Consider the following 57,671-nt stretch of genomic DNA (forward strand, 5'->3'; position numbering starts at 1 on the left):
GGGGATGGAACTCTTTGATTTAAGAGAGTACGACAGGGATGAAGTGCTGCAGGCGGTGCTGGATAAAGGCACCTCAAAGTACCAGTTATTTTACAATGACCGTGCGCTTAAGTTTTTGCGTACATTTGTTGAAGCCACTGAAAAAGAAAACTATTTTGAAATTCCGCCAGCGGATTCCTGGGTGTTTATACCCGATAAAAAAAGAGTTCATACCGAAGCGGTTATTGCTGATAACACGGCAGATTGTAGTTTTGCTTTTCAGCCTATGGTTGACCCGTTTGCTCAGAAAATCTTGTCCACTGAAGCTTTGCTGCGCACACCAGGCGGAGATTCAACGGCCACTTATTTTGCTGGTTTAAGCGGTAAAGCGCTCTACGAAGCGGACCTGAATAGCAAGAAAGTCGCCTTTGCGATGGCGAGTTCACTCAAACTTGGCGAGCAGTCTATTTCCGTTAATTTGTTACCCATGACGCTGGTGATGATTCCTGATGCGGTTGATTTCTTGTTAAGAGAGATTCAGACAAATGGACTTGTTCCGGAGCAGGTAACCGTAGAGTTTACTGAGAGCGAGGTGATATCGCGCATCGATGAGTTCACCGATGGCATCAGACAGCTGAAAGCGGCAGGGATAAGTGTTGCGATAGACCACTTTGGCGCCGGATTTGGTGGGCTTTTGTTGCTGTCTCAGTTTCAGCCAGACAGAATTAAAATTAACCGCGCGCTGATTAAGGATGTCCATAAAAGTGGCCCACGGCAGGCAATTATCCAGGCCATTATCAAATGCTGCGCATCGCTTGAGATATCCATTTCGGCCGTTGGAGTGGAGAAGGCAGAGGAGTGGATGTGGCTGGAATCAGCCGGTATCTCGCATTTTCAGGGCAATTTGTTCGCACGCGCCCAATTAAGTGGCATATCCGCCGTAGCCTGGCCTGAAAGGAAAGCAGATCTCTAATTCAGGTTGTACAATGTAAAAAAGGTTGTACAACCAGCACGGAGTCGTTAGTTTCGACATGGACGTTTTAAGCTCACAACGAGGGATTAATGACCTTATACAGTATCGGTGAAGTTGCCGAACGATGCGCAATCAACCCTGTCACGCTGCGTGCGTGGCAACGCCGTTATGGATTATTCAAGCCGCAACGCAGTGAAGGCGGGCATCGGCAGTTTGATGACGAAGATATCCTGCGCATTGAAGAGATTAAACGCCTGATAAAAAGTGGTGTGTCCGTAGGGAAGGTGAAAGCATTGCTGGAAGCGAGTCAGACGACGACTCATGACCATGAAGCATGGCGGTCACAGCAGGAAGAAGTGATGACTGTACTACGCCTTGTACAACCCGCAAAACTCCGCACAAAAATTGCAGATTTAGGTCAAGTATTTGCTGTTGATACCCTCATAGACCATGTTTTTATCCCGGTACGTCAGTGTCTTGGCCTTGATAAAAATACCGCAAGGGCAATGATTAGCCTTCTTGATGGATTGCTGATTGAGTATGTAATCCAGCGCCTCGCTGACTCTCGAAACAAAGAAGGTAAAGATACATTACTGATAGGCTGGGAAAGCGAGGATAGAATCCGCCTTTGGCTCGAGGCCTGGCGTCTTTCACAACATGGCTGGCGTCCTGATGTGCTGGCCGATCCTCTTGAGTCACCTCGACCGGAGTTATTTCCAGGCCAGCATATTTTTGTCTGGACAGGGAAGGTACTAACTTTGCGTCAACAGGAACAACTGGAACACTGGCAGAAACAAGGGTTTGCCATAAAGATTCATTCAGGTCAGTAAACCAAGTTATAACCAATCGTGAGCTATGACCCTCTATAAAAACGCGGAACGTGGTTAATAGGTAGCTGTCAGTTACTTCAGTTCCGTTTTATTTCCAGGTTGTCACCCAAGGTGAAGGGTATACGAATCAGGAGAAAGGTGAGAGGAGGAATGTCCACTTCACTCCATTATGCGTTTAATAGCATATAGTTCTGAGTAAAATTTGATATCGACCTGACTACGTTATAAATCAGTGCCGACGAAGTATAGCTGGCTGATGTTGTCTCCCTCCAGTAATAGCAAGGCAAGCAAGGGTTCGCATGAGTTCAATCACTTTAATCAGCAGCACTCCTTCGATGTATTACTGCATGTCGTGACGACACCGCTGTTTGGTGCCATCCGTTATCTCGATTATCTGCTACACAGAGTAAGTGATAATATATTCAAGTTCTCTCTCAGAGATTCGTTAGCATCTTAAGATCGCAGTGACTTAGTTAATAATATTCATACTTATCATCGTCAGTTTGGCATTTTTCTATTAATAATAATCAAATGTGTATAGTAATGCAGATTCTATTTTCCCTGGTTGAACCATATCATTGGTGCGATAATAACGAGCTTTTAAACTTTTGTGAAAATTGTTTGAATCCGTTGTTGTTTTATATATGGCATTGTTCGCATCAATCTCATTATTATTCTCGTCGACAATTTGAATTCCATAACCTTTTGCTGCCCCTGGCCCCGTAAGTTTATTATTTAATATTGATTTACTTGAATTGTAAAAATCGCTTGTAAGCTTAAATGTAAACTGAAATTTTACATTTCCTGAGCAATTACTATCGATGGAAAATGGTTTTTCACCACTTACGGACCCTGCACTTGGAAAGGCTGAAGCTCGCACTTGTGGTAAATTAATAGTTGGTGAGCCAGGCTGTGAACATGTCGAGTTCGTGACAGTTACATTGGAAGAGCTGCTAACCATATTGGGTTTGGGCCAGGCAGTGCCGGTATGGTTATATGCATTTACTGTTACAAGGGGGATGGTGTTTATAGTATTGACCGTACCAACATCCCCAGTTTTAACAAACTGAACTGCAAATGGCATGGAGAAGCTTTTTGTACCCGTTTGAGAGGCACGTGTTAAATTCCACGTAAAGGATTTATTCTTAATAGTATATTCACCTGTTTGTGATGAACCAAAAAAAGAATCACTACTTACTGTTAAAAAATATCGTATGCCAATCCCTTGAGTGCCTGTCGCATATACATCATCGCCATAAGCAAGAGTGGCAACAGTTGCGAAGACAATTGACCCAGTAGTGCCAGTATCATTTGTAAAATTGACACTTCCGGAATAAGGAGAAGGTGCTATAAATTTTTCGGATATAACAGTTCCATTTGGAGTATCATTTGTAACATTAACTCTCCCGGTAACAGTAAATGTTGGGCCAGTCGCATCAATTTGAACGTTAGCATACGAAAACTGAGTTGCGAAAAAAAATATGAAAACAGAAAATGTAAGATGAAAGATTATCTTAAATGACATGTTTGCCTCCGAGACAATGATGATTTATTATTAAACAATAAGTTGATTTTATTTCCCTAATTTTTTTTCAAACTGAACTATTGCACCATCATCATTAATAGTGGTGTATTTTACTCTTGTGTCATTGACCACTCTGTTTTTTAATGAAATATGCTGGTTTCCTCCTGGTGCAATGAGAGCTTTATCGAGAGGTAATTCAATTTTATTGCTGCTAATATTAACTTCATTAAGTGACACAAAATAAGCACTTTTGTTTTTATAGGTCAATGTATCCCTAATACCATCATGCACAACACTCCATTCGAGATCGCTTCCGAATGTATTGTTTTTTAATGAATCAGGTCTGTACAAAAGCTTCATCCGTGTTCGCGTGGCTATCTTAATTTTATTATTACCATCATCAACTGAAGTAGGGATTTCAAGAACATTTAACCAAAATATTGATTCTTTATCAGAAGGAAGTGAATTTTCATTAGTATTACGTATACGTAACACCTGTCCCTTTTGGCTGTTAACTCGTGTTACAGGTGGAGTAAGGACAAATGGAATATTGATATCCGCAGGGTCGACTGTAGGATCACCATTGTCGATCCAGGACTGAAGCAATACAGGACTGTCACCATTATTTTTCAATTTTACCGTCACTTCACGAGCATTACTCGGATAAATGACACGCGTTCCTGTCACAACAATAGAAGCTTGTACTAGAAACGGAAAACAGAAAAAAAAGGAAATGATAATTTTTGTACTCATTATGATATTCGCCTATATAGCACAATTCTTAGCGTGGTATTGATTTAGTTTGTAGCCTTCAAAACCGACATTACATTATTTCAGTATAATTATGCCGGAAAACGCCAGGCAAAAATGTAGGGCCATTTACAGTTTACGTAGGAAGCTTCTGACTCTGAAGTCATGAACATTATTTGAAAACCAACATAAAATCATGGGTATAACATATTTTAATATCCACGACGTCAACAACTGAAGCTTAAATCCTTATGTTCAACTCTTTCCGGCAAATAAAAGGCCATGAAAGAATATTCTTACAACTTTACAGAATCAACCGACAGTCAAAATCTCAATTTTAAATTAAACTCAGATTATTACCGAATCCATTTCAACCTGAGCCATCTCCGATGGCTCTTCGAGGGTTCGTTTCCGCGTTTTGCTTGAGGTTTTAAACTTGAATATTTATATGCTGACAAATAATAACTACCTCTACCTTGGGCTCGATTTTCTGATTAGGGAAAAGTGTGAATACCAGTGCACCATGCTAAGTCAGAATAAAATCCATGCATTCTTTACATATTACACACCGAATTGCAATGATGTTTTCGTTGTTTCGTCGGATATGTTTGCAAAGAATTTCAATTACTTACTAAACATTAGAGACCTGGGATTGACAATTGTCATTGTCAACAAATTAAGAAACTCACCACTGGCCTCTTTGTTTGGCGTTTGTGCTATTACCTATCATTTTAGTGTAGAAGAACTATTCAATTGTATAAAAAAACACAAATCTAGCATTACGCAACAATTACCCCAAATGCCCCGACTTACCAACCGTGAACGCATTGTGCTTTTTAACATTACAAAGGGGGTAGATATACATTCGATCAGTGACTCGATGGGAATATCAGAAAAGACAGTGTACTCTCATATGGCAATTATAATGCGAAAAATAGGGTTAAAAAAACGCGTTAACGTTGGTTTACTGCCTTCGGTTTATATCAACTATTTATGTGCAGGCAACCAATCTCGCGTCATATATTAAAGAGTTTGATTCATTTTCATAACAAATCATAAAATATGAATGAAGGAATTTTCCTACAGCAAAGGTATCACTGCTTACATATTTATTTTACTCAACACGCCATAGTAAGACATCCTTCAGCGACCCTTTTAAACAGTGGTAAAATGAAGGTTATAAGGTTTATTTAATCGATGATGTGTTTATGGATGATGTGAATATGAAAAAATTAAATTTTGCATATGCTGCAGTTGTAATGGCTATAGCGTTTGGTCAGCAAGCAATGGCCTCTGACGGTACTATTAATTTTACAGGCAAAGTTACTGATGTGACTTGTACCGTTACTGCTACTAGTTCGAGTGGTTCAAATGTGACGTTACCAACGGTTTCTAAGACTGCATTAGCCAATATTCATGATACGGCTGGTGCTACTCCGTTCAAGATTTCCTTAACCGGTTGCACAGGCTCTCTTGCAGATCCCGTAAACGTTGCTGTTTACTTCGAACCAGGTGGCAACGTTAACACAGACGGTCGCCTGAATAATACTGCTGTGGCCGGTGCTGCTCAAAACGTAGATATTGCTCTATCCCTTGCGGATAAGGTTTCTGAAGAATTGAACCTAGGTGTATCACCAACGGTCAAATATGCCACGATTGATCCTGACGACAAAAATGCTGAGATGAACTTCGTGGCAAAATATTATGCCACTGGTGCAGCAGAAGCTGGTGCGGTAACTTCAAGCGTAACTTACTCCATCGTATATCCATAATCTTTAATTGCTAACCACACGGTGAGTCAGGTACGTGATTCACCGTTTTAAAAGTAAAGATCCGAGTTGTAATAAAGGTAAAAGTAACATGACTATTTTTATTCACGGTAAAGGTATGCAATACACCTTACTCCTTTTGAGCATCTTATTAATTCCTGTTGCAACGCAGGCCTCTGTTGTTGTTACAGGAACCCGTGTTATTTATCCGGCAGATGCCCGTGAAATTACCGTGAAACTGAATAACGATGGCAATTCACCATCATTAATTCAATCCTGGATTGATAATGGCGATCCTAAAGCAACGCCAGACGTTGCCAGTTCTCCATTTATTCTTACACCGCCTATTGCTCGTATTGACAGTCAAAAAGGGCAAACATTACGCATTCGCTTTGCCGGTGATAAAACACTGCCACAGGATAAAGAGTCTATATTCTGGCTTAATGTTCTTGAACTACCCCCAACAGTAGATAATGGTAAAAATAAATTAAAAATAGCCTTTCGCACGCGATTAAAAATCTTCTATCGCCCGGTAGGTTTGAACGATGATGTAGCTAAAATGGCTGGCCAATTGGAATGGCGTATGGTGCGTAATGGTAATCAGATGGATCTGGATTGTTATAACCCAGGGAGCTATTTTGTTTCTTTAAATAGCGTGCACATAGAAAATAAAAGTATTTCCTTAAATATGAATAATGGGTTGATTGCACCGAAGCAACATCAGCATTTTAAAATCAATACCAGCGCCTCACCAGGGGCCAAAATTAAGTATGCGACAATTAATGATTATGGCGCAGTCACAGCCTGGGAATCATCATTGAAAAACTAATAATAATATTTTCCTCAATGGGCCCTGGGGAAATTTTCGCCTTGATGTGTAATGAGCAAGAGTTATCTATGAACAAGTCTATCAGTAAGTCGAAAAGACATTGTCGTATTTGCCATGACCTTCAGCTCAGTCCTTTAAAGATTGCAGTGACGATGGCAGCGAGTCTTTGTCATATATTCTCTCCAGTTTTTGCGGACTCAGGGGATGAGTTGCTCATTGCCAATTTCGATAAATCTATGCTGTGGGGGCAAGGTGCTCGTGCAATTGACTTAACACGTTATGCGGCAGGCAACCCAATTGATGCGGGTGTACAAACACTGGATGTGACTGTTAATACACTTTCATTCGGTCAGTTCGATATTAAATTTAATGAGGTTGACCGCCCGGGTCGGGCAACTCCATGTTTCAGTGCAGCATTACTTGATAGCTTTGGCGTGAATACCGACAAACTCCCGGCTGCTGTAGGGGTTAGTGACGGTGGCGTGTGCGTGGACTTTTCCAAAATCCCTAACGCTAGCTATGAAGTGAATACCGGCGATCAAAGTTTGATGCTGAGTATCCCACAAATTTATATGCGCAATAATCCGCGTGGATATGTCGGGCCTGAACGTTGGAATAATGGCGTCACGGCTGGTTTTATTGACTACACGGTAAACGGTTATCAAAACAGCCGTAATGGCCAATCAAGTCAAAATATTTATGCCGGTTTCAACATGGGGCTGAATCTCGGTGCCTGGCGTTTACGCCAACGTTCGACTCTCAACTGGGACGACGAAAACGGCAGCAAGGTTGATGCTATCAGCACCTATATTCAGCGGGATATCGACGCATTACGCGCCCAACTTACGCTGGGTGATACGTTTAGCGACGGTGACCTGTTTGACTCCGTATCTATTCGCGGAGCCAGAATCGCCTCCGATAACCGTATGTTGCCTGACTCTCAATCAAACTATGCCCCAGTGGTACGTGGAATAGCGACCACGAACGCCCGTGTTACGGTGCGCCAGCGCGGTTATGTGATTTATGAAACCACGGTATCACCAGGGAATTTTGAGATTTCAGATCTTAACCCCGGCAGTAATAACGGGGATCTCGACGTTACTGTGACCGAGGCTAATGGCGAGGAAAAACATTTTGTCGTGCCATTTTCATCGGTAGCACGTTCTCTGCGCCCTGGGGTTTCACGTTTCACAGCGAGTGCTGGATTGGTGCGTAATCTCCAGTACAACAGCAATCCTCACCTTGTGCAGGCAACCTGGCAACGCGGGCTGACTAACATCATGACGGTTTATGGTGGGGTGACCGGCTTTGAAGATTATAAAGCGGCGCTATTAGGGGTTGTACTTGGCACGCAGTGGGGGGCTGTGGGTCTCGATGTGACACAGGCAAACACGGACTTAGGGAAAGAAAAATTCTCAGGCCAATCAGTTCGAGTCAGTTACAACAAAATCCTGACGGATGTTGGGACGGACGTGACTCTTGCCGCTTATCGTTACTCCACCGATGGCTATTTTGGTCTGAGTGATGCCTTGTCTGCCACCGATCAGGTGAAGGCCCAAGGCGATGAGACAGCAAATAGCATCCGTCGATTGCGCACTCGCAGCGAAGTTATTGTTAACCAGCGTCTGACCGACAGCGATTATGTCTATATCAGCGGTTCGCGTCAGGATTACTGGAATGACTCTGGTTATGACACTCAATTGCAGGCTGGCTATACGCGTAGCTGGAGCTGGGGAAATACCAATATCAGTGTGGCTCGTACCCAGGATCCGTACGGAAAAGACGACAACCGCGTGATGGTCAGCTTCTCGTTGCCTTTTGGAACCCGTAGTTATCTGACGACAAGCGCCAGCCAGGGTAGTGATGGCAATAGTAATCTGCAAACCTCCTTTAACTCCACGGTTGGTGAAGATCAACGTCTGAGTTACGGGATTAGCGCTTCGTACGATCGCGCCGATGCCCAGAGCAGCAGTAAATCGCTCAGCAGTAATGCGCAGTACCGGACGTCATTCGGCACGCTGAATGGTTCACTGAGTAAAAGCGCTGATTATCACCAAATATCTGCGGGGATTAGTGGTTCAGTGGTGGCCCATCCTGAAGGTGTCACTTTTGGTCAAAGCCTCGGCGATACCATCGGAATTATCAGCGCGCCTGGTGCCAAAGGCGCGCAGGTACTAAATGCCCAAAACGTTGAGCTAGATGGCAGCGGCCAGGCCGTGGTGCCTTATCTAACTGCCTATCGCCGTAATGAAGTTTCACTTGATCCAATTGGCCTGTCAGACGATGTGGAGCTTAAAAATACCAGCCAGGAAGTTATTCCAAGAAGCGGGGCGGTGATGTTGGTGAAATATGACACGGTGAGTGGGCATGCAGTGTTGATTAAAAGCCGCCGTCAGGATGGTAGTCCATTGCCGTTTGGTGCCAGCGTATTCGATAAGCTGGGTCAGGAAGTGGGGGCTGTTGGCCAAGGGGGGCAAATTTTTGCCCGCGTAAACGACGAGAGCGGCGATTTGTTTGTCAGTCTAAGTGATAAGAAAAATAGCCTGTGTGTTATTCCTTATCGACTAGCTACTCACTCAGAAAAGAACATAAGCAGGATTGATGCTGTCTGTCGTTGATAAAATTTGCCAGCAAAAAGTGTAGTGCCGTTTCAAAAATAATGACTGAGTTATATATGACTTTAACCGAAAACAATCTGGCGGACAGTAGCAACACGCTAGCGACCTTTACCATGAGTTATCAATAATCATGTGTGCTCGTCTGCATTGGGTGCTGTGGTTAATTCTTGCGCTGCCGCTAAGCGTTTTTGCGCAAGCCACACATTCTTCTTTTGCCCAAAGTTCCATGCAACTCAAACTTCTTGGTCGTTCAACCGCATCCGAGTTGAACTTTCGGCTTTCCGCAGAGCAGTGGCAATGGCTGCGTACTAAGAAGGTTATTCGCTTCGGTACGGCGGTTCCGGATTACCCGCCCGTTGATATCACCGCCAGCCAAAAAGAGTATGAAGGGATAACAGCTGATTATTTGTGGATCTTGCGCAATGCGTTGAAAACAGAAGTGCAGGTATTTGTCTATCCCTCACGTGAGCAAGCTATCACGGCTTTAAAACGCGGGGATATTGATGTGATGGGGCGCTGGAGTGGCCGCGAATCTGCTGTTCCAGAGTTACTGAGCACGCATCCCTATCTCAAAAACCAACCAGTTCTGGTCACCCGCCTGGATGATCAGCGAAGCGTCAGCACAGATCTGCAACAACGCCGCCTGGCGATGACAGAGAATTATGTCGCCGGTACTGAGCTAAGTAGACATTACCCCCATGCCATCGTTAACACTTTTGCTTCTGTCCGGCGTGCGCTGGAGTCCGTTGCGTTCGAACAATCTGACGTGTTCCTCGGCGATGCGTTCACGACCAATTATCTGATTAATCAGGGCAGCCTGGCGCGTCTAAGGGTGAGTAACTTCCCAAAATTTGATGGCCAAGGTTTTAGCTTCGTACTTCATCAACGCAATGCGCCACTCAGGCAAATTTTCGATAGCGTTCTGTCGGCTATTCCGTCAGGCGAAACAGCGAATATCCTTCACCGCTGGAGTGGTGGCGCACCCATCTCATTGGATGACCAACATCTGGTGCTCACTGTGCAAGAAAGCAAGTGGATGAAAATGCATCCTCACCCACGCTTACTGGTTGATACCTCGTTTGCGCCGTTTAGCTATTTTGACGGTGAGCAGCTCAAAGGAATGTTGCCTGACTTACTTCTGCTGATACAAAAACGCACCGGTTTGACGTTTGATATCGTCAAATCGCCTTCCATGAGCCAATCGTCCAGGTATCTGGAACAGAATAAAGGCGATGCTGCAGCTTCACTGGTGAACAGCATGGACCCCGGCAATAGCATTGCCCTCACGCGCCCTTATCTTAGTAGCTCATTTGTAGTAGTCGCGGGCAGCGATAACCTCAAAATACATGATGTTGCCGATTTAAAAGGTCAGCGTTTGGCGGTTTGAAAAGAGCTGCCGTTCATTGATTTATTGCGTTCGCGCTATCCGGATATTCAGATAGTGGAAGAGGATAGCCCTGAACAAAGGATGAAGCTGGTTGCCACAGGTAAGGTTGCAGCGAGCGTGAATACGCTTATCTCTGCCAATTATTTAATTTCTCACCGTTACCCGCGAGAGTTACGTATTGTCACGTCGCTTGGTCGCGACCCCGGTCGATTTGCCTTCGGTGTACGGGCAGACCAGCCTGAGCTACTCAGTATTCTGGATAAGAGCTTATTGGGTATTTCCCCGGACGAAATTTCTGCTATTGCCAACCGATGGTATCTATCAGAAGAAGCCGAAAGCACGCTGTGGGAAACACATCGGACGCATATCATATGGATGATTGCAGCCAGTATCATATTGATTTTAATCACACTTCTTTGGAACTGGAATCTACGCATCAAAATTGCGGGCCGGCAGGCAGCGGAACGGGCATTGAATGACCGACTGGCATTTAAACGCGCTCTATTGGATGGCATCCCGCTGCCGGTTTATGTACGTGATTGCGAAGGGAAGATGATCAGCTGTAACCGTAGTTTGTGTGATGTTTTGGGTATTTCCCGTGAGGAAATTTACGGTAAGTACATTACTGAAGGGGATTGGTTATCTGCTGAAAATGCAGAAATTTATCAGCGCCAATACCTGAATGCCGTCGCGAATGCCCGCCCGACACTTTCCGACCAACAGCTGGTTATCCGCGACAAGACCCTGGATGTCTATAAATGGCTCGTGCCATACCATGATTCTCAGGGAAAGATGATTGGCATGATTGGGGGATGGGTCGACATGAGTGAACGTAATCGTCTATTGCTGGAACTGCGCACCGCTAAAGAACAGGCCGACCGCGCGAACCAGGCTAAAAGTATTTTTCTTGCCACAATGAGCCATGAAATTCGCACACCTATTAGTGCGGTTATCGGCATGCTTGAGCTGGCACTACGGCGGGGAGATGAAGGGGAGTGGGAAAGGGAACCTATTGCGGTCGCTTACGAGTCAGCTAAATCCTTACTCGAACTGCTAGGCGATATTTTAGACATCGCTAAAGTTGAATCCGGGCGCTTTGAACTTGACCCTGAACCCTGTAACCCGGCTATGGTAGCCCGGAGCATTGTCCGTGTGTTTGAAGGGTTGGCAAAAGATAAGGGACTAGATCTGAGGCTGACGATAAGCCCTGAAACGGATACTGAGGTGATGGTGGACCCTCTGCGCTTAAAGCAGATTTTGAGTAATCTAGTCAGCAACGCGATTAAGTTTACCGACCGCGGTATTGTCCATGTCCAATTGGATAACGAAAACAGCCGAGCCGACGAATTAGCCTTAATAGTACGAGTAATTGACAGCGGCATTGGTATTTCTGAGGAAGCGCAACGCCGTCTGTTCCAGTCATTCTCGCAGGCACATGATGCAGGCCAGTCTTCTCGCGGTGGTACCGGTTTAGGTTTAGCCATTAGCCTGAAGCTCGCACAGATGATGTCAGGGGATATCTCGCTGTCGAGTGCGCCTGGCAAAGGGACTACCGTGGTCGCTAAGTTGCTGTTACCACGGCTGGCTACCAACCCGCAGCCTGTCCAGTCGGCCAAAAAAGTACTTTCCGCCAGGAAGTCATTAGTGGCATTAAAGGTGCTTATTGTTGATGATCACCAAACCAACAGGCTGTTACTAAGTCAGCAATTGAGCTATCTCGGCCATCACGTTGATATCGCCTGTGATGGCGTAGAAGCCTATGAATTATGGTGTAAAAACCATTACGACTTGTTGATTACCGACTGTAATATGCCGCGCATGAACGGTTATGAACTGGTGAAACGTATCCGTCAGGATGAAAATCGAAAAGGGAAAGTACATTGCAAAATCTTTGGTTATACGGCCAACACGCAAACAGAAGAAATCGAACGTTGCAAACAAGCCGGCATGGATGATTGCCTCTTCAAACCTATTGGCCTTGAAGAACTAGACGCACGCCTGGAAGCACGAGTAAGCACTACTGCTGTATTTCATCCGCATCAAAACGTTTTTGACCCAGGTGTAATCCAACAATTTACTGCCGGGGACCATGCTAATACCCAGCGTTTTCTTGAAAGCTACATCCATGAAAATCGACAGGATCTGGAAGCTTTATGCGCGCAATATCCAATGGCTGACACATCACAACTTTGTCAGCACATTCATAAAATGAAAGGGGCTGCACGCATTATAGGCGCGCAGCAAGTGGCAACATTATGCCAACAGTTGGAGACTTTGGTCAGAGATGAAGATGATGAGAGAATTATAAATAATTCAGTTGAAGAACTCGTTAGGGCAACTGAAAAACTTGAGTTGGAAATTACCTGCTATCTAAATTCATTAATTCAAATGGCATAATCATGAACAGTCAAAAGTTACGCGCAACAAACTCAGACAGCTCGATAATATTTTTGGCATTCAATTTTTGCATCAAGCGCATTTTATAAGTACTGACCGTCTTGCTACTAATAAGTAAATCGCGAGCAATTTCTTTATTCGTTACACCGCGAGCAAGATAGCGCAAAACCGTAACCTCTCTATTTGAGAGTGATTCAATTAACTCCTGGTCATAAACCGGAGTAGCATAATTCATCATACTTGCAGAGACGGTAGTAGGGAAACAGCTAAACCCCATTTGAACAGCTTTAATCGCCCCCACTAAATTAGTTAAGTTATTATCCTTACTGACAAAACCTGCTACACCAGCGCGAATACAACGCCCAACATAAATCTCTGCACTCAATCCCGTCAGAACAATAATTTTTGCTTTGTTGTCGGATAATTGCAGGCGTTCAATGACTTCAAAGCCATCAAGGCCGGGTAAACCAATATCGAGAACAATAATATCGGGCTTTAACTTACGCGCCAAATCGATAGCAGTAACGCCATTACTAGCTTCCCCGACGATTTCATACTTCTCTTTTTCCAGCAGCATATGCATAGCGAGCCGGATAATGGGGTGGTCATCTACAATTAGAATGTTACACATCGCTGTTCCTCAATCAGTAAGCCTTCCTGAAAGCAGGTTGGACTACAGAAATAATCCACACTATGAGTAGTGTTTCGCAGAGTATGACAGCGTAGTCATTGTCAATATGTCAGTCTTGTCTCGTTAGATGTAGGATTATTCTGATGCTTTAGACGTGATGAGAAACCTTGTTGACAACGATGCGTTAGGTTGAAGTTCATGTCTATAATTATAAAAGATTATCAATGCGCGCTGGATTTAAAGAGGTGTAAGAGTGAGTAATGTGTTGATAGTTGATGATCATCCGATGATACGCTTCGCTGCAAAATTACTGCTTGAACGACAGGGGATGACAGTGGTTGCAGAAACTGACAATGGCATTGATGCCCTGAGTTTAGCGCGATCAAGCCATCCTGATATTGTGGTTCTGGATATTGGCATACCTAAACTTAACGGGTTGGAAGTTATTGAGCGTTTACGAAACCAGGATAGCAAGATAAAGATAGTTGTTCTTACTTCCCTGAATCCTGCCGTCTATGCCAACCGCTGTATGTTAGCCGGTGCTGCTGGATTTGTTTGTAAAAGTAATAATTTAGACGAGTTGGTCAGCGCCATTCGCGCGGTACTTTCTGGGTTCAGATATTTCCCTGATTTAACCACAGTATCCATGCGCAAGGACGATGGGGCATTAGACGAGTTGCCATTGGTGCAGTCGCTTTCTGGCCGAGAGTTGAGTGTCTTGAAATATCTTGCTGATGGATTAAGCAATATCGATATTGCCGAGATGATGCTGATCAGTAATAAAACGGTAAGCACCTATAAAACCAGACTGATGATTAAATTAAATGCGCGATCGTTAGTTGATCTTATCGAATTTGCCCGCAGAAATGCTGGGAATCTTTAGCTCAATGCCATGGATAGTGTAATGAATAACACACAGAAGGCATATTTTGCTTTATTTGCCGATGTAATCCCCATCAATGCCAATGCCTCTTTATCTGAGCGAAGTGTTCTTTTGAGTATTGCAGATTGGCCATGGGAATATTGGGTATGGTTATCTGCAGTACTTCTACTTTGTGTCATTTTGTGGAATTCCTTTCTCTGGCGACAAATATATCGCCGTAAATTGGCAGAACGAACTCTGCAGCAACAAGTTAATTTTCAACAGACGTTTTTCGACAATATTCCTCATCCCATTTACATTCGTGATCGGGAAGGTCGGTTAGTAACTGCAAATCGCAGTTTTTGTCTGAAGACGGATACTGATCTTAAAGCGTTGGTTGGCAAAAAAATAACCGAACTGGGCTGGTTTTCATCAGAGGAGGGTGAGGCTTTCCAGGCAAGGTATATTGATGCTTTAGACAGCGAACAAACGCTGTTCGGCGACTTACAACTAAAAATGAAAGACCAAACCATGGAGGCCGAAGTTTGGCTCATTCCCTATCGGGATGGTCAAGGCAACATTGCCGGTATGATTGGAGGATGGACTGACGTTACTGAGCGTTCACGGTTGTTGCTCGAAGTGAGGCAGGCAAAATTAATTGCAGAGCAAGCACGTGAACATGCTGATGGAGCAAGTAAGGCAAAAAGTACTTTCCTGACTACGATGAGCCACGAAATACGTACGCCAATAAGTGCCGTCATCGGTATGTTAGAGCTGGCCTTACATCAAAGTGAAAAGGGGATTTGGGATCGTGAATCGATCGTAGTCGCCCATAATTCCGCAACGTCATTACTTGCTCTGTTAGGCGATGTGCTGGACCTGGCTAAGATTGAGTCTGGCCAACTAACTTTTACTCCACAGCGTTGTAATCCTCAGAAACTAACTGAGGGGGTTATTCATGTTTTCAATGGCCTGGCGCGTGAAAAAGAAATCACGCTTGAACTTGAGACCGATAATCACGTTACTGACGATGTTTTCATGGACCCATTACGTTTTCGCCAAATTCTCAATAACTTAATCAGCAATGCGGTGAAATTTACCGATACCGGCGGTATTAAAGTCAACTTGTCGACACGCCTTGCGGACAACGAACAGGTGCTGATTAACGTTCGCGTCAAAGATACAGGTATCGGGATTGCGAATGATGAACAGCATAGATTATTCAAGTCATTCAGCCAGTTATCTGAAGCCAGTGGTGTAACTCGTGGCGGTTCTGGGCTGGGGTTAGCTATCTGCAAAGATATTGTCCAAATGATGAAGGGAGAGATAACTCTCAAGAGTCAGCCAAGAATGGGCACTCAGGTTGAGGTTAATCTTTGTGTACCTGTGGTTACTGTGCAAGCACCTGAACCCGCAGCATCAGAGAACTCATCATCCTTTTTATATGCTAACTCTCTCAAGGTGCTCGTCGTCGATGACCATCCGGCAAACCGCATGTTACTTGATAAGCAACTGACATATCTTGGGCATCAAGTGTGGCTGGCAGAAGATGGAGAGAAGGGATTAATTCAATGGCGGCAACGTGATTACGACCTCGTACTTACCGACTGTAATATGCCTGTGATGAATGGCTACGAACTTACCCAGCAAATTCGTAAAAACGAACAAGGTACTAAAAGATGCTTGATCTTTGGCATTACCGCCAACGCTCAACATGAGGAAATTGTACGGTGTAAAGAGGCGGGTATGGATGACTGCCTGTTTAAGCCTGTAACACTTGAGCATTTACGCAGACGCTTGAACAATTGGGACACGTTATTATCAAATCCGATGTTTGATGATATCTCTGGCATTGAAACTATTACCGGTGGCGATCCCATGATGGCGATGCAATTAAGCAGGGGCATCATAAAAGAAAATCGAGAAGATCTAGATAAGATCAAGAAGGCGCTACAAAAGGGCCACATCGCGGAAATATCGTCTATAGCCCACCGAATTAAGGGGGTAGGGAAGATGCTTAATGCGCATGCCCTAACTAATAGCTGCGAGCAATTGGAGATAGCCTGTCATTCTCAAAAAAACATCGACGCAGCTGTTGAAAAATTGCAGGAGGCAATCAATATTCTCGAAACGGCATTAAGGGTATATGACGTCTAGGCTATTAGCTGCATGGCTGCTGCATATAAATTAGGGTGACGCATTGATCCTTAACTAACCAAATCGTGAGCTATGACCCTGTATAAAAACGCGGAACGTGGTTAATAGATAGCTTCGCCCGAGTTCAGACTTAGCTAACAGGATGCAATATGGAAAATTACGCGAACAAAAGCGGTGATTCAGAAGTTGTCAGTTTCCAGATTGATACCAACTCGATCAAAGTCCGTTTTAAAAATAATCACGTCTATCTCTACGATCTTCGCCATCCAGGACCTGAACATCTGGAAAAGATGAAAGAGTTGGCTCGAGCTGGATGGGGCCTGAATACTTATATAGAAAGCGAAGTAAAATCCGATTACTCATCAAAAGTCTTTTAACACGCAATACGGAACTGTGGATGGCTGCCAGTCAGCTACTTCAGTTCCGTTTTGTTTTCAGGCAGTCCACCATGGGCGATGGCATGCGAATCTGGTAAAAGGCGAGGAGAGTTAGCGTGGTGAGTTCTGAGATGGTATCGAGTTTGTATCCTGATATTCAAGTTAACTTATGTTGAGAGTGAACTTGGTTCATGAGTAGTGCGGCGATTAACTAGATGTTTTCCCTATAAAATTCCCCTCAAAAATGACATGTTTAAAAATCACCTTCATGAACTAACATGTCTGTTCAGGGTTGTGTTACACAGTTCAGCCCGATTTAAATGACTACGAATGAGCTGATACGACCTGTTGTCTTCAGAGTAAAATTAACTGAGAATATTCTTATCTTGGTGGTTCTGGCCTATCGCACAAAACCACGTATTAAAGGACTATCCCATGTCAGGCTTTATTCGAGACCCTCTTAGTGATATTCAGCTCATCGCCGATAACTTACGAGACCGTTATAAAAGCGGTTTTCCCGTACTGAAAGAGATCGTTCAGAATGCGGACGATGCCAGAGCGGAGTCGTTACTACTTGGCTGGCACGAGGGGCTTGGAGGTGCTGAGCACCCTTTATTACGTGACCCGGCAATCTTCTTTGTCAATGATGCCAGGCTGAGCGATGCGGATGCTAAGGGTATTCGCTCAATAGGATTGGGTAGCAAAGCCGGTAATCAGCATGCAGTTGGCAAGTTTGGCCTTGGAATGAAAAGCCTTTTTCATCTGGGTGAGGTCTATTTCTATATCGGTAGCGACTGGCAGGAAAAAGGACAGGACGCTAAAGCGGATGTGCTAAACCCCTGGAGCGATCAACGACCAGACTGGGAGCATTTCAGCGAAAACGATAAACGTCTACTGCAAAGTACAATAGATTTACTGGATTCCGAATTTGCCTCTAAGCCCTATAGGTTTATTGTCTGGATCCCACTACGTTCGGAGTTCATTGCCGCTGAACGAGGTGAGAAATACAATTACATCATCAATAGCCCTGATTTTAAGCGCACGATACCTTCATTTATTACCGCTCCCCACCTTCCTGTGCAGCTGGGCCACTTATTGCCCATGTTGAAAACACTCAAATCTGTCTCCGGATACACTGTTACAGGGGCGCGTGCAACACCGCTTTTTGCCGTGCGGCTGCAGGATGGTTCTGGCAGATGTACCTTCCCGGATACAGGACAGGCTCAAAACTGGCAGGGGAAGATCTCCCTTCAGTCCGGGCAGGGCGAAATGCTACCTCATCTTAACTATGTTGGTGTTGAGACGATGCTGGGGTCAGAGCCTTTCATACAACTGAAAGCCCATCAATTTTGGCCGATCAGCTACGGGCGAAATTCTGCGGGTGCAGAACAGAAAATTGAGGACAAAACAAAGCCTCATGCGGCGGCGGTGCTGATTGCCAGAAAAGCTGAGAATGAGCAATCGACGCTTACCGTTCGCTGGGCGGTATTCCTGCCACTGGGGGATCAAGATGTCTTTCAATCGAAACAAACGTTTGTGACCCACATCGCCGGCAATACCTGCTTTGAGCTATTCCTCCATGGCTACTTCTTTATCGATGCCGGACGCGTTGGGATTCACGGTCAAAAGAGTATTGGTGAGAATGTTTCCCTTGAGCCCAGTTCTGAAGAGTACGTCACTCATGAATGGAACCGCCTGTTGGCCAACGAGGGAACGTTGCCGCTGATTTTGGCCTCGGTCAGCCAGGGGGCTGCTCGGTTATCTTTGACGTCTGAACAGACGATGGCGCTGAGCGAGGGATTACAAAGATATTTTAGTAGTGAAAGGGGTCGTTACCAGAATCACGCCACCGCAAAAAATCAGTGGGTTTTCCAAATGTTGCCAGGGGAACGAAGCCGTTGGTCACTCATTGCGGGGCAGCAACAAACACGACCACTCCCGACTCCGGCCTCTAATGACTATGATCGCGTATGGGATACTTTACCTGGGCTGAAAACGCTGGCTGAAAATTATGCACTGTTTGAACTGCGTAAACCCAATATCCTGGCACCGCAGAATTCTTACTGGACGAGTGAAGAGGTTAGCACGCTTCTGAAATCAGTCTCCCCGCGCGTGTTTGAGTCTCAGATCCAACTTGGCTATCTTAACGACTTCCTGGAGAGTCTTCCGGAGCCGTTTCTGAAGAATAATGAACGTTGCCTGAATGCCTTAATACGCCTGGCTAAAAGCTTTATGAGTGAAATTAGATTACCGGCGTTATCCGCAAACAAATCGGCGGTCTGGCGGTTCCTCTGTTTCATTCCGGGTACTTATCGCTGGGTATTTGGAATTGAAAGGGATGAGCAGCTCTTGTGGGACACCCTTCCGCTGAGTGAGACAGGTCGATTGATCATACCTGCTTGTATTGTTCCTGACGGAGAGCCTGGCACAGGTACGCTGAATGTTGATGATGCAGAAAAATGCCTGGTCGCGATTGCCCAAAGCACCATTCAGGATGAGCGAAAAGAGAAAGCTTCGCTTGAATTTCTCTCTGCGCTGACACCATTCGACAGAGATGAAATACTTAAAAAACGCGATACGATAAAGCTATTCAGGGTTTATCGTCCGGGGCAATCCAGGGCATTTCTGGAGTCCCGACGGACGCTCCAGGAACTTTTCCAGCAGCGCCGCTTATTCCGACGCGGTGAGGTCGGAAACTATCAGCTTGGTGAGTTTCTCGAAGGTGCCTTAGCGGATCGTCAGGTTGTCTTCATCAATAAAGACGTAAACGACAAGTTGTTTAGCGGCAAAGTCACCTTGTGTGACACGCGGGCCGTGCTGCATTTACTTGAAAACAGACCGACGCTGGCAGTTGCAGAACGGCGCGCTCAACTGGTCTCGAAGCTCCAGATTGACCACGCGATAAGCGCCGAAGAACAGCTTGCTGTGCGGTATTTACTTCATGCCAGCAAGCTGGATATCGATCCGTCATGTGAGCTCTGGTCCGTTGTCCATGAAAATCCAGTCTGGTCCTTGCTGCATAAAGCGACGCTGGCCAGTAATGAGGACTGGCATATCATTCCTTCTGCTCTTTCTCGCGCCCTTAGGTTTAGCTACCAGGAAAGAGAACGTATCAATCTTAAAGAGATGGATGCCCACAATGTACTGGAGGCACTTGGCGAGGATATCCTAGCCGTAGATTTTTCTTCGCTGGTGCATACGCAGGAATATGCGGAGGAGATTCTGCGTTACATTGAAGATGACTCCATCTGGCGAAAGCTTCCTCTTCACAAAACGGTCAGCGGTGAATTTGTAGCCATTACAGACCAGTGTGCGCTTTACAGTGACTATCCGCTTCCGGAAACGCTGGCACAATCGGTCATCTGGATTGAACGCGCCTTGTCGCGAGAGGTTCAGAAACAGCAGGACAACTTTTTGCAGGGGATTGACGCGGATAAAGCGATTGCCCTCGCTCTCGGCCAGCAGATGCCATCACAATACAATCACTTTATTATTGAACAACTAAACCAGTCCGGTAGATTGCCAGGGCTGGACGAACTCAAAACAAAGCCCTGGCTACTGGCCAATGGCCACCCAATAGCACCTGCTTATGTCATTGCCGGGCAACCTGAAAACTGGCGATCGTGTTATTTGCTGAGCAAAGAGAGCAACCAGATTTTCTTCGCCGGACAGATAGATACTGCCAGTACACATGATCTTGCCCTGATTACGCCACTTTTGCTAAACAGCGCGGATGAGATCGCTGCCGCTGCACTGAAAATAGCGGCAATCACGCCGGGTTATCAGATTGGCCAGTGCCAACCGACAGCGGAAGTGCTGAAACAAGCGGCGAATTATGCTGACGTCTTTAGCTCTCTCAGAGGCTGGAAACTACTCATTGAGTGTTTTAACTTTTCCAGCGAAGGCGTTATTCCGCCAGCTAGCGCGGGAGTGCTAACAGGAAACCAGGTTGATGCTGACCAACTGGTGCAGGCGCATGAGCGTCTGGTCTCTCTGGGCATCCCGGCAGAGGAGGTTGCGCAACTTCGGAGAGCCCTGCTGACCGCCATATGCGCCACTCCCAGGGTGCGTAATCTGTTGCCAACATTAACATTGCGCACCCAGGCGAACAGCTACGTGAACGCCACGCAGCTCTGTTACGGCGTTATCGGTGCAGCAGGGAAAACGCTGCTCCATGAGCAGGACTGGCAAATCATCAAATCAGCGCTGCCGGAGAGTGTACAAGAGTCTTCAGCGATGGAATCGTCCATCGGCCTGGCTGATAGTACGGCCTTTTTGGGCACGGCCGGTATTCTGGAATCCTATTTCTCTCAATGGCACAGTCAGGTCACTAATGGGTTAGCGGTCGCGGTCAATATGCTGTTGATGTCCGGCACTCCGGGCGTCGAACATGTGAGTCTCCCCTATCTTGGGCAACATACTCCCGATGATCTTATTGGCAAAATGGGGGAAAACTGGAAGGTACTGACTTCTACTCCGGATAATCCTGTGCTCTTTCCGGGGAAATCGCTTCGGCAGGCTGTCTCCTCTATGACGTTTTCTCTGACCCAGTTTGAAGGTGACAGGGCAACGGTTCACTCGATCATGAACACCCCGATCGAAATTGAACTGGAATCCGACGCCCGGACGTTGTTCATCTGGGAAAGGCACCGCTTCGCAAGTTCGACAAAAATAGGACTCATGCTACGCAAGCTGCCGGTAATGGAAATGGGGGAGGCGCGTCTGCTTGAAATTCTCAAGCAGAGTGCCGAGCTGCTGTTAGAAAAAGTCTACGGTCAGCGACTCCCACTAGACCATATCTGGGGTAAATTCACAGGTGCCGAGCAGTTGGATATTTTGACAGCCAAAATAACCATGCTCGACAGTATCGTGTATCAGTTAGAAGAGCTTCGTCTGAACGATGCGCCACTGGCAACGCTGATAGAAGGATATTACCGGGCACGCGTTCCGGAAAAAGGGCGCTTCAATGAAGTTGAACGTGCTCGGGCGCTTGAGAAAATTAGCTCTGAAATTGAGCGTCGTAACGACCTGCAGATAGCAATTCTGGAGGCTGTGCGCCATAAAATTACCCAGGCACAGTACCATCCGCAGAGTATTCCCTTCGAATTATTCCAGAATGCGGATGATGCGGTCATCGAACTGGCAAAATTGGGTGTTGGAGCGGATGAAATCAATGACCGCAGCGTGTTCAGAGTGCGATCTGGTCACGGTGAACTGCAATTTTTTAACTGGGGACGAGAAGTTAACCAGTTCCGGGCTGCGGGCAGCGCGATTGATGGTACAGAGTTCAGATTTAAAACCGATCTGGAGAAAATGATTGCCCGGAATCGGTCGAATAAAGATGAGAAAACCACCGGTAAATTTGGTCTGGGCTTTAAAAGCTGCCTGCTTGTTACCGACAAGCCGCATATCGTTTCAGGGCGTCTGGCTGTTCAGATTGAGGGCGGGATTTTACCCAAAGTCAGCGAGGATCATGATGCCTTGTTCAGGTTGGTACGGGAGGAGCGCCTTGAGGGAGTCTACAAACCGACGTTGGTGTCATTACCACTGCAGGAAAAGTTTACTCCTGATATCGTGCTGCAGGCTTTCAACCGACACGTCGCACTACTGCCGGTCTTTGCCAGACAGATTCATACTATTCAACTCAACGGCGAGTCGTATCACTGGAAGCCAAAATCCAGCGAACTCATTGAAGGCTTGAGTTTTGGATCAGTGCGGGTTTCATCCTCAAAGCGTAAGAGTGATATGGCTATTGCAGCCCTGAAAACAGAGGCGGGGAGCTTTGTTTTCCGCCGGGGAGCGAAGGGCCCCATTCCATTAGGAAATAATTACAGCATACCGCGTCTCTGGAATCTCGCGCCGCTTCTGGGAGAGATCAAACTCGGCTTTGCGATCAATGCGAATTTCGATGTGGATATTGGCCGAAATCAGTTGGCGATCACTTCGGCTCATAACCGGCGACTCTTCACTCTTCTTGGCGGTAAGCTTGCGGTTTTCCTGGCACAGTTATTCCAGCGCAGCCAGCAAAACTGGCGGGCGATTAAATCGGAGTGGGAACTGGATGATGAGACTGACTTCGTCACGTTTTGGGGAAACCTGTGGCAGGTGCTGCAGGAGAGCATTCCCGGCGTAAAAAGCCAGGCGGGGAGTGACGGCGATGTTGATTCGTATGCTGATTTGATTCTGCAAATGTTCAGCGCTGAGGCTGGAGGGATCTTGTCGTTCTATCACTCGCATAAAGCGCTGCCCACCGATATGAGCGATGCATCAGCTCCTCTTATCTCGATGACGACAGTAACCCACCGGGCAAGCGAATTACTGAGTAATATCTCTTCACAGGTTTCAGGGCTTTCAGCCTTACAGCGCTACTTCAAGAATGAGCAATTGGTAAGCTATACGGTAGGGCGTTCCCTTTTCGATTTAGGCCTGCCAGTTCCTGCACTGGAACTGGAGACATTACTGGACGAAGAGCTGGATGACAGCTACCTGTCACCGTCTAAAGCCGCGCAGCTTCAGCCAATTTTTGATGAAACCTTTGATAACCTGCTAAACAAAGAGAAGGCGACTCAGGAACAGGTTGAACGATTCAAAGAACGATTGGCGAAAGTGACCTTATTGATGGAAAACCATGCCCACCGACCGGTTAAAGAAGCGCTATTGCGGCAGGTACAAAATCCCGCTGGGGATGAAAATTTAGTCATTGATTTTGCTCCACAATCTTTCATTTTGTCGTCTCAGTATAGTGACAATGATATTCGATTTATCGAGAGATGCCGGCGTGCTACCCGGCCATACGATGCAAAAACACTGGATAAGTGGGCGCAGTTACCGGAGGTTGAATCTGATCCCCGCAAACAAAAAGCGCTGTGCCGGTATCTTGTAAATGGGTTGTACGGTGAGGCGCTCGCCGATGGCTTCAAGGCAACACGCGCTCCTCACTGGCTGTTTACTATCGATGTTCAGCATTTGGATAAATGGGGCTGGAAGAAAAAAGATATAGATATCTTCCGTAACGTTCGTATGGTGACGGACAATGAACGTAACAAACGAATAAATGAGCAGCTCATTAAAGAGGGCCGATCATCACTGGGCTTAACTGATGCACTGGAGCATATTTATGATTGGTGGGAGAAAGAGGCTCCAGAACGCACAGAGTATGAAAGCCAGCTTTATCCGGATGGCCAGTTTGACTGGTTAGCGATTAAAGAGGATGACAACCCTGAACGTTTCAACAAGGCATGGCTCCAGCTGCTGTTTTTGGGCTCCTGCCAGACTTTGGGACGTACACGGGAGTATCAACATCGTGATGCGCTGAAATACTTCAGCCAGCAAAAATGGTGGGATGTTTTCGTCCGTACGGATAATGCGGATGAGTGGTTTGAGGTTATGGATCGCTATCTGGCTAAGTCCATCACCGGTGAGGCGTACCGGGTATGGCTGCAGATACTGCCGCTGTATCGTTTCTCCAGTAACATGACGGATTATATTGATCTCTTTTGGTCTGCAGAATCGGGGTTGCCGAACATTAACAACCTTATCCGGCCAGGACAGAGTGCAATGTTGTCCGGTAGCAATTTTGCGCCACCCGAGTTGAAATCAACGCTTGGCATCGGAGTGAATTTTATCTTACGTGAGCTGTGTCGCCATAATGTTTATGAAGATCACTCACTCGCACCCCATTGCTATATGGCCTCTGCTGGGGTCCGTGATTTGCTAAGTCATCGGCTACCGGAAGGGGGATTACAGCTGGATTCAGCCTCTGCGGAACATTCAAAGGTAATTCACGCTTTTCTCTGTCAACACATGGGTGAAGAAAAGGCCACGTTTAACGGTGCTTTTGATATTCCGTTACGCGTCCTTGCCAGAAGTGAAAATCGAGAGTGCCTTGCAGATATTCTGAAAATTGGCAGCTGGAACGAGAAAAATGATGAGTGATGACGAAATTATCTTAAGTGCAGGCAGCCAGGTCAGACATCCTCGCTTTGGGATTGGCGAGGTGCAACTGGTCCGAAATGGAACTGCGCTGGTCCGGTTTGAAAGCGGTTTTCAGGAACGCCCGGTTAACGAGCTTGAACTCGTTAAAAGTTCCATTGATGCCATCGCCGAGGGCCAGTTTGATAACCTCCGTGAAGTCATTGCCCGCTGTCAGGCACTGGCCATTCGCTCGATCAATGATAGCTGGGGAGTCTTTTCGACGTCACGTATCAACCTGCTGCCGCATCAGCTATGGGTATGCCACAACGTTCTGCGGAAATGGCCGGTTCAGAAATTAATTGCAGATGATGTTGGCCTGGGAAAGACCATTGAAGCCGGTTTAATCTTATGGCCGCTGATTGCGAAAAAGCGAGTGCGGCGTTTGCTGGTGTTAACACCGGCTTCGCTGGTATCGCAATGGCAGGAACGACTCCGTCTGATGTTTGATATCAGGCTGACGCTATATTCTCCGGATATCGATACGGAACGTTCTGATTACTGGAATACACACGATCTGGTCGTGGCATCATTGCCCACATTGCGCAAAGACAGCCATGGCCGGCATGATCGAATGCTCAATGCCGAAAACTGGGATCTGTTGATCGTGGATGAAGCCCATCATCTCAACAATCAGGAAGATACGGGTGCAACACTGGGCTATCGTTTTATCCAGAACTTAATAGAGCATAATAAATTTGAGTCACGGCTGTTTTTTACCGCCACGCCCCATCGCGGCAAAGACTACGGCTTTTTCGCATTGCTGCACCTGCTGCGGCCCGATCTGTTTGAACCTAATAAAGCGGCTGACGCTCAGCTTCAGGGCGTTAAACAAGTCGTCATCAGAAATAACAAGCAGCAAGTCACTGACATGGAAGGGAATAAGCTGTTTAAACCCGTCCAGGTCGGTTCCAGACCGTATATGTTCTCTGCCGTCGAACAAGCTTTTTATGACAAATTAACCAACTTTATTCTAACCGGCCAGGCTTACGCATCCTCTCTGACGAAAGTCGATCAGCGCGCTGTTCAACTTGTGCTGATCGCGATGCAAAAACTTGCTGCCAGCTCGGTTGCCGCAATTTACGCGGCAATCAGCGGCCGTATTCGTCGACTAGGAGACAGTAAGCTTCGGTTACAGGACATTGGGCAGGCGTTATTGCTTCTTGCTGAAGAGCTTGAAGCTCCCGAACTGGATGACCATTACGTCGAACTGGAAGAAGAGTACGCCAGTGTGTCGGTACAGGTGGCACTCATGGAGAATGAGCTGCCAATGCTTGAAGAGCTGCAGCTCCTGGCCTCAGAGGTTCAACAGGAAACAAAGATCCAAACGCTAATCGATGTGCTTGAAAATGAATTCAAGAACCGAACGGTTGTCTTCTTCACGGAATATAAGGCTACCCAGGCACTTATCGCCAATACTTTACATCAACGCTACGGCTTTGGTTCAGTCGGTTTTATCAATGGAGAAGGGCGTCTGGAGGGCATTTTTAATGAATCTGGAGAGCGCTTCAGTTGGACGATGAACCGCTATGATGCTGCGGGGAAATTTAAAGAGGGAAGCATCAGATTTATTATTTGTACCGAAGCCGGTGGGGAAGGGATCGACCTGCAGGATAATTGCTATTCCATGATTCATGTTGACCTTCCATGGAATCCCATGCGCCTGCACCAACGTGTTGGACGACTTAATCGCTATGGCCAACGCCAGCAGGTAGAAGTCATCGCTTTACGCAACCCGGACACCGTAGAGTCAAGGATCTGGGATTTGTTAAATACAAAAATTGAAAACGTTATGCGCTCTTTAGGCGCTGCCATGGAAGAACCGGAAGACCTGTTGCAGCTCATTCTTGGTATGACGGATAAAGGCTTTTTCAATGCGCTTTTCTCAGAGGGATTTGCTGAGGATCCTGAAAGCTTAAAAAAATGGTTCGACTCCAGAACGGGAACGTTTGGCGGACAGTCTGCCGTGAGTGTGGTTAAAAATCTGATTGGTCATGCAGAAAAGTTTGAATACCAGAATCTCGACGAGGTCCCCAAACTGGATCTTATCAATATGCAGGGCTTCTTTGACAATATGCTTAAGCTGAACGGACATCGTCTTGAGATGAGTGACGAGGGTCTAATGAGCTTTAAAACGCCTAAAATCTGGAGTAATCAGTTTGGCATCAGGCGCCGGTACGATTGTCTCTCATTTGACCGTTCAGTGAAGGATAAAAAAATCGAAATCCTTGGAGTCGGCCATCCCATTTTCGATAAAGCCATAAACCAGGCAGAGCAATTTGATGCCACAGCGGCTATTGCAAAAGGTATAGAGGCTCCGCTATTCGTATATTTGCTGCGAGATCAAGTTACCGGTGATAACGGCAATCAGTCATTTACTATTGTTGGTTTGAGTGCAGGCCCAGAATTCAAACTGCTTATCAATGAAGAACTCATGCTTGAACTTTCCAGTCTTTACGAAAATATTCCCAGAAATGTCAGAGATGTGTTCTGGGATACAGAATATCTCTTTGATCACACGTCGTGCCTTGCCGGGGTAGAAAAAGAGCTTGAAGAAAGGTTACCAATGATGAGTCTGCCCTATGAGCATATCACTTACTCGTTGATAGCGACTTTTTTGCCTTATGAAGACAATGAGACAAACTCTGATCACTCAGGCTAACCGAGCGCGTTGTCTGTAAACTCGGATCAAGGTAGTCACTATACCAGCAGGAATTTCAGACAGTTACTGTGGTGATATCAGATAACGCAAAGCCTGAGTCGCTACGCTCTTCATCTATCTGCCGGATATCCGCAAGGCCATCTACACAACAAACGCTATCGAATCGCTGAACTTCGTGATCCGGGCTGCCATCAAGAAACGCAAAGTGTTCCCGACAGATGACTCGGTACGGAAAGTTATTTATCTGGCGATAAAGGATGCGTCGAAAAAATGGAGTATGCCGATCCAGAACTTGCGGCTGGCGATGAGTCGTTTTTTTATCGAATTCGGTGATCGCCTGAGCGACCACCTTCAACGAATGGGCAGTTACACAGAATTACTGACAGGCTTTCCTTTTTGTTTATGGTGCAACGAACAATTCGACAGAACTGACCTGTTCACCTTTGCCCCAAAGTTGCTTAGCTCTACAATCTTGACTCGTTACAGTTGTCATTTAATGACCTACTTTCGATAATAGTAAACTATGTACATAGTTTACTATTGTGTTAGACCGATAATGTCTGCATTTCATGAGCTGCTTATCCAATCGCTGAGTTCTATACAGATAGTTGTGCAAAGCTTGGCCGGGATGAATGGTTGAAAGGATTACGTAAGGAGTTTTAGATGGGCAAGCTCAGGTAGACGTTGTCTGTCTAATAACTGTTACGCCTCACATCTAAATAGAGAAGAGTTCTACTAATGCCAATATTTATAAGTTACTCACATGAAAATAAGGACTTCGTGGACAAGCTTGCAATTCAGTTGGTCCGTAGAAATGTAAATGTATGGCTTGATCGATGGGAGTTAAGTATTGGTGACTCGATTATCGACAAAGTGCAGGATGCTGTAGATGGAGCAAGCGCACTTCTAGTCATTCTGTCAAAAGCATCCATTGCTTCCGCGTGGTGTAAAAGGGAACTTTCCTCAGGGTTTCTACGTGAGCTTGAAGAAAAACGAGTTGTTGTAATGCCTGTGTTACTGGAAGACTGTGATATCCCTCTTTTTGCCAGAGGTAAACTATACGCTGATTTTCGAACTAGCTTTGATGATGGTTTAAGAACTGTTGTCGAGGGGATAGCAAAAGTAACTAGTCCTTTTCTCGCTAGAGCAAAAGAGCCGGAGTATCACGTTGATTGGTCAATCGACTGGGGTGACGTAAATGGTCTGTTCGCAATAATTCTTAACTTTGTAGAGCAAGCACAGAATCAACCATACACTTGCCTCACAAATATCGAAGTATTGTGTTCACCGGTAGCAACAGAAAAATATGAAGCCAAAAAAGAATCAATTGGTGAGGAGCATGCACGAGCTTATATTGTTCGTGTGATCAATGAGTATTTTCAGGCCAGACCAGACTTTCGTCCACTGTTAGTGACCGAAAGAGAAAAAGTAGAAAAAGTCATAGTGGCAGGATCCGATAATGGAGAAGAATACCGACTTAGAATTGGTGTTCGTAGGCTAGGTGAAGATACAGGACGCGATGTTCTGGTTAATACTACAACGCTCATTGCACAATCATATGAACACATGAGTTCAGTGCTCAAGCGGCCGGACTCAGAAAAAGCATAAAGAGAAGGCAGTGGATGCTTCGCGCCGCTTAGTTGGGTGTTAGCTTAATTAGTGATCGGGGGCAGGTCAAGGCGTCATGTTGACTTTCCCGCTCTAAAACGTGTTTCCTGGAATGATCCTGAGATGGCATATAACAACCTGTTACTAAATTTTGGAGGTTATCTGGCTGCTTTCTTGTGCAAATGCTACAAAACATCAACAAGAAAGCACTCTTCTAACGTGAAGAACATCAAAGCTTAGGTTGGAAAGGTATAACACCATTGTCCGGATATTCAGCTGCACCACATCACACTCCAGCGCTTTCAACTTCACCATGAACCATAAAGGAATCAAGAAAAAAACCATGTTCAAGCTGACCAATCAGGTTTATGTGGACTGACCCCGCCCCGGCAGACAATCCAGCCCTATTGGTGGAATTTCAGGGTGTGAAGTCATCACGACCCGAGAAGACCGTAACAGATTTAGCCCCCCTGGAGAGCGCAACATACAAATCACTTGCCCCCATGTTTCCCACATCCAGTATCAGCGCGTGATCGCATTCCAGCCCTTTCAGAAGAAGAGTTGAGCCTATTGAACGGTGCGATACGCGTCCTTCCCCTTGGTATCTACGTTGTTCACGAATAATTGATGCTGACTCTCTAATGCTTTTGTCAGGTGAGCTGATGGACAAATTTATCGCATCTTTTAGAACTTGCAGAGCTCCGACCCTAAAGACACGCGTTTCTTCCTTTTCCTCGAGCAAAAGGAGTGTCGTTCGCATATTTTGTCGGGTGGGAGCCAAAGTAAGCTCTACCAATAAATTCTCAAGCAAAGAAGGGGCTGTCCTGTTTCGTCCAGCCTGAATAGAACCAATTCTGCGTAAGGTTGTACTAACGCCAACATTTGTCATCAGCTCAGCAGCAGCCTGTAAAAGATTTGGCATCACTTTGGCGGCATTAGCTTCGTCAAGGGATGCGGCCATTCTCATCACGTCACTCAGATCTACTGGTTCGACAACATTAAGACCATTGATTCGTTGTGCAAATTTATGCCGGGATGATGCTCTTCGTGAATCACCCATGACTAAGACTGAATCGTCGGGAAACTGGCGAAGCAGCGAGTAATATTCGCGCTGCTGGCGCTGGATATTGTCATTGTGATTTCGTGAAAGAGGATGAAAACGGACATAGTCAGGACAGGAACTTAAATCGATACGCTCCCGGCGAAGTAAACGATGCCTTTGCTCAAGGATCCATTGACCCAAATCTGGCGTTTGCGCATTGTTCCAGCGCCAGGGCGTTTGTAAGGTTGCCAGAGTAGGGAAAAAAGTTTCAACTGTTCGGTTCCAGTCTGGCATAGGGCCGCAGAAGCTGAAGATACACTGCATCGGGTCACCAAAGACTATCGTTGGTAGCAAACGTGAAAGCGCACAAGTCAGTTCATGTTGCTCGCTATTGCAGTCCTGGTATTCATCGACCAGCAAACGCGAATAAGTAGCTGTGATGATTTCGCTAATATTACCGTTAACAACCAGATTCAGTACGGCACGGCGAAGAGAAGGGTAGAAAACGGCTGGATCTTCAGGACCCACATCAAGCGGGCATAGTCCCGGGAAGCATCCAGCTATCTTCAGAGCCCATCCATCTATTGTTGTCACAATATAGTTCTGCGGAGAAACTGCAAAACGGCTCAGTCGCTTTTTGAGTGCTGTTACCCCTGCTGTTGTGTGTGTGAGCACGAGATACGGCTTACTTTGTGCAACACCCAGAGTTTCAGTAATCAGGTGTGTTTTGCCACATCCCGCTGGTGCAACAATCAGACCTTTAGTGGCGTTCAAAACCGCATCCACACTCATCGTAGGTCACCATTTTTTGCAGCCCATGCCAGCAGAGCTCTGATAATATCCCGGAAGGGTAGTGAAAACTGATTGATGACCGGACTGACGACCTTCTCCGCTAAATCTTCAGCCTTCCCGATCGTTTTAAACCAGCCATATTTGCCAGCAGCGTGAGCCACTGGCTCTCTCATTTCGTCTGTTGGCTCACCAGTGCATGCTTCAAAGTTATAAGCCCCCTGGGAGCAGTTCTGAATGTGCTGATCCACCTGTTGCTGGCTGTTGAGAGCCGCAGCAAGAAGAACGATGTCACGGATAGTCTCAACAGGGCACCAGGCTAGCAGGGCACCCTCTGTTGAAAAACCATTACCCCATTCAAAAATGGTCACGCCACTGGCCCGGCAGTGTTCAGTCTGCTGCCTGTGTGCAGGTGTGGTGATATCTGAATCTTTTAATAGGGCAGTACGATATCCCAGTTGTGCAAAAACCTCCGCGCGTTTGAAATACTTGTCCCCGCCGCCACCATCTGTAGCAAAGGCCCCCTGATCCTGAAAGCCCGTTCTTCCCCTGCGTTGTCTGGATAAGTCTAGCCCTCTGATAAAACCAACCTCAGTTCCACCTTCGCCCACAATTACGGCTTTGCTGAAAAAGGCTTCAGCGCAGGCCCTTAAGGTAGCTTGTTCCTGATCGTCTCCACTCAGTGTCAGGAAATTGTGTGAAGTCTCTTGGGCCGGTTGATCTACTTTTCTCAGTACACAGAGCTGGGTTGCCTTGAGTTCCCTGAGAACATATGGGGAATGGGTGGTGATGAATACCTGTGAAGCGGGTTCATCATCACGAGAACCTAGTTGATGCAAGAGTCGGCTGATTCTGTAGGGCTCCAGCCCGTACTCTGCTTCATCAACAAGTATGATCCCCGGACGTCCGACAGCTTTTTGTAACCCGCTAACCAGCAATCGGGTTGATCCTGTTCCAAGCATTCTCAGTGGCGTGTTATCACTGTTATGCAGGCTGATTGCACTGTTAGATAGGGAGACTCCATTCACATCCAGCAGCGCTTTTAGTTCTCCGACCTGAACACCTAACCCATTTGCAATGGTTCTGACCTCGGTCAGGATGTTATCCAACTGCGGTAGTTGCCGGGAAGCAAAGTTGTGTCGTGTCTGTCGGGACAGTTCGGCCAACGTTGCACTGATATCAAAATCTTCTGCAGATAATTTATTCAGTACTGAGCGGTTGCCCCATGCCAGATGATGATGCGAAGTTGCCCCGAGGCGAGTAGGGCTTAACTGTTCGCGATGTTTCCACAGTAACCTTTTATCCAATCCTTCCGCTGTTGCTCGTTCTGAAAATAAGCACCAGTCTGGTTCGAGATCTGCACCGACGACCATTCTCAGTGTGAGTACGGTTTCCTCTCCTGTCTGAGGTTCATCATGGATTTCCTTCGTTTCGCTGTTGAAACCACGAAGATAACGCCCATAGATCTCGAGATTCCGAAGTCCGTCATCAAGCTGTCCGAGAGTTACACTGATGCAGACTGGTGTGGCCGAATTCATGAGATGAAAATCGGCATCACTGAATGTGAACGATCTTCGCGCTCCGAGCACCAGGTCAATAGCGTCAACGAAGGTCGATTTTCCAGAATCTCCGGGGCCAATCAGACAGTTCAGCCCTGGACCTGGAAACCATTCAGCCTGCCGTATTGCGCGAAAATTCTGAATGCTGATGTGGCGGATAACAGCCATGTGTCGTTCCCTCGTAATCCACTAATGTAGTATTTACATCGAAATGGCAGCAATTATGACACACCCTTTCTGATTTAATTGTGATGCAGTAAATGAGCTACGAGCGTTGTCAGGAACTGTGCGTGAAATACGTTATCCGGGCACCAGATCAACTACGAAAAGCAATTCGTATTGCCAGAAACGCGCTGGATGAAGGAACGCTTTCCGAAATTGAAACGACAAATGGCTGGAATTAATATAGCTTCCACGAGTGTGCTGAGAAGATGGTGTGGAGCGTTATAGTTGATTATCATTTCGCATGTAACTATTGCCGAACTCAGTTCGTTCTTGGCGCAGAAACCTATCATAGCAGCGGTGGCTACTGGTCACCCGAAAATGAAAAGCCATCTGAAATAATAGACTGCTCGCAATAACAGTAAGCAGATACACCAGCGAGTACGGAAGACAAAAAACCATGAATCCATCACTTTTGACTCATTTTACCGAAAATCATTGTCCGAACTGGGCATGTCCATCCTGTCACTCAACGTCTCTGGCCATACAGGAAGGTACTTTTCATTACGCAGCGCTTCCGGAGTCTGTCGCTCGTTGGAAAGAACCTGAGGGGGAATACGAGGACATTTATCTGGTCTTCAGCTGCCTGCTGAAATGTGAACGTGCCCGTTGTGAAATGGTTGTCGCTGTCAGTGGCAGCGGTGGTGTTCACCAAAATTACGGAGAAGACGGTGATGAGCCACATTATGAGCTATTCCAGGCCAGACATTTTATTCCGCCGCTACCGGCCTTTGCTGTTCCGCCACATTGTCCGGAAAATGTGGCTCAGCCCTTGATGCAGTCATTCGGGTTGTTTCTTAGCGCTCCTAATGCGGCGGCAAATGCGATACGCATTGCTCTCGAAGAGTTGATGACTGCGTTAGGTGTACCGGTAATGCGTTCGCTCCACAGCAGGATTGAAGCACTCCCTGAACAGTTCAGTGAACATAAAGCGGCTCTGATGGCGATTAAATGGCTGGGTAATGCGGGAAGTCATGCGCTGGACCGCGTCAATGCTTTTGATATCGACCAAGCCTATCGGATTATTGAGTTTGTTCTCAGTAAGCTTTACGCAGGTTCAACGAAGAGTATTAAACAGCTGGCGGCCGATCTGGATAAGCGTTTTCGTCCGGAGCAAGGGAACTGAATCGGGTCAGGTCATTGGCCGCAATTAGACTGTAACATCTGTATCATCCGGCGCTGTCTTTTGTTTGTATTCGCAAATCGGGAGTATAAGAAGAAATATATGTGAATCAACCGGTCTCGGCTTGGCAGTCACTGACGATAAGCTGGTGCCTTTGATCAACTTAATGGTTCTATTCTTTCGATGGCTATTATCCAAATTGGGTAAATATGATGTTCTGATCCTCGGTTGGGCACCGATAGCAGAAATTCATGATAATTTGGTTTAAATAGTAAAATCAATAAGGTAGGGATGTTTTAGGCTGGGACTGAAGAAAAAGTAAAAGGCGTGATAAACGGATGGGCGCTCAGTGAGCCGATGTCTCCGCCAGTTCTCATATTGTGGTCTTGGGGTTTGATGTCAAAGCAGAGGGCATGATCCCAACTGAAAAATTAGAGAGCCTGATTGCTCAACTGAAACGTAAAACGACAAAGTATGTGTTATTGCGGATCCATTGAAGCAGTTGGACGTTGCTGGCAATGGAGGAATCACCCTCATCAATGTAAGACACGCTGCTAGTCTCGTCTTCAACTACGAGCACGACTTTGAGGGTTCGGTGGAGTCTAGGAAAAGTCACACGGTTGTGGGACCTACGTGATGTGCGTGAGGGAAAGTGCAAATCTGACTGTTATGAGCAGTAATCAGCCGACCACTACAACCGTCGGGTTCACGGTGATCTGAATGAAAGCGGAAATCCTGCGAAAGAACCGTGTGAGCCGTATTATGCAGCTATCGCGACGAGTCTTATCTACGGAGCGGCATGGACTTGGCGTGCCCCGTGGTGATTCACACACCTCGAGGTTAGCCACGACTGATAGGCAATTTGCAGAATGGGTGTCCAATTGTTAGTTCATTGCGCACTAAGCCAATGTGACCTGGTCAGGGAGGCTATAGCCATGATCCATGCATTAAACAAAAAACACGGGTTGGTCTGTCAGAAAGTGTTCGTGTTGCCAGATATTTCACCCATTCATGAGCCTCTTTTTTTTAGATCTGAATTATCAAAAAAATCCATTTTATTCATAATGTTAAGGCAATAGATCTTTGGCATCACAATTGAGTACCTCAGCAAACTGGTAAAGTTTCTCAAGGGTTATGTTTACCTCACCACGCTCTATTCTTCCCACATAGCTCCTGTCGATATCAGTAAGCAAAGCTAGCTTTTCCTGTGAAATCCCCAAGTTTTTTCGCTTGGCTCTCAGTTTTTTGCCGAAAAGGACGGTTAAGTCACTCATCTTTATCTCTTTAAAGACAAAGACTATCCAAATTTGCGGCTTTTAACTCCACGGATTATAATCCGTTTTTGTATTGTTTTTTTAATGTTGAGAGACTAATGCCCCAACTGAAACACAGAAACTACTTTCAGATACAACTCGTACTTTCGAACCAAGGTTTTGATGGTTTTACAGTCAACTCGCTAATAGAAAAGTTGTTACAGCAAAGCGACGAAGCAAAACTTGTTACAACTGACCGTAAAGCGATCTACAGAACACTTCGGGCCATGGTCGAAAGAGGAGAGCTATCAAAAAAGATCTCTTCAAATCCACAGAAGTCTACCTTTCATAAAACGTCAAAGTTCATCTTAATTAACTCAAAGAGTATGGAGGTTACTATCCAACCAGTTGATACAGTACCCTCTGTAAAAATTCATTCCGTTTCAGATAAGCGATCAGTAAATTATCTTGAATCTCAGTTGAAGGAATATCAGATTTCACTGTTGGTAAGTATTGGTGAAACTGAAGAATATAAAACTCTTTTTGAAGCGCTACCTGATATGCGTTCGGAACTTGAAGACTTCTACATAAAAGCTCGTGAAAAGAGTTCGACGTTGATCGGACAAATCACAGCTATCAATAATTTACTTTCTCATTGTAAGAGCGCACCTGCTTTATGAAGTTAAGACAATGGCAGCAAGATTGCGTAAAAGAAGCACTGCGAGTTTACCAAAATGATCGTCATTTTTTATGCTTAGCAACGCCAGGAGCTGGCAAAACTTACATGGCAGCAGAAGTCGCGTATCGACTGTATCAGGCTGGTAAAATAGATTTTGTTCTATGTTTTTCCCCATCTGTTTCCGTATCAAAATCAATTAACGATACATTTAGCCAGCGTTTTAACGCACGTTTTGATGGTGTTATTGGTGCAGTAGGATGTTCATATACCTACCAGAATATGCTTTTTTTTAATCAGAGCTTCTGGAGCATCTTAAAACTCAACCGTGTACTAGTGATTTTTGATGAAATTCACCATTGCGCTGGAAGTTCTATTGAGAATGCAAATAGTTGGGGTGAGGAAATCATCCTAAATATTCAGGATAATGCGGCATATACTCTGGCATTAACGGGAACACCTTGGCGTTCTGATAAATCACCGATAGCCATGGCGAGTTATAGCGGTCCAGAAGGACTAATTCGCTGTAACTTCTCCTACGGACTGAGAGAAGCCACGCGCGATAATGTCTGCCGTTTGCCAAATGTTGTGCTAGTCGATAACGACCAATTAATTCTGGCTAATGATGAAACACCGAACCAGACATTCAACAGTCTACAAGCTCTATTGAGTGGTTCTAGCATTACTTATCAGAATGTTATCAACAACGACAGGGCTATAAATCACATACTCACTCTGGCTGTCTCTCGGCTCATAGCTATTCGTGAAGACAATCCAAAAGCAGGTGGGTTAATAGTTGCGTCATCAGTTCAACATGCAATGTTTATTTTACAAATATTACAGGAAGTATTTTTTCAATCTGCAATTCTTGTAACATATAAAGACCCCATGTCCGCCGGAAAAATTGATCAGTTTCGATACAGTTCAACTCAGTGGATTGTCAGCGTGGGGATGGTAAGTGAGGGCACTGATATACCCCGACTGCAGGTTTGTTGTCATTTAAGTAGAGTTAAAACAGAACTCTATTTCCGCCAAGTTCTTGGACGGATATTAAGAATTAATAATGCGGTTAACCAAGAGGCCTGGCTATATACTTTTGCTGAACCCCAATTGTCTGAGTTTGCTCATCGCTTGAAAGAAGACATTCCAGATTCCCAGGTTATTTTTGACATAATCTCTCAGCCAGATATCCTTAAATCACAAGGAACTAACAAGGCAAACAGTACCGATATCACTCGTCAGAATGAAGCATCTCAACAATTCATCTTCACTTCCGGTGACGTAAGTTGCGCCCATTTATACTCAACACCTCTGACTCTCTCGGAACATTCTCACAATGAAGTATTGATGTTTCTCGGGCGCTTTAAAGAAAAGATGATCAATGTGTTTGATTCACCATTTCAGACTTAACTAGAATAATTTTAAATGGGTTATCATAAAATTATTCTAGTGCTTGGGTAGGGTTTAGAATTCATTATCGCTTCACTAACTCACGTATGACATGTGGTGCCAGAAGGCTTTCCACTGAGATAACCGTGTTGATTTTTACCGCCTTGACTATTTCAATCAGTGACATTGTATTCTGAGCTAGTTGCTCGCGAAGCTCTGTGTTTTCGTCTTGCAACTGTTGATTCCGGCCAAGTAAAGCCTGACGTGTCTTACGATTGACATATTGCTGCTTTTCTTTAGGCCGCAGATTCAGTGGCGAGAGCTGTTGATCGGTATATGCTGCAATCAAGCGTTTTCGATCAAGGTTGCTCAAGGTGCTTAATCCACCATTCACAATGCCTTTTGCTTTAAGACGTGTGTGCAGAGCTTTGGCGGATATAGGGGACTTATCGAAGCCCTCGACCAGCATCAGTTGCAGTTCGTGTTCAATCTGGGTATTTAGTTCCTTACCGCGCATCAGGATTTGTCCTGTTTTAGTTTTTGGTGTTCAAGGGAAAAAAGTTGTGCCAGAGTGCGTATTTCACCTTCGACTTTTATCTCTCCGGACATAATAGTCTGCGCAGTGACTAGCTGTTGTGAGTCTGCTCGGCACCGCAATTGTTCATTTAGAACATCAAGTTGTAGTAAGTTTTTTTCAATGTCACACTGCGTAAGTTCACTATCTGGGTGATCTGTAACGAACTGCTCTATTGTGTTTTTCGCGCGTTGCAATGCATGCTTTTTGGCAGTAATTGCGGGGTACTCATCTATGCGGCCAGTCAGAGTAAAGTGTTCACAGAACTTCAATGCCTGACATTTCATACGATAAGGGCATCCCCATAGGTTAATATCACGCATACAAGAGCCTAACTTCATTGGATGCAGTACAGCATGCCTTTGCACCATATCAGATGCCTGCTGTCGCCCCTCACTCCGATTGATCTCTTCGAATGCAGCAGCAATATCCTCGAATAAGCCAGTATCTAAAGATGCTTCGATAAACCCTGCAATATCATCACGGTCATCGAATGTATGTAGGTTTGCTTTTATATTGTTGTCTAGACTTAAACCATCAGTCACTGCCATATAACCGGTATGTTTCATGACAGCCAATGGAGTATCTATGTCCAAAGCGACGGGCTGCACTTGGCAGGTAAGCGAGGATGAAGTTGGTTGCAAAGAAATCAGCGATGCTGCTTTTCTTCTCTCGCGGAGGGCAAGATGCTGATAGTGTTGATTTTGAGAAATATCCACGCGCCCCATCAACATGGCTTGTAAGTGGTCGGAGATTTCCGCGATTGCGAGAAAAGTGTTGATATTATGTCGGGGAATATGAGTGCGAAGACGAGTAGGGTGACCATCATCTTCCAGTAGCTGGTATTTACTAAACACCGAACAATCACTAGTCACATTACCAAGAAACTTGTTCATCACTCTGTTATCAAGTGGCAGCGGAGTGGCCTTCAATACCAGAGTACGCCGAAGTGACAGTGAACCTTTGGCGTATAGAAACAACGAATCTTCGTATTTAACCTCATAATGTTTACCATTCTCCTCCCAAGCATGTGTACAAGGCTCGCATGTAGCAATGATGTCAAATTCGTTTTTAAGGTAATGACTAAGATCGGTTTTGGAAAAATAGATTGCTTTGCTATTCCTCGGCCCAGGTATTTGTTGTGTTGGTAGGATGCCTTGTTTCGCTAACGCCTTGGATGCTTTGTCACGTAGACCAGCACGTCCCCGAAAGTTCGAAGTTGTTTGGGCAATATGAGTAACAACGTCATCTAATTCAACCATTTCGCCATGCAAATTGCTGATAGACTGGGGTAGATAATCAGTAAATTTTTTTGACCGTAGGTTGATGAGATGGTTGCGCATTGGCGAGGTCAGCAGTTTAACCGTACTAAATATACTCTCGACGAGTGGAACCGCCAAAGGTTCGACCCAATGTGTACGTTCGCCTGCACCCTTGACTCCAACATAGCGAATACCCAAGAAATAATCTGGCAATCCCTTATCCTGTAGCCGACTACGTATTGCCGGGTCATCTATTTGACGCTTGATCAAGGCATCCTTCCTGAGGTTAAAGGCCTCGATTGAGCGGAAGCCCGTGATAATTAGTAATATCAAGCAATTCAGCGCAATCTTTTCAGAGTCGCTTTCTACCCGCTGGATTAGTGAAACAATATTAAGGAAACCCCGAATAGTTATCAGTGCTTCTTCGCCATTAGTCGTCGTATCATCAAGCCGATCTTGCTTTTTTAGATCCATCATTTCCCGAACTTTGCGAGTAAGATTGACCGGACTGGTATACTGTCCATCAAAAACATATTGCAGCGTTACCAGTGTGAAGGCGTGATGATTCACAAGTTTTTGCAGGGTGACACAACGCCCCTTGTAATTATCTGTATTCGTGTCTCCAGGTTTGGAGGCAGCAGTGAGCACTTCCATCGCCCTGGATATGACATTAGTGGTCAGATAGAGAGGATGCGTCTGCCCGGTCAACTCAATTAATGAGCAATACCAACGTTTTAATATTACCAAAGTCGCCATAGCAACGGCTGGAGAGATGCTGTTATTTCTACCTCGATAGACAACTACCAGCATGGCTTTCATGAACAGTTGATACGGTTCCGCCACAGCATGGCGTTCCACAATTCCTTTTAAACGACTAATTTCATCGAAACGTAGTGTCGATTTACCATTCCCGCGTAGCCACCCTGACCCTTTACTACCACAAGTCCAGGTTGGACCATCCCATGACTCAGCAAAATCAGCAGCTAGATGCTGCTCAAACCAAGCCTTTTGTTCGGTAATGAAGGTCCAAAAATACTCAAAGTTTGTTTTCATTTTTCACCTTTATTGCTCTGATGTATACGACAACGAGTCATCACAGACTGGATCTCAAATTGAGTAATTTCATGGACTGAAATCAGAGGATTTCGGGCATCACCTACACTGTCGGAAATGGCAATCAGTTCATCAACTTCTTTATTAACGCTTTCCAGCACTGCCTGGTGGTCACCATCGGTGAAGGGCCGATAATACAGACAGCCATAGCAGCAACGCACTTCGCTGAACGGGCATTCGCTTTCTTTTCTGGTGCAACCTCCAATCTCGTAGTGCAGTTGGTCGCCAACCATACCCACCACGCGTCGGCCTTGCCACTGCTCAGAAGGAGTTACTTCTCCAGTCAACATCATCGCCACCATGTTTTGCCACACAGGGTTGACGCCGAGCGCTTTGGCCCGAATCAGTGCTAACGCGGGTGTTGCCAGAATGTAGTACTTAGCTACGACCAAAGATGTATGACCAAGAATATGCGCAATCTCTTCGGCACTAGCACCTTGCATGGCCAGCGAATGACCAACGTTGTGGCGCATGTCGGTTGGTGTCAATATAGGAAGGGCGGCTTCGCCAAGCGTGACGGCGGTCTGATAGTCCAGAGGGCTAAAGCTCAGGATTGCCTGATTGATGGATTGAGAAACGAACATCGGCGCAGAACAGCCCATCTCAAAAAGTTTGCTGCCTGATTGAAGTTGTGCACGCCTGATATAGTGCATTATTAGCTCGCCAATTTCTGGCGGAATTGCCAAAAATAGCCGTCCAATTGTGACTCGTCTTTGCTTCGCGTAGGGCAAAAGGAGGCTATAGCGAATCAGGCCTGTTTTGGGATTACGTGTATCGATACGTATGTCGCCAGCAGCCAATCTGGCTAGTTGCACCGGGCGGGCGCCTGTTACGTAGCTCAGACCTAGGATGGAGGCATTACGAAGGACTTTCAGATCATAGTTGTTGCCTCTGGAGATAGCTTTGGCCATTTCGAACAGACCTTTGCTGATCATGTTTTTTTCTAGTGGATCCAGGACGTTGTCTATTTCTTGGTAGATACCTTGGTGGTTTGAATACGGGCGAGGAATGAACTCAAGGTCTTCGTAGTCATCAAGAGTAAAACCTGGGAATGTTTCTGCGCAGAGGATTTTTAGGCCGAATAAAACTGAGTAATAGCTTCTAGAGTCGATGTTGTTTCTTTCCAGATAACTTCGGAGTACAGGAAGAGAAAAACCGCCATTTTTTCTACAGTAATCGATTGCATTCTTCCAATCACAAAGTAGTAATGGAAGATGGGTCGGAAATTTCGTAGATGCATATTTGAAGCAAAAATACTTTGTTAACTTATTTGACACATCATCCTGATTAAAACACAAATAACGACGACTCCCAGAGTAATCGAAAGCCCATTTATTGATTGCATTTATTATGTGCCTATCATCAAATTCCATTGCAGTTTTAAGATAAATGCGTTCAGGAATTTCAAGAGCAAGAATGGATTGAACTAATTCTGGAGGGTAAATCGAAATTCTATTTTCAGGAACAAATTCATTTTTATTAAATTTCATCACTATACTCATCCAAAATATTATTTAACACTTGATTCAGTTCGACATTATCTTGAGCAATACGTTGGATATTTGCTAAGTTGGCCTGCTCAGATAGAAATCGCTTTGCATAAAGGTTCGGCATTTGGCTTTTCGGACTCCATCCGCCCATTAAGCGCAATTCATCTTTAGCTTCTTCCATTAATCCTGTGATAGGGAGATCAACAGTTAGGTGCTTTCTTGTTGATTTACTCTTTAAATACCTTAAATGATATATCCTTTGCAAAGTCAGGTAAGCCCAAGTATGCCGGGTTACATGTGGTGTTAATCGTTGTAGCGCATCAAAATAGAACTGTGATTTGTACTCAGGATAGTTGCTAGTAAATACATCATCGATTTTCGAAAAAATAGAATTAATAGTCGTATAGGACAATGGTTTTCCTACACCCTGACTCGACGTAAATATAAAATCGTGATTATCACTTTCAGCCCGTATTTTTTCTATATAAATATTCAGAAAGTAATAATCCTGCTTATCAAGTTCTAATACCCGATTTGCCCATACATTCTTAAGAGAAGGGGCATTTTTCCTTGGGTCGTATCCTTCCTCAACTGTTGTGACGATCAGGCTAAATTTATCCCCTTTTATATTTGATTTTATAGAACTGCATTCGAGCAGTAACAATTCACCTATTCGTAATCCATAATTCAATAATAGCCGCACAATCAGAAAGTTGCGAAACTGAATATGCCCAGAGGGAAAGGGGTTTAACGGGTTATGTTTTCGGGCAGCGCAAGGAGCAATAATGTTGTATAGACTGACAACCATCTCACTGGTCATGCTCTGAAATCCTTGAAAGCACTGGTTGTGTTGCGATTTATTCCCGGGTGTCAATGCTCGATAGTTTTCTCGACAAAGACGCAATCGTGCATGTAAACGTGAAGCCAAATGTGATAAAGCTTTGGGGGAATCATCACGATATGCTGGTGATATATATGTGCTAATCAAAAAAGAAATAAACTGAATCACTGCACGAAATCGCGCTGCGTTAGTAAAACCATTGGAAGTAGGGATTGCTTTAAATGCCAATAAATTTGATTGGGGTACGCGACTGTTCTCAAGATAGTGTGAAAATGTTGCCATTTCCTCAATGGCAATGTACGGGTTATGGCCAGATGAATAGAAGCTATAACAAAATGTGACGCCATATTTGCATAGCCAGAATTCGTAAAAGAACTTAACGGCCAGTAGCGAAGCAGACTGCGTGGACAATGAACGATATGACAAATGGTCAATGTGGTACCTGAGGGGATACCATAATGGCAAACAGGTTTCCGTATCCATCAGAACCCATTGCCGCTTACGGTCGTAAATGACCAACTGGTTAAGTGAGTACATAAAAATTAACCCCTAAAGCAACATGACTATGAAGTAAATGTACTATGTACTTAATGCACGAAACGGGAGGGATGTCATAAATCTCTAATGCATTGATTTAGTGAGAAGTTGCTATAGAACATGAAGTTGTTTGTCGTGGTAGGCTTTTTAACATAATATACATTATGCGCACCAAGGTCATCTAAGACAGAATCTAGTGATTAATCAACCTGATTGCCCTGGTTGCTGATAGCCTCTGAAAGTTCTTTCTCCAGCGCTGATACAATTACTCTGGCCATCTCATCGTTCGACTGACCACCACGATTTGTTTCAGTATTTGAAGGTGCTCAGATTTTTTCCTGGTTAACCCTAGTGGACAACTCCTGATGGCTTTCTTTCCTTTCGCTATAGCGGTCGGCCAGATACGCAGTATGTCCTTTCAGGATTAACGTTATTTTGAATAGTTCTTCTGCGACATCCACAATCCGGTCATACCAGGCTGAGGGTTTCATACGTCCTTCATCATCAAATTCTTGCCACGCCTTCGGTACCGATGACTGATTTGGAATGGTGAACATTCGCATCCAACGGCCAAGTATTCGCATCTGATTTACCGTATTGAATGACTGCGAACCGCCGCTAACCTGCATTACGGCCAGCGTTTTCCCTTGTGACGGACGAACAGCGCCTTCGCTCAATGGTATCCAGTCAATCTGGGCCTTCATCACTGAACTCATAGCTCCGTGTCTTTCCGGAGAACTCCACACCATTCCATCACACCACCTGACCAGTTCCCGTAATTCGAGCACTTTCGGATGGGTTTCCGGTGCATCATCAGGTAAAGGCAGGCCGGAAGGATTAAAGATTTTCACCTCGGCCCCCATTTCGCTAAGTAAACGCCCTGCTTCTTCGGCTGCAAACCGGCTGTACGACCGCTGCCGAACTGAGCCGTAGAGGATCAGAATACGCGGCATCGTTTGGGTGTCGTCTTGCAGTTTGCTGGCAATTTCATCATCAAAACATTCCCGTTCGATTGCTGATAAACGCATCATGAAATTTCTCCATCTTAAAAACTAAGCTTCAAAAGCCAACATATATGATTTAACATATGTATCATAAATTCATAGCGAGGTTCAACATGCTACAGCCTGTTCAGCTTTTTAAACTGCTTGCCGATGAAACCCGTTCGACCATTGTGATGCTACTCCGGGAGTCCGGTGAGCTGTGTGTCTGTGATATCTGCGCAGTAACAGCAGAATCCCAACCCAAAATATCCCGCCACATGGCGCTGTTACGCGAAGCGGAGCTGGTCGCCGATCGCCGTGAAGGAAAATGGGTGCATTATCGCCTGTCACCACACATGCCAGCCTGGGCTGCGACTATTATTGAATCGGCATGGAATAGTGAGCGAGATAACATCCAGAAAAAACTCAGTGCGGCTTCATTATCCTCATGTTGATAACGAAGAAACACATTCACTTAATCAAATATGAATGGAGTCTGAAATGTTAGTGGCGAGTGCGATTTTTTTGCTCACTCTTGTTTTGGTCATCTGGCAACCCAAAGGTCTTGGGATTGGCTGGAGCGCCATACTCGGTGCTGGTCTGGCATTACTAATAGGCGTCGTTCACCTTGGGGATATCCCGATAGTGTGGCAAATAGTCTGGAATGCGACTGCCACCTTTATCGCGGTGATAATCATCAGCCTACTGCTGGATGAGTCTGGTTTCTTTGAATGGGCCGCATTGCATGTTGCACGCTGGGGCAATGGCCGGGGCCGACTGCTTTTTACCTGGATTGTTTTGCTGGGTGCCATGGTAGCTGCACTGTTTGCCAATGATGGTGCCGCACTTATCCTGACTCCGATTGTTATTGCGATGCTGCTGGCGCTGGGTTTCAGCCGGGGGGCTACGTTAGCCTTTGTCATGGCTGCAGGGTTTATCGCTGATACGGCCAGTCTGCCGCTGATTGTCTCGAACCTGGTGAATATCGTTTCGGCGGATTTCTTTAACCTTGGATTCACGCAATACGCAGCCGTAATGGTGCCGGTTAACCTTGTCGCCATTGCAACAACACTGGTTATGTTGCACCTGTTTTTTCGTAAGGACATCCCCGCCGTTTACGATGTATCCCTGTTAAAAGAGCCGAAAGAGGCAATCCGGGATGCCAGTACTTTTAAAGCCGGTTGGTTGGTCCTTCTCTTGCTACTAGTTGGGTTCTTTGGCCTGGAACCACTCGGTGTACCAGTCAGTCTGGTCGCCGCCGTTGGTGCACTGATTCTGCTTGGTGTGGCAAAGATTGGTCATACCATTAATACCGGAAAAGTACTGCGTGGTGCGCCCTGGCAAATTGTGATTTTCTCACTGGGAATGTACCTGGTGGTCTACGGTTTGCGCAATGCGGGACTGACTCACTACCTTTCCGCCCTACTCAATCAACTTGCAGAGCAAGGATTGTGGGTGTCGACATTAGGAACAGGGTTCCTGGCAGCCTTCCTGTCATCAGTTATGAACAATATGCCAACTGTTCTGATTGGGGCCCTGTCAATTGATGGCAGCGTAGCCTCGGGTGTTATCAAAGAAGCGATGATTTATGCCAATGTTATAGGTAGCGATCTGGGGCCGAAAATCACCCCTATTGGCAGTCTGGCGACATTGTTATGGCTGCATGTTTTGTCGCAGAAAAATATAACGATTACCTGGGGATATTACTTCCGAGTAGGCATTGTCATGACTATTCCGGTGTTGTTCGTCACGCTTGCGGCATTAGCCCTGCGGTTGTCAGTAGCACAATAACTGTTGTTTAAAGTACGGCCCTGGAAGAAATATTTTATGGGCCTCAACGAGAGATCATCACGATGAGCAATGTAACTATTTATCATAATCCCGCTTGTGGAACGTCCCGCAACACATTGGAATTAATTCGCAATAGTGGTACTGAACCCACAGTTATTCTGTATCTGGAAACGCCGCCAGCCCGTGATGAACTGAGAAAGTTAATCACCGATATGGGGATCTCTGTCCGTGCTTTATTACGTAAGAATGTCGAACCTTACGAACATTTAGGTTTGGCAAACAACACATTCAGTGACGACCAGTTGATTGCTTTCATGTTGCAGCACCCAATCCTGATTAACCGGCCAATTGTTGTCACACCATTGGGTACCCGGCTATGTCGGCCTTCAGAGATAGTTCTGGATATATTGGCTGATGGGCAACGTGGCGCATTCAGCAAAGAGGATGGTGAGCCGGTTGTTGATGAGCAAGGTAAGAAGATCGATAAATAGAGAACAATAAATGAACTATTAGCCGCTGCAGGGTTTAAATCTTGCAGCGGCTATCTGCTGCGTTTGTGCGGCAATAGAATTCCAAGGTTCACCATGCTTCTGGTTCGCGAAGCATATGTACAATATTGCAGGGACTCATGACCCATCCTCCTTTAAACCCCTCGGGCAAAGGCTCGACAGCATCACATCTGACAACTCCACGCTTCTCCATATGTGTTTCAGCTGACTTAAAATCGGGTGTGAACATTTCAAGCCAGACCTCAGCCTGGCTCAGACCTGGTGCTTCATCAATCCACAAACGGTTCGGGCCAAATTCAAATCCGGTAGCAGGTGATTTATCCGTGATTTCCTTAAGTCCGATGGCATTACGATAAAAATCAAGCGTCTGCTGGTATTGGTGTGACGGCACTTTAATCGCGATATCAATACCACCCTTAATTTCTGCATTCATAAAACTTTCTCCTGACTAAACGTTGCAAAAAAACAGAACAGTTCAAGACAGATTTTGAGGAAAAGACGAGCCATTACGCTCATCTGTCAGGATAGTCGAGAGGGAGAAAATTGGGTGGGCTACAGCTCAATGGACATGTCCATACAGCGCAGGTTTGCCTGAGCAAGCGCAGAAGAATAGAGGTTTTCTCGTAATAGAATAAAGCCATGTTTTTCATAGAAAGATTGCGCATTTGGCGTCGAGGACAATGTTAATTGTTTAAAGCCACGTTTACGCGCCTCGTCTTTAATCACTTCCAGAATAAGTCCGGCAAACCCTTTGCCGATATAATCGGGCGAGGTAAAAATAGCCTCAACACTCCCCTCGGAAAGATCGAGATAACCTGTTGCAACGGGTCGATTGTCTTGCCCGTCAACGACGAAAAATGGATTGGTCTCGATAACCACTCTGTAATTTTCAGGCATATCTTCAGGTGTCCATGCTGCAATTACCGCAGTGCTGTAGCTATTCTGGCATCCATGACGAATAGCTTGATTTCTGATGTTCCAGCACTCTTCTGCCTCTGCAGGCGTTGCCAGTCTAACTTTCATCGCTTCACTCCCCATTTGCGCGAATTTACCTAAATCATGCTCTTCACCCGAACCTTTACTTTTTTCATACCCTATTTAAAATGTCCATAATCATTTCTTCTTTAGAGGTATTCGTCCAATGCGCCATTGATGCTGCCGTCTGTGTGACGGCCAATTTACTTGTCCCGGATTATCGGGCCAGTTTCTGGCATCTATGGAGTAGTTATATGACGAATTCATTCATTACGCTTGAAAGCGTATCTTTTGTATTACCTGACGGCACATCGCTGTTCTCTCAACTCAATGAATCTTTCGACTCACGCCATACAGGTCTTGTTGGGCGAAACGGTGTGGGTAAAAGCGTTCTCTCGCAAATTCTTGCCGGGATAATCCCTCCTTCATCGGGCAGATGTAACTGTTCCGGTGTTGCGTATTATCTGGCTCAGCAAACCCACTATCAGGCAGAAATGACCGTTGCAGAACTCGCGGGGGTTCAATCCATTATTGGCGCACTTGAGCGCATCGAAATGGGTAGTATCGCAATGGCAGATTTTGAATTGGTCGGCCAGCAGTGGGACATACGCCAGCGTTTGGACATTGAGTTAGAGCGGTGCGAACTGGGGCATCTTGCGCCATCAACACCTGTCAGCCAGTTGAGTGGCGGCGAAGCCATGAGAGTGTCACTCATAGGGGCCTTGCTTTCTCAGGCCGATTTTTTGATTCTCGATGAGCCCAGTAACCACCTTGATAGAGCAAACCGTCTTGCATTAATTGCTCAGCTACAACGCTGGCCCGCCGGGCTATTGGTGGTAAGCCATGATCGAGAATTGCTGGAATCGATGCAGCGGATTGTTGAGCTGTCATCCATCGGTTTGAACAATTATGGCGGCAATTATTCGTTTTACGCTCAGCAAAAAGCGCAAGAAACACAAAGCGCACTTCAGCTGCTGGAACAGCGAAAACGTGAACGTCAGCGCGAACAAAAGAACCTTCAGGATCAGAAGGAACGCTTTGAGAAGCGGCAATCACGTGGTCATCGCCAGGGGCGAGAAGCCAATCAGGCCAAAATTTTGCTGGGCGGGCAAAAGCAGCGTAGTGAAACATCGGCCGGGAAATTAAATCAGCTCCATCTCGCAGCTCAGGAATTACTTGATCAACGCGTGCATGAAGCGGCAACACGCGTTGAAGATAATGCTGAAATTGTTGTGCATTCGCTTGCTGTTAACTCTCCTTCGCGTCGGCTGGTTTTTGAACTCAATCAGATACAACTGCCCTTCGTGCCAGCCTTTTCTTCACCATTGAACCTGTCGATATACGCCCAGCAACGCATCGGTATCGTTGGGCGTAACGGCTGCGGAAAATCGACACTATTAAACGTGCTATCAGGCAAACTTGAGCCATCGAGCGGTGCTTTCCGTATCCCACATGGTCATACCCTACTTAATCAACATCTCGACAATCTTGATCCGCAACGTTCAGTTCTGGACCAGATACGTGAAGCCAACCGCAATGCCAGTGAGGCTGATTTGCGCATGCGGCTTGCGCAGTTGGGCCTGGATGCTCACAAAATTCAGATTCCCAACGGATGCCTGAGTGGTGGTGAACGACTGAAAGCAGCGCTGGCGTGCGTGTTGTACGCTGACCCTGTGCCACAACTATTGCTGCTCGATGAACCCAGCAACCATCTGGATTTGCCTTCTATTCAGGCACTGGAGACAATGCTGCGGACTTATCAAGGGGCATTGGTGGTTGTTTCGCACGATGAGACGTTCCTGAAGAACCTGAACTTAACAGAACGCTTATCTATCACCGACGGTAGCTGGCAACTTGAGGCGTGTTAACATTTTAAGGGTAGTAAACGGTTATCAGCATGAAATCTAGCGTGTGACGCTTGATTCGATCATCATGTTTTTAATACGCTCTTTGTCGCTACCACAATAGCTATCGCGCAATCTTGCAATGCAAAAGGTGAATGATCGTTGAATATGAATAAATATGGTCAGCCTGTGGGTTTCCCGCTTCCCGACTGGCAACCTGCACCCTTTCCAGCCCGAGCTCAGCTCAGTGGCCATCACTGTAATCTTTTAACTCTTGAAACCAGCCATTGCGGTGATCTTCTCGAAGTCTTCTCACAGGCGCCTGATGATAGAGACTGGACCTGGCTTGGCGCTGAGCAGCCTACCTGCTTACAGCAAATGCAGCTTTGGGTTGAGAATAAAATTAACGATCCCGGGCTGGTTGCATGGGCCGTGGTGGACATAAACAGTGGTCTTCCGGTTGGTGTCGTCTGCTTTAGCAATATTGATGTTGTTAACGGTGCGATAGAAATAGGACATGTCACTTGGTCACCCAAGATGCAACGAACCGCCATGGGCACAGAAGCCATATTTTTGTTGCTGAAAAATGCATTTTCTCTGGGCTATCGCCGCGTGGCATGGCGTTGTGACTCGCTCAATCTGGCTTCCAGAAATGCTGCAGACAGACTGGGTTTCAAGTTTGAAGGACGCTTCCGTCAGGCCATGACACGCAAACAACGCAACCGTGACACGGACTGGTTATCCATTATCGATATTGAATGGCCAACAGTGGAAAGCTCACTTTCAGGCTGGCTTTCGCCGGGCAATTTCACAGCCAGCGGAGAGCAAAAGCGCAAACTTGCAAGTTTCCGAAGTCACCCATAACGTTTTCAATACTGATGCAATATGGTCGCTGGTGCGGCCATATTTGCTCCATCGTATTACGCTATTGCCCGCTATCAGTGATTTCAGCCCTAAGCCATTGCTCGAAAGCCTGTAGTGCAGCGTCATTTATTCCAGTCTCTACTGGTTTCACCAGGCAAAAGCTTTTACTCAGCACTTCAGATTTGGGCCAGGGCGCTGCAAGTGCCCCGCTGCTGAGATCTTTTTCAACATACATCCACGGTACTAATGCCACGCCATCCCCTGCCAGCGCCGCTGCGATTGCCATTTCGTGAAGGTCATATCTGACCCCTTGAGCCGGGTTATCGAGGACAATTCCACTTTCACAAGCGTAGCTATACCAGGCCTCTGGATTTTGTCTGCGATGAATTCGCGGTAGTTCGTTCAACTGGCTGGAAAGATCTGTATTTGTCAGCAGTTCAGGATGACATACCGGAACCAGATTCTCCTTAAACAGAAAATCCATGCGCATACCCGCCCACGCGGGGTGATCAAAATGCACTGCAGCATCAAAGCCACTACCAGTAAGAATAAATGGATCGATTCTGGCCGCTATATTCAGTGTGATGTCTGGATGCTGTTTTCTGAAACCGCTTAAGCGAGGAATGAGCCAACGGCTGGCAAAGGTCGGCAGCGCAGCTAACTCCAGACTTCTGTTTCCTTCCGGCATTCCGGTTATGTATTGAGTATCTCGGTCCAGGCGCTCAAGCGTTTCACCCACGTGACGCGCATAGCGCGCCCCGACAGGATTGAGCTTCACGCGACTTCCCGTTCGGTCAAATAGCTTACATTTCAGTAGCGATTCGAGGCGTGCAATTTGACGGCTGATGGCACCTTCCGTCAGCGAGAGTTCTTCTGCCGCACGGGCAAAATTACCGTGTCTTGCTGCGGCTTCAAAAGCCAGCAACGAAGCGCTACTGGGGATGTTTCTACGCATAACCGCTGCCTTTTTAAGTGAGGGTGGGTTTTATCCTCAGTGACAAAATGTCACTGAATGATGAAATAATATCGATTCAGAAGCGATAATACAGCGTGTAGCATGACGAAATGTCAGTTGAAGGATTATTCCTTCTCCACAATTTGTCTTGCTCTCAAGAGGAACCGTTCATGAGCTATCCATCTTTTGCATCTCATCAAATCGGTGATTATCGGGTTACCGTCCTGAGTGACGGCAATATGTCTGCGAGCCTTGAATTATTGTGCGGTATTGATATTGCTGAGGCTGGTGAAATACAGCGTAATGCCGGGATTGCTGAACCAGGCAATATTCACATCAACTGTTATCTTATCCGTGGCGCTGGGCGAACCATTTTGGTTGATGCTGGTACAGGTGGTCTGAATAATGCTGGAGGGAAGCTCAAGGAAAACCTTTATGCGGCCGGCAGTAGCCCAGAAGAAATCGATACCCTTCTTTTAACTCACGGTCATCCTGATCACATTGGCGGCCTGCTCGATATTGAGGGGCGCCCGGTTTTTAAGAATGCGACAATCCATCTTAATGCTCTGGAAGCAAAATACTGGCGCAATGATACCTGGCAAAAACAAGCAAGTGAGCGTGGTCAACGCAATTTTGCATTGGCGCGCCGAACGCTGGATGCCTATGAAAAGAGTGTCAGATTTTTGGATGGGAATGAGATTGCTAAGGGTATTCACCCGGTCTGGCTACCGGGTCACACGCCAGGTCACACCGGGTTTCGCATTGAGTCGGATAATAAAAGCCTGGTGATATGGGGAGATATTGTCCATTTCCCACATATTCAATCTGCACAACCGGCTGTTTCTATTGCGTTTGACTGCGACCCTGTTCAAGCCGAAGTGACCAGGAAAAAAATTCTGGAACAAGCAGCCCGAGAAAATTGGCTCATTGCAGGAATGCACTTTGCCAGACCGGGATTTGCTCACGTTATTCCTGAAAATGATGGGTATCGTATCGCATACGTTGAAGCCTAACAGGCTGCTGTAGAGCAAAGGATTGCTCGGAATCAATGCTTTGAAACTTTCGTTTTATTCAATTCACAGTGAGCTGGAATAACCGTAAAAAAGCGACTTTGCCCTTTTCTGTAATTACCACCTCTCTGTAACCCGCGATTTTAGTTATCCACCCCTTTTGTTCAAAGAACAGCATCAGTGCAGCACCGGCACCGCCTCCAAGGTGAAATCTTCTCTCGCTCCAGTCAAGGCAAGCACAGGAGCTTTTGCGCCTGCTATTTGGATCGATGAGCACGCCCATATTCTGAAACTGAAGCGTTCCCGTCGGCGAAAGCAGATTACCATCAGGAGAAAACCAGCCTTCTTTGAACATGAAGTTATAGATTCCAACAGCAACTTCTCCGGCCATATGGTCGTAGCATGTCCGGGCAACACGTAAATGTGACGGTGTTTTGGTCTCAAGCGTCTTTCCACTGTGCACTGATACCACCATCAAAGTTTCAAGAAGAGCTGCAATATCGCTTCCAGCCAGGCGGTAATAACGATGCCGCCCTTGAGACAGGCATGTAACTAAGCGACTATTAAGCAGTTTTGCGAGATGCGCGCTTGTTGTTGATGCGGCGATATTGGCAACCGTACTTAATTCTGTTGCCGTCCATGCCCGACCATCCATTAGCGCACAAAGAATGCTGACCCGCGATGGGTCAGCAATGGCTGATGCAACAACTGACATGGATGTTTCGAGATAGTCAGTTTCATCAACAGCAGTTTTTGAAACTTTTAAATTCATTCCGCAGTCACTTCCCATTGTTTGGTTACTTTAGCGGCAAGGTCGTTATTGTCGGTCAGAAGAATCAAACGATTATTATGATCGCTATATTGTACATTGATATTAATTCCATTCAGAGCAATGACCTTGGCAATTTCACCGAGCTCTCCAGGTTTTTCTTGTTTTAATTTTCTGATTAATGGCAATGTGATATTTTTAACATTCAGACCAGCCTCGCTAAGCACTTGTGTCGCAAGCTCACCATCTTCAACCAGAAAATGAGCATGACTTTCATCACCGATGGTAAAAACACCTCCGCCTTCAAGTCCTATCCCACTTTGGCCGAGTAAAGATCCCAGCGATGACAGTGCACCCGGAGTATTGGTAAGAATAACGTGAATATCATACATGGCCAGAATCTCTATTTTCAGATGAATAATCGCGCAGGACATGTGCAACTCTGATTCTGTAAAAAGAAAATATAGATTCCCGCCCTTCAAATTGAGCAGCCTGGTGTTTTAGGTTTTGTTTCCACGCTACGACAGACTCTTCACTTTCCCACCATGACAGCGACAGGATTTTTCCTACGGTATTCAGACTTTGAAAGCGCTCAATTGAAATAAAGCCTGCAATTTGCTCCAACTCTGGCTTTAATTCTGCAGCCAGTTGTAGATACCGCTCTTGTTGTGTAGGTATGGCATTCGCTTCAAAAAGTACCGCAATCATAATACTGCTCCTGAATGTACGCTTGTGAAGCCTACTATAGGGATTCAATAAGATGATGCTTCGTTGGTAAGCGAAGTATGAATGTTCAGGAGAAGTTACAGTGGTTTTCATCGCCATTACGTGCGCTGATTTGTAAGCTCAGCGCAGGTTCTTTGGCGCAATTCGCCAGAGAGAATCTTCATAAAAGATGAGGATTGCTGGCGTTAGCCGCTACGATCTGTGGGCAACAGTATTAGCGAGGTACAACAAACAGTGATTTGCATTTTGGGCAGAGCAATGTTTGCCCCTGGCGAATTTTGTTGGCGGGAAAAGAGGCTTTATTTCCACAGATTGGACATGTCACAGTGCCATTTGTGGCGTTACTAAAGCGCTTCATTGCATAATCGAATATAGACATGAGGATTAGCCTTTCAATGAATGAGGTTCATCGTATCACGCCCTGATCAAATAGCGCACAAATTATCCAGTAGACGATTGAATCTTAAATTAATAAAAATATCTGCAGCCATATAATCAAAAATTTACCATTAAAAAACTGCACCTTAATGCGTTGAATATCCAACAGTTGGGGTGCAGTTCAGGTCGTTAAATTATGATAATTTAAAATGTCTGCCAGTGACCTTCTGATGCATGTTTTCCCTGCTTCGTTGGGACTAAGAGCGGAGCCACAGGCATCGTGTTTTTATCTTCACCATTCAAGCGTAAATTATTGGTTCTTTTTTGAAGTTCTACCACCTGGTTTTTTAGAACATCTGAGGATTCTGCGAGTTCCACAACGACTGCAGCATTACTCAGAGTGACTTTTTCCAGCTCGGACAAAGCAATGGTTATTTGTTGAATACCTTTTTCCTGCTCATTCGTAGATATGAAAATATGCTCCATCAGCATGTTAAGATCATCTGAGCCTGAAACGATGTCGTGCATGTTTTTTTCTGCTTCAGATACAAGTTTTGCACCCTGCATTACATTGGTATTTGTTTTTTCAATCAGCGCTTTTATGTTTTTGGCAGACTCAGAGCTTTTTTGAGCTAACACCCGGACTTCACCCGCCACCACTGCAAATCCTTTGCCGTGCTCACCCGCTCGCGCGGCTTCAACTGCTGCATTAAGCGCCAGGATATTCGTCTGAAACGCTATCCCATCGATAATGCTAATAATTTCGGTCATTTTCTTCGAACAATCAGTAATGGATACCATATTCTCAGTGAGTTTATGCATCAACTCACTCCCATGACCTGCAGATTTATGGGCTTCATTGGTTATATCGTTTAACTGGCGGGTGTTTTCTGCATTGCTCTTTGTCCCCGCTGAAATCTCTTCCATGCTTGATGCTGTTTGCATCAGCATGGCCGATTGCTGTTCAGTTTTGACTGAGAGTTCGGCACTTTGGTTAGCCAGCGTGCCGGATAAAATGCTGGCCGAATTGGATGATTTTCTTATATCCATGACCAGACTGGATATTTCTTTTGCGAGGCTATTTATCCCTGGAATCAATTTCCCCGCACAATTATTGCCAAACTCGCGGATAGAAATTGATAAATTCCCTGAGTTGATTTCATCAATATTTCTTTTAACCTCGTTAATCGGCCTCACAAGATATTTAGTCATGTAAAACCATAAGGTTGAGATCAATACAACGCCGACGATGTTCAACATGAGGATGACACTCACGTTTGCTACCAGAAGGAATGCCATAAGATCAATAAAGACAAAAGAGGCAGATATAAAAACAAGGATAACGGTTCTTACGCTGTAGTTGTTAAGCATACCTAACCCTATAACATGTTTTGCTGGTTCTTTATTTATTGTCGGTATTGATGAAAAAGCCAGTGCATAATTGAAATTGAAGCTATGTATTGCCATAAGCAAATGAAATAGTTTTTTACACTTCTTTACCCTTCTGCTTTTGAAGCTGAAAAATTACCCTATAAAAAAACGGCACCATCGTACCGTTAGCTTCTCTAGATTATTTACTGTTCAGAGCGTCATCTGGCCAGTATTTGTAACCATTAACCATGGCTTGTGCGGCAAGACCCTTCTCGGTGAGTTCGTAAACATCGACTGATTTAGGCACTGCCACACTGTCCGGAGCAACGGCACTTGCCGAAGCCCCCAACGCAGGCAACCCTTTATCGTCATATTTGGCCGCGGCATTTGCATCAGCGCCAACAATATAGCCATTCTTAATAAAATCGCTCAGCGCTTTGCTGTCCTTGAACACCAGAACGGTTCGCTGTTGCTTCACGCCCATCCCCAATCCTGCCCCGGCCTGTGCCATTTTCATATAGGTGTCTTTCCCTGACCGGAGGTCTTTCACAACACCATATCCACTGCCAAACCCAAATAACAAAATCTTGCTACTGTTATTGGAGAACACCGCATACCCTTTTGACTTCAGGATCTCACTGCGGGCTTCAGGGTGGACCTTATACAGTTTCATCAGCGTATCAATTCGCATCTGCTGAATGGCACTTCGTTGCTGGCTAGCCGTATCGCCCTTTGCGCTACAACCTGCAATGGCCAAAGCGGCAATTAGAATTAGCTTTTTGTACTTCATGTATATCCTGATTCAAAAAATAGGCGGCAAAACGAACAAATTCTGTTGCCAAATACCAAAAATAAGAATGCGGATTTTATGTTTCAGCAGTGTTGCATGTTATTTAATTTGTGCTGATTTTTATTTTCTTTGTTTATTTTTATACAAGATTTAACTGGAAATGATTTTGATATTGAAGGTCAGTGCGGTGTGCGCAAAAATCAGCCACATAGCGTGGCTTTCAATTTTAGTATGATTAATTCCGCACGGCATGGGTATTCCTTTCAGCGAAATATAAAAACCAGTAGGAATATAGCAAGAGGGAATAATGCTAAAAAAAGATAACTCCCCGAAAATTGACTTAACGAATCAAGATTATCCTGCGAGTTTTCGTTAAGTTTTTTGATGGCTTCTTGCTTACTATCTGCATCAAATTCCAGTTGGTACTTTTTATATCCTTCTTGTTTTAACTGCTGGACACTACTCTTGGAAAGCTCACTTTTAGCAAACACTTTTGTGGCGCTACCATTGACATAAAAAACGTATTTTTCCATTTCAGATTCCCCTGAGAAGTTGAATACGAACTCATCGTTATTATTAGCTCAATAGCGAGTCATACTATGCTATTTTCAGTTGAAAAAAAGTTAACCATGTCAAAGTGGTGGTTAAATTTTAGCATGGAACTTAATAACATCATGGTATCCAGGAACTACCCCCATGACTGGCTACAACCTTCAGTTAGCAATAAAAAACAGTATTATTAGACGGTGTATTCTCCATGACTCTTAAGGTTCAAAATCAACCCATGAGATCTCCTTTACCTTTGCTTGCTGCCGGCAGTTTACGACTGGCTTTAACCCCGCTGCTTAACCATTTTACCCAACTCACAGGGATTGAGGTTGCAGCACAATATGGCCCGGCAGGGTTGTTGAGAGAGCGCATTGAAGTTGGAGAGCCCTGCGCCCTTTTCGCTTCTGCCAATCGGGAGCATCCCCAACACTTACTTGCGACAGGTAAAGCGACCAAAACCCAGACCTTCACCTGGAATCAACTGGTATTAACTACGCAAAAAAGTGGCGACTGGCTAGATTTGCTCACTGACCCAGCACTACGGATTGGTACTTCCACGCCTGGGTGTGACCCGTCTGGTGATTACACATGGGCACTGTTTGATAAACTCGAACAGCTTCAGCCAGGTCTTGGGCAGCAACTGCGCCTGCGGGCAATTCCGCTGGTTGGTGGCCGTGATACGCTCAGCGTCCCGCCAGGTGAACTGGCTAGCGCCTGGATTTTACGCCACGGCTTCGCCGATGTGTTTATTGGCTATGCGCATTATGGCAAAGCGTTGAGCGGGCAGCTGGATATCCGTTGCGTACCAATTGCGCCAGAACACAATATTCGCTGCGAATATCAGTTGGCTGTGCTCGAGAATTCCGCAGAGGTAATGGCACTGGTTGAATTTATTCTTAGCCATGAAGGACAAGCGTTTCTGACTAGCGCTGGTTTTTTACCACTCACTTCTCAATCGTAAA

At 45.6% G+C, this 57,671-nt stretch carries 44 protein-coding genes and 2 pseudogenes (2 of these 46 cut by a window edge); 24 read left to right on the forward strand and 22 right to left on the reverse strand.

The features are described 5' to 3' along the window. Both EDF88_RS02220 and EDF88_RS02225 read left to right on the forward strand, forming a co-directional pair. On the forward strand, nucleotides 1–952 hold the 3' portion of the coding sequence (locus EDF88_RS02220) for a diguanylate phosphodiesterase (RefSeq protein ID WP_134182579.1). 269 nt of this gene lie to the left of the window's left edge; 952 of the gene's 1,221 nt are visible here — the last part of the coding sequence; its start codon lies off the left edge, out of view; the stop codon is at nucleotides 950–952. Between the two features lie 89 nt (nucleotides 953–1,041). Then, nucleotides 1,042–1,782, forward strand: coding sequence for a MerR family transcriptional regulator (locus EDF88_RS02225; protein ID WP_134182581.1), 741 nt, complete (start codon nucleotides 1,042–1,044; stop codon nucleotides 1,780–1,782). Nucleotides 1,783–2,299: 517 nt separating this feature from the next. On the opposite strand, the gene EDF88_RS02230 is transcribed toward EDF88_RS02225, so the two are convergent. Together EDF88_RS02230 and EDF88_RS02235 are read right to left on the reverse strand one after the other, a co-directional pair. Beyond that, nucleotides 2,300–3,307: a fimbrial protein gene (locus tag EDF88_RS02230; RefSeq protein WP_134182583.1), complete on the reverse strand. Its 1,008-nt coding sequence runs from the start codon at nucleotides 3,305–3,307 to the stop codon at nucleotides 2,300–2,302. A 48-nt stretch (nucleotides 3,308–3,355) separates the two neighbouring features. After that, nucleotides 3,356–4,060, reverse strand: coding sequence for a fimbria/pilus periplasmic chaperone (locus EDF88_RS02235; RefSeq protein WP_134182585.1), 705 nt, complete (start codon nucleotides 4,058–4,060; stop codon nucleotides 3,356–3,358). A 1,205-nt stretch (nucleotides 4,061–5,265) separates the two neighbouring features. On the opposite strand from EDF88_RS02235, the gene EDF88_RS02245 reads away from it, so the two are divergent. From EDF88_RS02245 to EDF88_RS25040, 5 genes and pseudogenes are all read left to right on the forward strand, one after another. After that, a complete protein-coding gene (locus tag EDF88_RS02245; protein WP_134182589.1) occupies nucleotides 5,266–5,829 on the forward strand; it encodes a fimbrial protein in 564 nt (187 codons plus the stop codon). An 88-nt stretch (nucleotides 5,830–5,917) separates the two neighbouring features. After that, on the forward strand, nucleotides 5,918–6,655 hold the full coding sequence (locus EDF88_RS02250) for a fimbria/pilus periplasmic chaperone (RefSeq protein ID WP_134182591.1): 738 nt from the start codon (nucleotides 5,918–5,920) through the stop codon (nucleotides 6,653–6,655). 209 nt (nucleotides 6,656–6,864) lie between these two features. Beyond that, nucleotides 6,865–9,273 (forward strand): fimbria/pilus outer membrane usher protein, encoded by a 2,409-nt coding sequence (locus EDF88_RS02255; RefSeq protein WP_166671935.1) that lies wholly within the window; start codon nucleotides 6,865–6,867, stop codon nucleotides 9,271–9,273. Between the two features lie 226 nt (nucleotides 9,274–9,499). After that, nucleotides 9,500–11,740: pseudogene (locus tag EDF88_RS24855) on the forward strand (transporter substrate-binding domain-containing protein); the annotation flags it as partial. Nucleotides 11,741–11,887: 147 nt separating this feature from the next. After that, nucleotides 11,888–13,057: a response regulator gene (locus tag EDF88_RS25040; protein ID WP_279586325.1), complete on the forward strand. Its 1,170-nt coding sequence runs from the start codon at nucleotides 11,888–11,890 to the stop codon at nucleotides 13,055–13,057. Between the two features lie 10 nt (nucleotides 13,058–13,067). On the opposite strand, the gene EDF88_RS02270 is transcribed toward EDF88_RS25040, so the two are convergent. Further along, nucleotides 13,068–13,688: a response regulator transcription factor gene (locus tag EDF88_RS02270; RefSeq protein WP_134182598.1), complete on the reverse strand. Its 621-nt coding sequence runs from the start codon at nucleotides 13,686–13,688 to the stop codon at nucleotides 13,068–13,070. A gap of 253 nt (nucleotides 13,689–13,941) precedes the next feature. Between EDF88_RS02270 and EDF88_RS02275 the strand changes: the two genes are divergently transcribed. The 7 genes and pseudogenes from EDF88_RS02275 to EDF88_RS02305 all read left to right on the forward strand — a co-directional run bounded on the left by EDF88_RS02275 (nucleotide 13,942) and on the right by EDF88_RS02305 (nucleotide 29,325). Continuing rightward, on the forward strand, nucleotides 13,942–14,571 hold the full coding sequence (locus EDF88_RS02275; protein WP_134182600.1) for a response regulator transcription factor: 630 nt from the start codon (nucleotides 13,942–13,944) through the stop codon (nucleotides 14,569–14,571). Nucleotides 14,572–14,592: 21 nt separating this feature from the next. Then, nucleotides 14,593–16,707, forward strand: a complete 2,115-nt coding sequence (locus EDF88_RS02280; protein WP_166671937.1) for a response regulator — start codon at nucleotides 14,593–14,595, stop codon at nucleotides 16,705–16,707. A gap of 149 nt (nucleotides 16,708–16,856) precedes the next feature. Next, nucleotides 16,857–17,084, forward strand: a complete 228-nt coding sequence (locus EDF88_RS02285; RefSeq protein WP_134182604.1) for a hypothetical protein — start codon at nucleotides 16,857–16,859, stop codon at nucleotides 17,082–17,084. A gap of 435 nt (nucleotides 17,085–17,519) precedes the next feature. Further along, entirely contained in the window at nucleotides 17,520–25,019 is a 7,500-nt protein-coding gene (locus tag EDF88_RS02290) for a hypothetical protein (protein ID WP_134182606.1), read from the forward strand. Then, nucleotides 25,009–27,717, forward strand: a complete 2,709-nt coding sequence (locus tag EDF88_RS02295; protein ID WP_243839567.1) for a DEAD/DEAH box helicase — start codon at nucleotides 25,009–25,011, stop codon at nucleotides 27,715–27,717. The genes EDF88_RS02290 and EDF88_RS02295 overlap by 11 nt, the downstream gene beginning before the upstream one ends. A gap of 97 nt (nucleotides 27,718–27,814) precedes the next feature. After that, nucleotides 27,815–28,069: pseudogene (locus EDF88_RS02300) on the forward strand (transposase); the annotation flags it as partial. Between the two features lie 386 nt (nucleotides 28,070–28,455). Beyond that, a complete protein-coding gene (locus EDF88_RS02305) occupies nucleotides 28,456–29,325 on the forward strand; it encodes a toll/interleukin-1 receptor domain-containing protein (protein WP_134182607.1) in 870 nt (289 codons plus the stop codon). A gap of 418 nt (nucleotides 29,326–29,743) precedes the next feature. On the opposite strand, the gene EDF88_RS02310 is transcribed toward EDF88_RS02305, so the two are convergent. Together EDF88_RS02310 and EDF88_RS02315 are read right to left on the reverse strand one after the other, a co-directional pair. Further along, nucleotides 29,744–31,159 carry a UvrD-helicase domain-containing protein gene (locus tag EDF88_RS02310; protein WP_134182609.1) on the reverse strand — a complete coding sequence of 472 codons (1,416 nt, stop codon included), beginning with the start codon at nucleotides 31,157–31,159 and terminating at the stop codon, nucleotides 29,744–29,746. Beyond that, nucleotides 31,156–32,883 (reverse strand): ATP-binding protein, encoded by a 1,728-nt coding sequence (locus tag EDF88_RS02315; protein WP_134182611.1) that lies wholly within the window; start codon nucleotides 32,881–32,883, stop codon nucleotides 31,156–31,158. Before EDF88_RS02315 ends, EDF88_RS02310 begins: the two co-directional genes overlap by 4 nt. A 454-nt stretch (nucleotides 32,884–33,337) precedes the next feature. Between EDF88_RS02315 and EDF88_RS02325 the strand changes: the two genes are divergently transcribed. Continuing rightward, nucleotides 33,338–34,063 carry a DUF4145 domain-containing protein gene (locus tag EDF88_RS02325; protein WP_134182613.1) on the forward strand — a complete coding sequence of 242 codons (726 nt, stop codon included), beginning with the start codon at nucleotides 33,338–33,340 and terminating at the stop codon, nucleotides 34,061–34,063. Between the two features lie 1,064 nt (nucleotides 34,064–35,127). On the opposite strand, the gene EDF88_RS02330 is transcribed toward EDF88_RS02325, so the two are convergent. Continuing rightward, nucleotides 35,128–35,334: a helix-turn-helix transcriptional regulator gene (locus tag EDF88_RS02330; RefSeq protein WP_134182615.1), complete on the reverse strand. Its 207-nt coding sequence runs from the start codon at nucleotides 35,332–35,334 to the stop codon at nucleotides 35,128–35,130. Nucleotides 35,335–35,432: 98 nt separating this feature from the next. Between EDF88_RS02330 and EDF88_RS02335 the strand changes: the two genes are divergently transcribed. Both EDF88_RS02335 and EDF88_RS02340 read left to right on the forward strand, forming a co-directional pair. Then, entirely contained in the window at nucleotides 35,433–35,993 is a 561-nt protein-coding gene (locus tag EDF88_RS02335) for a hypothetical protein (protein ID WP_134182617.1), read from the forward strand. After that, entirely contained in the window at nucleotides 35,990–37,399 is a 1,410-nt protein-coding gene (locus EDF88_RS02340) for a DEAD/DEAH box helicase family protein (RefSeq protein ID WP_134182619.1), read from the forward strand. Before EDF88_RS02335 ends, EDF88_RS02340 begins: the two co-directional genes overlap by 4 nt. 64 nt (nucleotides 37,400–37,463) lie before the next feature. On the opposite strand, the gene EDF88_RS02345 is transcribed toward EDF88_RS02340, so the two are convergent. From EDF88_RS02345 to arsH, 5 genes are all read right to left on the reverse strand, one after another. After that, a complete protein-coding gene (locus tag EDF88_RS02345) occupies nucleotides 37,464–37,895 on the reverse strand; it encodes a hypothetical protein (protein ID WP_134182621.1) in 432 nt (143 codons plus the stop codon). After that, on the reverse strand, nucleotides 37,895–40,267 hold the full coding sequence (locus EDF88_RS02350) for a hypothetical protein (protein ID WP_134182623.1): 2,373 nt from the start codon (nucleotides 40,265–40,267) through the stop codon (nucleotides 37,895–37,897). Before EDF88_RS02350 ends, EDF88_RS02345 begins: the two co-directional genes overlap by 1 nt. Then, complete coding sequence (locus tag EDF88_RS02355; protein ID WP_134182625.1) at nucleotides 40,264–41,817, reverse strand: site-specific integrase; 1,554 nt, start codon at nucleotides 41,815–41,817, stop codon at nucleotides 40,264–40,266. The genes EDF88_RS02350 and EDF88_RS02355 overlap by 4 nt, the downstream gene beginning before the upstream one ends. Further along, nucleotides 41,807–43,195, reverse strand: a complete 1,389-nt coding sequence (locus EDF88_RS02360) for a site-specific integrase (RefSeq protein WP_166671939.1) — start codon at nucleotides 43,193–43,195, stop codon at nucleotides 41,807–41,809. Before EDF88_RS02360 ends, EDF88_RS02355 begins: the two co-directional genes overlap by 11 nt. Before the next feature lie 326 nt (nucleotides 43,196–43,521). After that, complete coding sequence (arsH, locus tag EDF88_RS02365; protein WP_134182629.1) at nucleotides 43,522–44,226, reverse strand: arsenical resistance protein ArsH; 705 nt, start codon at nucleotides 44,224–44,226, stop codon at nucleotides 43,522–43,524. Nucleotides 44,227–44,312: 86 nt separating this feature from the next. On the opposite strand from arsH, the gene EDF88_RS02370 reads away from it, so the two are divergent. The 3 genes from EDF88_RS02370 (at nucleotide 44,313) to arsC (ending at nucleotide 46,460) form a co-directional block, all read left to right on the forward strand. Further along, nucleotides 44,313–44,633 carry a metalloregulator ArsR/SmtB family transcription factor gene (locus tag EDF88_RS02370; RefSeq protein ID WP_134182631.1) on the forward strand — a complete coding sequence of 107 codons (321 nt, stop codon included), beginning with the start codon at nucleotides 44,313–44,315 and terminating at the stop codon, nucleotides 44,631–44,633. Nucleotides 44,634–44,679: 46 nt separating this feature from the next. Beyond that, nucleotides 44,680–45,969, forward strand: coding sequence for an arsenic transporter (locus EDF88_RS02375; RefSeq protein WP_134182633.1), 1,290 nt, complete (start codon nucleotides 44,680–44,682; stop codon nucleotides 45,967–45,969). Between the two features lie 62 nt (nucleotides 45,970–46,031). Further along, a complete protein-coding gene (gene arsC, locus EDF88_RS02380) occupies nucleotides 46,032–46,460 on the forward strand; it encodes a glutaredoxin-dependent arsenate reductase (protein WP_134182635.1) in 429 nt (142 codons plus the stop codon). Between the two features lie 88 nt (nucleotides 46,461–46,548). Here arsC and EDF88_RS02385 read toward each other — a convergent pair whose 3' ends face one another. Next, nucleotides 46,549–46,911, reverse strand: coding sequence for a hypothetical protein (locus EDF88_RS02385; protein WP_134182637.1), 363 nt, complete (start codon nucleotides 46,909–46,911; stop codon nucleotides 46,549–46,551). Between the two features lie 119 nt (nucleotides 46,912–47,030). After that, entirely contained in the window at nucleotides 47,031–47,501 is a 471-nt protein-coding gene (locus tag EDF88_RS02390; protein ID WP_134182639.1) for a GNAT family N-acetyltransferase, read from the reverse strand. A gap of 206 nt (nucleotides 47,502–47,707) precedes the next feature. On the opposite strand from EDF88_RS02390, the gene EDF88_RS02395 reads away from it, so the two are divergent. Next, nucleotides 47,708–49,321 (forward strand): ABC-F family ATP-binding cassette domain-containing protein, encoded by a 1,614-nt coding sequence (locus EDF88_RS02395; RefSeq protein ID WP_134182641.1) that lies wholly within the window; start codon nucleotides 47,708–47,710, stop codon nucleotides 49,319–49,321. Nucleotides 49,322–49,459: 138 nt separating this feature from the next. Further along, nucleotides 49,460–50,161 carry a GNAT family protein gene (locus EDF88_RS02400; RefSeq protein WP_134182643.1) on the forward strand — a complete coding sequence of 234 codons (702 nt, stop codon included), beginning with the start codon at nucleotides 49,460–49,462 and terminating at the stop codon, nucleotides 50,159–50,161. Between the two features lie 61 nt (nucleotides 50,162–50,222). On the opposite strand, the gene EDF88_RS02405 is transcribed toward EDF88_RS02400, so the two are convergent. Further along, nucleotides 50,223–51,116 carry a LysR substrate-binding domain-containing protein gene (locus EDF88_RS02405; RefSeq protein WP_134182645.1) on the reverse strand — a complete coding sequence of 298 codons (894 nt, stop codon included), beginning with the start codon at nucleotides 51,114–51,116 and terminating at the stop codon, nucleotides 50,223–50,225. 170 nt (nucleotides 51,117–51,286) lie between these two features. Here EDF88_RS02405 and EDF88_RS02410 point away from each other — a divergent pair, with 170 nt between their 5' ends. Next, the gene (locus EDF88_RS02410) at nucleotides 51,287–52,129 is read left to right on the forward strand and encodes an MBL fold metallo-hydrolase (RefSeq protein WP_134183238.1); all 843 of its coding nucleotides are present in this window, start codon (nucleotides 51,287–51,289) and stop codon (nucleotides 52,127–52,129) included. Nucleotides 52,130–52,187: 58 nt separating this feature from the next. Here the strand turns inward: EDF88_RS02410 and EDF88_RS02415 are convergent, their stop codons facing one another. The 7 genes from EDF88_RS02415 to EDF88_RS02440 form a co-directional block, all read right to left on the reverse strand. Next, nucleotides 52,188–52,898 (reverse strand): metalloregulator ArsR/SmtB family transcription factor, encoded by a 711-nt coding sequence (locus tag EDF88_RS02415; RefSeq protein ID WP_134182647.1) that lies wholly within the window; start codon nucleotides 52,896–52,898, stop codon nucleotides 52,188–52,190. Next, nucleotides 52,895–53,287, reverse strand: coding sequence for an amino acid-binding protein (locus EDF88_RS02420; protein ID WP_134183240.1), 393 nt, complete (start codon nucleotides 53,285–53,287; stop codon nucleotides 52,895–52,897). The genes EDF88_RS02415 and EDF88_RS02420 overlap by 4 nt, the downstream gene beginning before the upstream one ends. Beyond that, on the reverse strand, nucleotides 53,280–53,603 hold the full coding sequence (locus EDF88_RS02425; protein ID WP_134182649.1) for an antibiotic biosynthesis monooxygenase: 324 nt from the start codon (nucleotides 53,601–53,603) through the stop codon (nucleotides 53,280–53,282). The genes EDF88_RS02420 and EDF88_RS02425 overlap by 8 nt, the downstream gene beginning before the upstream one ends. Nucleotides 53,604–53,835: 232 nt before the next feature. Next, nucleotides 53,836–54,000, reverse strand: coding sequence for a YnfU family zinc-binding protein (locus EDF88_RS24865; protein WP_226812007.1), 165 nt, complete (start codon nucleotides 53,998–54,000; stop codon nucleotides 53,836–53,838). Between the two features lie 203 nt (nucleotides 54,001–54,203). Further along, nucleotides 54,204–55,370 carry a methyl-accepting chemotaxis protein gene (locus EDF88_RS02430; protein WP_064518849.1) on the reverse strand — a complete coding sequence of 389 codons (1,167 nt, stop codon included), beginning with the start codon at nucleotides 55,368–55,370 and terminating at the stop codon, nucleotides 54,204–54,206. A gap of 199 nt (nucleotides 55,371–55,569) precedes the next feature. Next, a complete protein-coding gene (locus EDF88_RS02435) occupies nucleotides 55,570–56,160 on the reverse strand; it encodes a YSC84-related protein (RefSeq protein WP_134182650.1) in 591 nt (196 codons plus the stop codon). Nucleotides 56,161–56,423: 263 nt separating this feature from the next. After that, complete coding sequence (locus EDF88_RS02440) at nucleotides 56,424–56,693, reverse strand: hypothetical protein (RefSeq protein ID WP_134182652.1); 270 nt, start codon at nucleotides 56,691–56,693, stop codon at nucleotides 56,424–56,426. Between the two features lie 251 nt (nucleotides 56,694–56,944). Here EDF88_RS02440 and EDF88_RS02445 point away from each other — a divergent pair, with 251 nt between their 5' ends. Then, nucleotides 56,945–57,670, forward strand: coding sequence for a substrate-binding domain-containing protein (locus tag EDF88_RS02445; protein ID WP_134182654.1), 726 nt, complete (start codon nucleotides 56,945–56,947; stop codon nucleotides 57,668–57,670). Here EDF88_RS02445 and EDF88_RS02450 read toward each other — a convergent pair. After that, nucleotides 57,654–57,671, reverse strand: the final stretch of a protein-coding gene (locus EDF88_RS02450) for an ABC transporter ATP-binding protein (protein ID WP_134182656.1). Its footprint extends 735 nt past the window's final position; the window shows 18 of its 753 coding nt (coding positions 736–753); the start codon falls outside the window, past its right edge; the stop codon is at nucleotides 57,654–57,656. The two genes, EDF88_RS02445 and EDF88_RS02450, sit on opposite strands and share 17 nt — an antisense overlap.

Origin of the sequence: Buttiauxella sp. BIGb0552 (assembly GCF_004366275.1) — a bacterium.
In the GTDB taxonomy this organism is placed as follows: Bacteria; Pseudomonadota; Gammaproteobacteria; order Enterobacterales; family Enterobacteriaceae; genus Buttiauxella; species Buttiauxella gaviniae.

Bases quoted from the DNA above. Each gene is read 5' to 3' on its own strand.
- EDF88_RS02285 (WP_134182604.1), top strand. From the start codon at position 16,857: ATGGAAAATTACGCGAACAAAAGCGGTGATTCAGAAGTTGTCAGTTTC.
- EDF88_RS02385 (WP_134182637.1), bottom strand. From the start codon at position 46,911: ATGAATGCAGAAATTAAGGGTGGTATTGATATCGCGATTAAAGTGCCG.
- EDF88_RS02270 (WP_134182598.1), bottom strand. From the start codon at position 13,688: ATGTGTAACATTCTAATTGTAGATGACCACCCCATTATCCGGCTCGCT.
- EDF88_RS02410 (WP_134183238.1), top strand. From the start codon at position 51,287: ATGAGCTATCCATCTTTTGCATCTCATCAAATCGGTGATTATCGGGTT.
- EDF88_RS02395 (WP_134182641.1), top strand. From the start codon at position 47,708: ATGACGAATTCATTCATTACGCTTGAAAGCGTATCTTTTGTATTACCT.
- EDF88_RS02310 (WP_134182609.1), bottom strand. From the start codon at position 31,159: ATGAGTGTGGATGCGGTTTTGAACGCCACTAAAGGTCTGATTGTTGCA.
- arsH (WP_134182629.1), bottom strand. From the start codon at position 44,226: ATGATGCGTTTATCAGCAATCGAACGGGAATGTTTTGATGATGAAATT.
- EDF88_RS02250 (WP_134182591.1), top strand. From the start codon at position 5,918: ATGACTATTTTTATTCACGGTAAAGGTATGCAATACACCTTACTCCTT.
- EDF88_RS02415 (WP_134182647.1), bottom strand. From the start codon at position 52,898: ATGAATTTAAAAGTTTCAAAAACTGCTGTTGATGAAACTGACTATCTC.
- EDF88_RS02325 (WP_134182613.1), top strand. From the start codon at position 33,338: ATGAATCCATCACTTTTGACTCATTTTACCGAAAATCATTGTCCGAAC.
- EDF88_RS02445 (WP_134182654.1), top strand. From the start codon at position 56,945: ATGAGATCTCCTTTACCTTTGCTTGCTGCCGGCAGTTTACGACTGGCT.
- EDF88_RS02355 (WP_134182625.1), bottom strand. From the start codon at position 41,817: ATGAAATTTAATAAAAATGAATTTGTTCCTGAAAATAGAATTTCGATT.
- EDF88_RS02335 (WP_134182617.1), top strand. From the start codon at position 35,433: ATGCCCCAACTGAAACACAGAAACTACTTTCAGATACAACTCGTACTT.
- EDF88_RS02420 (WP_134183240.1), bottom strand. From the start codon at position 53,287: ATGTATGATATTCACGTTATTCTTACCAATACTCCGGGTGCACTGTCA.
- EDF88_RS02405 (WP_134182645.1), bottom strand. From the start codon at position 51,116: ATGCGTAGAAACATCCCCAGTAGCGCTTCGTTGCTGGCTTTTGAAGCC.
- EDF88_RS02360 (WP_166671939.1), bottom strand. From the start codon at position 43,195: ATGTACTCACTTAACCAGTTGGTCATTTACGACCGTAAGCGGCAATGG.
- arsC (WP_134182635.1), top strand. From the start codon at position 46,032: ATGAGCAATGTAACTATTTATCATAATCCCGCTTGTGGAACGTCCCGC.
- EDF88_RS02305 (WP_134182607.1), top strand. From the start codon at position 28,456: ATGCCAATATTTATAAGTTACTCACATGAAAATAAGGACTTCGTGGAC.
- EDF88_RS02425 (WP_134182649.1), bottom strand. From the start codon at position 53,603: ATGATTGCGGTACTTTTTGAAGCGAATGCCATACCTACACAACAAGAG.
- EDF88_RS02295 (WP_243839567.1), top strand. From the start codon at position 25,009: ATGATGAGTGATGACGAAATTATCTTAAGTGCAGGCAGCCAGGTCAGA.
- EDF88_RS02435 (WP_134182650.1), bottom strand. From the start codon at position 56,160: ATGAAGTACAAAAAGCTAATTCTAATTGCCGCTTTGGCCATTGCAGGT.
- EDF88_RS02440 (WP_134182652.1), bottom strand. From the start codon at position 56,693: ATGGAAAAATACGTTTTTTATGTCAATGGTAGCGCCACAAAAGTGTTT.
- EDF88_RS02430 (WP_064518849.1), bottom strand. From the start codon at position 55,370: ATGCTTAACAACTACAGCGTAAGAACCGTTATCCTTGTTTTTATATCT.
- EDF88_RS02350 (WP_134182623.1), bottom strand. From the start codon at position 40,267: ATGAAAACAAACTTTGAGTATTTTTGGACCTTCATTACCGAACAAAAG.
- EDF88_RS24865 (WP_226812007.1), bottom strand. From the start codon at position 54,000: ATGTCTATATTCGATTATGCAATGAAGCGCTTTAGTAACGCCACAAAT.
- EDF88_RS02375 (WP_134182633.1), top strand. From the start codon at position 44,680: ATGTTAGTGGCGAGTGCGATTTTTTTGCTCACTCTTGTTTTGGTCATC.
- EDF88_RS02245 (WP_134182589.1), top strand. From the start codon at position 5,266: ATGGATGATGTGAATATGAAAAAATTAAATTTTGCATATGCTGCAGTT.
- EDF88_RS02315 (WP_134182611.1), bottom strand. From the start codon at position 32,883: ATGGCTGTTATCCGCCACATCAGCATTCAGAATTTTCGCGCAATACGG.
- EDF88_RS02370 (WP_134182631.1), top strand. From the start codon at position 44,313: ATGCTACAGCCTGTTCAGCTTTTTAAACTGCTTGCCGATGAAACCCGT.
- EDF88_RS02330 (WP_134182615.1), bottom strand. From the start codon at position 35,334: ATGAGTGACTTAACCGTCCTTTTCGGCAAAAAACTGAGAGCCAAGCGA.
- EDF88_RS02280 (WP_166671937.1), top strand. From the start codon at position 14,593: ATGAATAACACACAGAAGGCATATTTTGCTTTATTTGCCGATGTAATC.
- EDF88_RS02345 (WP_134182621.1), bottom strand. From the start codon at position 37,895: ATGCGCGGTAAGGAACTAAATACCCAGATTGAACACGAACTGCAACTG.
- EDF88_RS02235 (WP_134182585.1), bottom strand. From the start codon at position 4,060: ATGAGTACAAAAATTATCATTTCCTTTTTTTTCTGTTTTCCGTTTCTA.
- EDF88_RS02230 (WP_134182583.1), bottom strand. From the start codon at position 3,307: ATGTCATTTAAGATAATCTTTCATCTTACATTTTCTGTTTTCATATTT.
- EDF88_RS02340 (WP_134182619.1), top strand. From the start codon at position 35,990: ATGAAGTTAAGACAATGGCAGCAAGATTGCGTAAAAGAAGCACTGCGA.
- EDF88_RS02390 (WP_134182639.1), bottom strand. From the start codon at position 47,501: ATGAAAGTTAGACTGGCAACGCCTGCAGAGGCAGAAGAGTGCTGGAAC.
- EDF88_RS25040 (WP_279586325.1), top strand. From the start codon at position 11,888: ATGGTGGACCCTCTGCGCTTAAAGCAGATTTTGAGTAATCTAGTCAGC.
- EDF88_RS02290 (WP_134182606.1), top strand. From the start codon at position 17,520: ATGTCAGGCTTTATTCGAGACCCTCTTAGTGATATTCAGCTCATCGCC.
- EDF88_RS02225 (WP_134182581.1), top strand. From the start codon at position 1,042: ATGACCTTATACAGTATCGGTGAAGTTGCCGAACGATGCGCAATCAAC.